Below are 56,720 nucleotides of genomic sequence, written 5' to 3' on the forward strand. Positions count from 1 at the left end.
ATCGAGCGCCGCCCGCGCGGCGCATCGCGACCAAGGTCGGCTCCTACGGTTTGTTGCAACGTGCCATGGCCTGATAGTCCGAGTTGTCCGCCTTTGTTTGTTCGGCTCGGGGTTTGTGTCAGGCACAAAAAAGCCCCGCACGAGGGCGGGGCAAAAAGGTCAGTCAAAAACCAACCAAAGGAGCTCGGTTAAATCACTGGGCCGAGGCCACTGCCTGGCCTTTGTCTGGCACCTGCCAGCCACCGCCCAACGCTTTGTAGATGGCGACGATGCCGCGGTACTGCTCGATCTCGGCCTGGGCCTGGGCGTCTTCGGCGCTCAGGCGTTCGCGTTCGGCGTCCAGCAGCACCAGGTAGTCGACGGTGCCTTCGCGGTACTGGATCGAGGCCAGGTCGGCGGCGGCGCGGCTGGCCTGGCTCTGTTTGTTCAGCGAGGCCAGGCGCTGCTGGATCTTGCCGTAGTCGCTGAAGGCGTTTTCCGACTCTTCCAGGGCCAGCAGCACCTGCTGTTCGTAGGTGGCCAGGGCGCCTTCGGCTTCGGCGTTGGCGCCACGGATGCGCGCTTTCACGCTGCCCAGGTTGAACGCCGCCCAGGTGATGCTCGGGCCCAGGGACCAGGCGTTGGCGGCGGCCGAGCCGATCTGCGAACCGCGGGCGGCGGTGAAGCCCAGGAAGCCGGACAGGCTGACCCGTGGGAACAGGTCGGCGGTGGCCACGCCGACGTTGGCGGTGGCTGCGGCCAGCTTGCGTTCGGCGCTGCGCACGTCGGGGCGGCGGCGCAGCAGCTCGCCAGGGTCACCAATGGGCAGGGCCTTGGAGATGGCCGGCAGCTTCGCCGGGCTCAGGTCCACGCTCAACTGGTCCGGGCGCTGGCCCAGCAGGGTGGCGATGCGGTTGCGCGCCCGTACCTGTTCGGCCTGCAGTTGCGGCACGGTGGCTTCGACCCCGGCCAGGCGCGCGTCGGCGCGCACCACGTCCAGTTCGTTGCCCACGCCGGCGTCACGCAGGCTGACGGTGATGGTGCGCGACTCCTGCTGGGTCTTCAGGTTGGCCCGGGCAATGTCTTCGCGCAGTTGCGCGCCGCGCAGGTCACCGTAGGCGTCCACCAGGTCGGCGATCATGGTCACCTGCAGCTGCTGCAGGTCGGCGCGGGCGGCGTCTTCCTGGGCATCGCTGGCTTCCAGGCTGCGCTGGATGCGGCCGAACAGGTCGACCTCCCAGGCCATGTCCAGGCCCAGGTCATAGCGCTCCTGGTTGACCCGGTCGGTGGTCTGGCCGGGCACCTGGCCCTTGCCGACTTCGCTGCTGACGCGGCTGGTCACCACCGGGAAGCGCTCGGTGTTGACGTCGTCGCGGATGGCGCGGGCCGCCTTCAGGCGGGCGAAGGCCACGCGCAGGTCGCGGTTGCCGGCCAGCGAGGTCTGCACCAGCTGGTTCAGGGTAGGGTCGTCGAACTGCTGCCACCACACCGCGTCGAAATGACCGCGGTCGTACTGGCCGTCCTTGGCGGCAACGACGTTGGCCGCCGCCGTGTCCGGGGTCTTGTAGTCGGGGCCCACGGCGCAGGCCGCCAGGGCCAGCACCAGCAGGCTGGGCATGAAGAGTTTCAGGCTCATGCTGGGTTCTCCAGGGTCAGAAGCTGGGCGGCCTTGCGGGCCTTTTTCTTTTCCACGCGGTTGCGGATCAGCACGAAGAACACCGGGGTCAGCAGCAGGCCGAAGAAGGTCACCCCCAGCATGCCGGAGAACACCGCCACGCCCATGGCATGGCGCATCTCGGCACCGGCGCCGTGGGACAGCACCAGCGGCACCACGCCCATGATGAACGCGAACGAGGTCATCAGGATCGGCCGCAGACGCATGCGGCAGGCTTCCAGCACGGCGGCCAGCGGGTCCAGGCCTTCTTCCTGCTTGTCCTTGGCAAACTCGACGATCAGGATCGCGTTCTTGCACGCCAGCCCCACCAGCACGATCAGGCCGATCTGGGTGAAAATGTTGTTGTCGCTACCGGCGATGATCACGCCAGCGATGGCCGACAACAGCGTCATGGGCACGATCAGGATCACCGCCAGCGGCAGGCTCCAACTTTCGTACTGGGCGGCCAGCACCAGGAAGGCCAGCAGCACGCACAGCGGGAACACGAACAGCGCGGTGTTGCCCGAGAGGATCTGCTGGTAGGTCAGCTCGGTCCACTCGTAGGTCATGCCGTTGGGCAGCTCCTGCTTCAGCAGTTTCTCCACTGCCGCCTGGGCCTGGCCCGAGCTGTAGCCGGGGGCGGCGTTGCCGCTGATTTCGGCGGTGACGAAGCCGTTGTAGTGCATCACCCGGTCCGGGCCCGAGGTGTTGTTGACCTTGATGAAGGTCGCCAGCGGGATCATCTCGCCGAGGTTGTTGCGCACCTTCAGCTGGCCGATCTGCTCGGGCTCGAGGCGGAACTGCTGCTCGGCCTGGACGTTGACCTGGTAGGTGCGGCCAAAGCGGTTGAAGTCGTTGGCGTACAGCGAGCCCAGGTAGATCTGCAGGGTGTCGAAGATGTCGCTGATGGCCACGCCGTGGGTCTTGGCTTTCTCGCGGTCGATGGCGGCGTCCACCTGCGGCACGTTCACGGTGTAGCTGGTGAACAGCCCGGCCAGTTCCGGCACGCTGCGGCTCTTGGCGATGATGTTCTGGGTTTCGGTGTACAGCGCGTCGTAGCCCAGGTTGCCACGGTCCTCGATCTGCAGGCGGAAGCCGCCGATGGTGCCAAGGCCCTGCACGGGCGGTGGCGGGAAGATCGCCATGTAGGCGTCCTGGATGGCGGCGTACTTGCCGTTCAGGGCGCCGGCGATGGCCGCGGCCGACTCGCTGGGGTCACGGCGCTCGTCGAAGTCCTTCAGGGCCACGAAGACGATGCCGTTGTTGGGGCTGTTGGTGAAGCCGTTGATCGACAGGCCCGGGAAAGCGATGGCGTTGGCCACCCCCGGCTGCTTCATGGCGATCTCCGACATCTGCTTGATGACGTCTTCGGTGCGGTCCAGGCTGGCGGCATCGGGCAGTTGCGCGAAGGCCACCAGGTACTGCTTGTCCTGGGCCGGGACGAAGCCGGTGGGGGTGCTGGAGAAGCCCAGCCAGGTCAGGCCGATGAGGCCGGCGTACACCACCAGGGCCACGCCGCTGCGGCGGATCACCCGGCGCACGGTGCCCACGTAGCCATGGCTGGCCTTGACGAAGAAACGGTTGAACGGTCCGAACAGCCAGCCACCCAGCAGCTTTTCCAGCACCCGCGAGAAGCGGTCCTTGGGCGCGTCGTGGCCTTTGAGCAACACCGCGGCGAGGGCCGGCGACAGGGTCAGCGAGTTGAACGCCGAGATCACCGTGGAGATCGCGATGGTGAGGGCGAACTGCTTGTAGAACTGCCCGGTCAAGCCACTGATGAAGGCGGCCGGCACGAACACCGCGCACAGCACCAGCGCCGTGGCGATGATAGGCCCGGTCACCTCGCCCATGGCGCGCTTGGTGGCGTCCACGGGGTTCAAGCCCAGCTCGATGTTGCGCTCGACGTTCTCCACCACCACGATGGCGTCGTCCACCACGATGCCGATGGCCAGCACCAGGCCGAACAGCGACAGGGCGTTGAGCGAGAAGCCGAACAGGTGCATGACCGCGAAGGTACCGATCAGCGACACCGGTACCGCCACCAACGGGATGATCGAGGCGCGCCAGGTCTGCAGGAACAGGATCACCACCAGCACCACCAGAATCAGTGCCTCGAACAGGGTGTGGATCACCGCCTCGATGGAGCCACGGACGAAGATGGTCGGGTCATAGACGATGCTGTAGTCCATGCCTTCGGGGAAGCTCTTCTTCAGTTCGGCCATCTTGGCCCGCACTTCATTGGAGATGTCGATGGCGTTGGAGCCAGGGCGCTGGAAGATCGGGATGGCCACCGCCGGCTGGTTGTTGAGCAGCGAGCGCAGGGCGTACTGGCTGGAGCCCAGCTCGACGCGGGCGATGTCTTTCAGGCGAGTGATCTCGCCGTCGGCACCGGTGCGGATGATGATGTTCTCGAACTCATCCTCGGTGACCAGGCGGCCCTGGGTGTTGATCGACATCTGGAAGCTGGTGGCGCTGGGCGAGGGCGGCGAGCCCAATTGGCCGGCGGCCACCTGGCGGTTCTGCTCGCGAATGGCGGTGACCACGTCGGTGGCGGTCAGGTTGCGCGACGCGGTCTTGTTCGGGTCCAGCCACACGCGCAGGGAGTAGTCGCCCATGCCGAACAGTTGCACATCGCCGACGCCGCCCAGCCGCGCCAGCTCATCCTTGATGTTGAGGATGGCGTAGTTGGACAGGTAGAGCATGTCGTAGCGTTTGTCCGGCGAGGTCAGGTGCACCACCATGGTCAGGTCGGGGGAGGCCTTGTCCACGGTGATACCGATGCGCGTCACTTCCTCAGGCAGCTTGGGCTCGGTGCGCGTCACCCGGTTCTGCACCTGCACCTGGGCGTTGTCAAGGTCGGTGCCCAGGGCGAAGGTGATGGTCAGGGTCAGCTTGCCGTCGGCGGTGGACTGCGAGGACATGTACAGCATGTTCTCCACGCCGGTGATGGCCTGCTCCAGCGGCGCGGCCACGGTTTCACCGATGACCTTGGGGTTGGCGCCGGGGAAGTTGGCGCGCACCACCACGGTGGGCGGTACCACTTCGGGGTATTCGCTGATGGGCAACTGGAACAGCGAGATCGCGCCGCCGATCAGGATCAGCAGCGAGAGCACGGCGGCGAAGATCGGCCGCTGGATAAAGAACTGGGAAAATTTCATCGGTCTGTTCCTGTTAGCCGCGTGGCGTGGCGGCGCTGGCCAGGTTCACGCTGGCAGCGGCGGCGGGCTTGTTGCTGGCTTGCAGCGCCCGCAGTTGCTCGGCCAGGGCGGCGAGGGTGGCGGGGCTGGCCATGGGCGCGTCCTGCGGGTCGACCTGGGCGCCGGGGTGCACGCGCTGCAGGCCGTTGATGACGATGGTGTCGTCCTTGGCCAGGCCCGAACGGACGATGCGCAGGCCTTCGAGTTTCGGCCCCAGCTCCACGGTGCGGTAGGCGGCCTTGTGGTCCTTGTCCACCACCAGCACGTACTTCTTGCCCAGGTCGCTGGCCACGGCCTCGTCCTTGATCAGCACGGCCTCGTAGGTGGCGCTGCCCACCAGTTTCAGGCGGGCGTACAGGCCGGGGGTGTAGCTGCCGTCGCTGTTGTCGAACACGGCGCGGCCGCGGATGGTGCCGGTCTTGGGGTTGACCTGGTTGTCGACGAAGTCCATCTGGCCCAGGTGCGGGTTGCCGTCCTCGTTGGACAGGCCCAGGTACACCGGGGTGGTGGCGCCGCGCTCGCCCTTGCGCGCCAGCTGGCTGTACTTGAGGTACACGCGCTCGTCGGCGTCGAAGTAGGCGTACACCTTGTCGGTGGACACCAGGCTGGTCAGCGGCGTGACGTCGGCGGTGACGATGTTGCCGGCGGTGATCTCGGCGCGGCTGACGCGGCCGCTGATGGGTGCGGTGACGCGGGTGAAGCTCAGGTTCAGGCGGGCCAGGTCCAGCTGGGCCTGGATGGCGGCCACGGCGGCGCGCGATTCCTGGGCGGTGCTGGTGCGGGTCTCGGCAAGCTCGGTGGAGATGGCGTTACTGGCGCGCAGGCGCTCGCCGCGTTGGGATTCGCTTTCGGTACGGGTGGCGGTGGCGCGGGCCTGTTGCAGTTGCGCTTCCAGGCGGCGTACTTCAGCTTCGAAGGGACGTGGGTCGATCTGGAACAGCAGGTCGCCTTTCTTCACCAGGGCGCCTTCGGTGAAGGCTACCTGGTCGATCTGCCCGGACACCCGTGGGCGCACTTCAACGGTTTGCGGCGCCTCCAGGCGCCCGGTGAACTCGTCCCACTCGTTGATGGGCTGCTCCAGCACCTTGGCCACGGTGACTTTCGGCGCCGCTGGCGCCTGGGCCACTTCGGGGGCACGCCCGCAAGCACTCATCACCACGACCGCGAGGGCGGCCAGAGGGAAGCGTAGATGTTTGATTGACTGTTCCATGGGGCACGTCCACCACTGTATTGAGAATGGGCGGAGTGTGTTCGCTTGGGCGGGTTATCGACGAATCGAATGGGGCGAAGGTATATATCATTCACAATGATATTAGAGTGCCCCCAAGGCTCTGGGACGGGGATTTCGTAAGCTTGCTATCGATTTTAGTGATGCTGGACGCGGCCTGGCGGCCGCTGCTACGGGAATTGTATGCGCAAAACCCCGCGTAGCAGCTGCCGAAGGCTGCGTCCGGCCGCGCCGCGGTTCAAGCGCCGGGGCTGATGACCACTGTGCAGGTGGTACCCGCCGCCAACACCATGTCCTCAGGCACGTCATCCAACTGGATACGCACCGGCACGCGCTGGGCCAGGCGCACCCAGTTGAACGTCGGGTTCACATCGGCCACCAGCTCGCGGCTCTCGGGGTTGTCGCGGTCGTAGATGCCGCGCGAGATGCTTTCGACGTGGCCCTTGAGCACTTCGCCGCTCATCATCTGCAACTGTGCCTTGTCGCCCACTTTTACGTTGGGCAGCTTCGATTCCTCGAAATAACCGTACACCCAGAACGAATGGCGGTCGACCACGGCCATCTTCGCCTCGCCCACCTTGGCGTAGTCGCCCGGGTGCACGTTGAGGTTGGTGACGTAGCCGTCGACGCTGGCCACCACCTGGGTGCGGGCCAGGTTCAGCTGCGCGGCGTCCAGCGCGGCCACGGCCTGCTGGTAGTCGGCCTGGGCGGCGCTGGCGGTGTTGCCGGCGTCTTCGCGGCTTTCCTTGGACACCACCAGGTTGTCCATGTCGGCGCGGCGCTTGGCGTTGACTTCGCGCATCTGCCAGGTGGCCTTGCGCGAGGCCACCAGGGCCTTGGCCTGGTCCACGGCCACCTGGTAGTGGGCCGGGTCGATGCGCATCAGCACGTCGCCCTTTTTCACCAGCTGGTTGTCGTGCACCGGCACCTCCACCACCACGCCGCTGACGTCCGGGGCGACGTTGATGATGTCGGCGCGCACGCGGCCGTCGCGGGTCCAGGGCTGGGCCATGTAGTGGTTCCACAGGGTCGAACCCAGCTGGGCGGCCACGGCCACCACCAGCAGGGTCGCCACTACGCTGAAGAGTTTTTTCATGGTTGGCGTCTCAACGGTAGATGGTCAGCGCCAGGGCGCTGAACAGGCAAATGTACAGACTCAGGCGCACCAGCGGGGCGTGCCAGAAGAAGCGGTACAGGTTCAGCGCGATCAGCGCGCGGTCCAGCAGCCAGGCCAAAAGGGCGCTGGCGCCAAGCACCAGCAGCAGGGTCGGCAGGTACAGTTCGAGGAAAAACAGTTCGCGGGGCATGGTCGGTCAGGTCCGGGTCAGGCGCTGGCCAGCGGCGAGCGAGGGTTGAGCAGGGCGCTGCGGATAAAGTGCAGGTATGCTGCCTGGGGCTGCGCCGGGTGCGCCGCCAGGGCGTCATCCAGGGCCAGCAGCGCCTGTTCGCGCTGGGCCGCGCCGGGGCGGTCGAACAGCCGCGCCAGGGCCGCGCTGACCGTCGCCGGCGCCTGGCCCAGCTCGCGTAGGCGCACCAGGGCGTGGCCCACGTCCTGCACGCTCAGCGCCCATTGCAGCAGTTCGTCCTGCACCGCCGGGCGTGCCGCCGACAGCGAGGTGGCGTGCTGCAGCACGTCGCGGCTGCGGCTGTCGAAACGCTGGCGCAGGTGCTTCAGGCTGCCATGGGCGGCGAAGCCCACCTGGCGGCGCAGGTCGCGTTGCAAGTGGCGCCAGGCCCAGGGCGCGTTGCTGGGCAAAATTACCGCACCGGCGATGGCACACAGGCCGAAGGCGATGATGTTGGCGATGCAGTCGTTGAGGAAACCGCTGGGGTTATAGACCGTCAGGTTGGCCGGAATGGCGCCGGTGGCGAAGGTGATCAGGAAGCCCAGGCCGATGCCCATGGTGGACATGCGGGTGGTCAGGAAACCGCCGAACAGCAGCGCCGGGGACAGCACGAAGCACAGCAGGGGAAAACCGTCGATGTGCGGGTACAGCAGGAAGTATTCGACGAAGCCGAACAGGCTGCTGAGCACCACGCCCAGGCCCATCTGCACGCCTGCGCGCCACGGGTTCGGGGTGCTGGCGGTGAGGCTGATGCCGGCGGCCGCCGAGATCATCAGGCTGATGCCGCTGGGCCAGGCGGTGGCGAGCCAGAAGCTGGCGGCCAGGGCCACGGTCAGGAAACCGCGCACGCCCGAGGCGGCGCACAGCCACAGGTTGGTGCGCGGCGTGTAGCCGGCGGCCCATCGTTCGCGCGGGTGGCGGTGGCTGGCGAGCGAGGCGTGGGTCTGGGCGTAGTCGTGCAGTTCGTCGATCAGCCCCAGCAGCAGCTCGCCGGCGGTGTCCAGGTCTTGCTGGCAGGCGGTGGCCGGCAGGTGCCGGAGGCGCACGGCGGTGTCGGCGTGCAGGCGCTGCAGGCGCTCGGCCAGGGGCGCGGCGCCGGCGCTGTCCAGCGGCTGGTCGCGATAATCTTCCAGCAGCGTCACCAGCCCGGCCAGCGCCGGTTGCAGGTCTTGCCAGGCGCCTGGCGCTTCGTGGCGCAGGCGCTGCAGCTGCTGGTGCAGGGCGTTGAAGCGCGTGGTGCACTGCATGAATTCGCTGTTGAGGCGGCTCAGGCGGCCGCTGCGCATGTGCGTCAGCGGGTCTTCGAACACGGTCACGCTGCGCAGGTTCTCCAGGCCTACGGCCTCGGCCACCAGGCGGCGGTTGTGCTGGGCGAAGGCGCCTTCGGCCAGGCGGCCTTGCAGGCTGTCGGCGGCAAAGGCGGCGAACAGCCCCAGGCGCTTGCCGATGGTGGCGCGCAGCGCCGTGCGGCTGTTCTGCGGGAAGATCACCGCCGAGACCACGCCGCTGCAGATCACCGCCAGGCCGATCTCGATGGCCCGCCACACCGCCGACAGGTACACGCCTTCGGGGTGGGTGAGGGCAGGCACGCCGACGATGGCGGCGGTGTAGCCGGTGAGCACGAAGGCATAGGCCTGGAAGTTGCGGTAGCGCGCCGACAGCCCGCAGCACAGCCCCACCCACAGTGCCAGGCAGCCCAGGAACAGGTCGCTGTGCTGGCCGAACAGGGCGATCAGGGTGACCACCACCACCGCGCCCAGCAAGGTGCCCAGCAAGCGCCAGGCGCTCTTGGCAATGACCTGGCCGCTTTGCGGCTGCATGACGATGAACACCGTGGCCAGTGCCGTGGTCGGTTGCGGCAGCTCCAGGCGCAAGGCCAGCCAATAGGTGAGGAAGGTGGCAGTGAGCAGCTTGAACAGGTAGATCCAGGTCACGCCGTCACGTTCGGCCCAGGCGCGCAGGGCGGCGCGCCAGTCGTTGCCCAGGCTCATGGTTGCTGCTCGCCGCGCAGCAGCGCCAGGCCGGGCTTGGCCGGGGTGGCGCGGGCTGGATCGGGGCTGTCATTGCCGGCGCGCACACCGCCGCCCAGGGCAATCACCAGCGAGGCCTGGGTTTGCAGGCGTGCGGCCTGCACCTGCTGCAGGGTCTGCTGTTCGCGGAACAGCTGGGTCTGGGCGTTGAGCACCTCCAGGTAGCCGGTCAGGCCGCGCTGGAAGGCGATGCGGGCGATGTCATAGCTGCGCTGGGCGTTGGCCACGCCCTGGCTGGCCAGGGTGAATTGCTGGTCCATGGAGTGGCGGCGGATCAGCTGGTCGCTGATGTCCTTCAGCGCCTGCACCAGGGTCTGGTTGTACTGGGCGACGGCCAGGTCGTAGCCGGCAGAGGCGGCGCCCAGCTGGGCGCGCAGGCGGCCGCCGTCGAAGATCGGCAGGCTCAGGGCCGGGCCCACGGTCCAGGTCTGCTTGCTGGCGTTGAGGAACTCCAGCACGCCACCGCCGGTGGCGCTGAAGCCGAGGCTGGCCGCCAGGTCCACGTCAGGATAGAACCCGGCGCGCGCCACTTCGATGCCGCGTGCCTGGGCGTTGACGCGCCAGCGGCTGGCGACCACGTCCGGGCGCTGGCCCAGCAGTTGCGCGGGCAGGCGGGCTGGCAGGGCCAGCGCGGCGCCCAGGGCCAGGGTCGGGCGTTGCAGGCTCTGCGCAGCGCCCGGGCCCTTGCCGGCCAGGGCGGCCAGCTGGTTGCCGCTCAGGGCAATGCTTTCATCCAGGCTGTCGATCTGGCGCAGGGTTTCGGGCAGCGAGGTCTGCGCCTGGCTAACCTCCAGCTGGGTGCCGATACCGTGGTCAAAACGCTTCTGGGCCAGGTCCAGCACCTGCTGCTGTTGCTTGAGCAGGGCCTGGAGAATGTCGCGTTGGGCGTACTGTTCCGACAGCTGGATATAGGCGCGGACGATGTTGCCCTGCAGCTCCAGCTGCGCGGCGCGCCCCTGGGCGGCCGCGGCGTGGGCGCTGTCCAGGGCCTGTTCAGTGGCGCTCTGCTCGCGGCCCCACAGGTCCAGGGAATAGCTCAGGCCCAGGGCGGCGCTGTTGTCGAAGTCGGTGACATCGGCCAGCTCGCCGGGGCCGTAGAAGTTGTCGGTGGGCCATTTGTGGCGGGTGATCGAGGCCTTGCCGTTGACCTGCGGCGCCTCATTGGCGGCGGTCACCCCGGCCATGGCCTTGGCCTGGCGCACCCGCGCGGCGGCTTCGGCCAGGGTTGGGCTATTGCGTTGGGCGTCGTCGATCCAGCGGTTGAGCTGGGCGTCGCCGTAGGCCATCCACCAGCGGCTGTCTGGCCAGTGGGCGTCGTTGCGGGCCTGGGCAATGGCGGCGTCGAGCTGCAACTGGTTGGCGGCCATGGGCTGGCTGGTCGGGCCGATGCCGTGGGTGCTGATGCAACCACTGATTGTTAACGTTAATGTGAGTAACATCAGGGGTAAGGCGTGTCTGGTCATGCGTGTATTCACCGCTGGTCGTTCCCCTGATGTGCCCGTTGATTATGGATGGGGAGGATTTTACCGGCTGGCGGCTGATGCAATAAACGCAACAACACATGATTGTTTGTTGTAATTAATTTTATAATCACCCGGTCACTCGGGGAAACGTCAGATGAACATCCTCCAATACATGCGCGCCTTCGTCTGCGTGGCGCAAACCGGCAGCTTCACCCTGGCCGCCGAGCAGATGAACACCACCACCGCCAACCTGTCGCGCGCGGTGTCGAACCTGGAAAGCCACCTGCGCACCCGGCTGCTCAACCGCACCACCCGGCGCATCGCCATGACCGAGGCGGGCAAGCGCTACTACCACCGCTGCGAGAGCATCCTGGCCTCGGTGGCCGAAGCCGAAGCCGAGGCCGAAGCCACCCAGGACTACGCCGCCGGCAGCCTCAAGGTGCACGCCATGGCGGGCATCGGCATGCACTACGTGATCGAGGCCATGGCCGACTACCGCGAGCGCTACCCCGAGGTGAGCTTCGACCTGCACCTGAGCAACCGCGTGCCCGACCTGATCGAGGATGGCTTCGACGTCTCCATCGTGCTGGCCGCGCAGCTGCCCGACTCGGGCTACATCTCCCAGCGCCTGGGCACTATCTACAGCGTGCTGTGCGCCGCGCCGCGCTACCTGGAGCGCCGCGGCGGCGGCCCGCGCACCCCGGCCGAGCTGGAAGAGCACGACTGCCTGCTGATGAGCAGCGTCGCCTACCCGGACAACCGCTGGCAGTTCGAAGGCCCCGACGGCCCGGAAGTGGCCTCGCTGCGCGCCACGCCGTTCCAGGTCAACGCCATCGACGCCATGCGCGTGGCCATCCGCAGCGGCATGGGCATCGGCGTGCTGCCCAGCTACTCGGCCATCGACGGCCTGCGCAGCGGCGAGCTGGTGCGGGTGCTGCCCGGCTACCGCCTGCAGCGCCTGAACCTGTACGCCATCTACCCGTCGCGGCTGTTCCTGGACGCGAAGATTCGAACCTGGGTGGAGCACCTGCGGGCGTCGTTGCCGCAGGCGCTGGCGGATGAGGAAAGTGACTTGAATGCCACCCAGCCACTGTCTTCCTGACAAACACCGCGTCGTCTGCATCGCGACCAAGGTCGGCTCCTACATCGTCCGTGGTAGGAGCCGACCTTGGTCGCGATTAGGCGACAATTGCAACGCCCCGAAGGTGAGCTCCATCAGCGTGAAGGCGAGGATGATCGGGCTGGCGCCGCTGAGCACCCCCACCACCTGCCATAACGCGAACAACCCCCGCGCCGCGGCGTCGTACAGCCCGTGTTCGGGCCGGGTGTGCCGCAGGCGCAGCAGCGCCCAGACAATCACCACGCTGCCCAGCAGGTTGGCCAGCAGCATGTGCGCAGGGTCGGTGAGCGGCTGCGGCGCACCCAGGCCCAAGGTTGTCGATAGACCGGCCAGCTGGCCGAACAGCCAGTGCATGCTCCAGGGCGTCATGAACGCCGCTGTGGCGAACAGGTCGTACCAGGCACTGGTGCGCACCAGGCGCAAATAGCGGGGGGTATCCATTGTGACAGGCTTCCTTAGTGATAGGATCGCCAGGCTAAACCCTGGTGCTTGGTCCAGGGTCAAGGGGGCAGGATGAAAATAGGGCAGGTGGCCGCGCTGGCCGGGGTGAGCTGTGACGCGCTGCGCTTCTACGAGGAGCGCGGGCTGATCCATTGCACCCGCAGCGCCAACGGGTACCGCCACTATCACCCGGACACGGTGCAGCTGGTGCAGTACATTCGCACCGCCCAGCAGCTGGGTTTCAGCCTGGCCGAGGTGGGTGAGAACCTGCCGGCGCTGTGGCAGGCCAGCGACGAGCCGGCCGAGCGGCTGGCGGCGGTGTTCGCGCAGAAGCTGGCGGCCATCGATGAACGCATTGCCCAGTTGCAGGGCCTGCGCCAGGCCCTGAGCGCGCGGGCCCAGGCGGTGTGCCCGCTGGCGCCGGTGCTTGACGCCGGCAAGGCCGGCGGGTAACCCTGCGCCCTTGGCGTTTTACCCTCAAGGATTTTCCATGGCCGACAGCCCCATTCGCATTACCGGCAAGGTACTGCTCTCTGACAACTGGTACCTGCTGAACAAATACACCTTCGACCTGCGCCGCCGCGACGGCAGCTGGCAGACCCAGACCCGCGAGGTGTACGACCGCGGCAACGGCGCAACTATCCTGCTGTACAACCTGGCCAAGCGCACCGTGGTGCTGATCCGCCAGTTCCGCCTGCCCACCTTCCTCAACGGCCACGACGGTTTCCTCATCGAGACTGCCGCCGGGCTGCTGGACAACGCCAGCCCCGAGGAACGCATTCGCCTGGAAGTGGAGGAGGAGACCGGCTACCGGGTCAAGGCCATCGAGAAGATCTTCGAGGCCTTCATGAGCCCCGGCGCGGTGACCGAGCGCATTCACTTCTTCATCGGCGAATACGAGGACGGCGACCGCGTGAACGCCGGCGGCGGCCTGGAAGCCGAGGGCGAAGACATCGAGGTGCTGGAGCTGGGCTTCGACGAAGCGCTGGCCATGGTCAGCAATGGCCAGATCGTCGACGGCAAGACCATCATGCTGCTGCAGTACCTCGAATTGCGCATCATGCCGCGTTAACTGTCAGCCCTGCAGCACCTGCGCACCGGCCTGGCGCGGCAGCTTGATGGCGTCCACCAGGGCAATCAGGCCCAGCACCGCGATGCCCAGGAAGGCCACGCGGAAGTCGCTGGGCTGGGCCTGGGCGGCGTGGCCCTGGACGCTCATGGACAGGCGCAGCAACAGCGCCGCGGCAGCCACGCCGACGCCCATGCCCAGCTGGAAGAACATGCTGAACAGGGTCGAGGCCTCGCTCATGCGGTCCTTGGGCACGTCGGCAAAGCCGATGGAGTTGTAGCAGGTGAACTGCATCGAACGCGACAGGCCGCCAATGAACAGCACCAGCACCACCAATGGCCACGGCGTGCTGGCGCTGAACAGCGCGCAGGCAGCGATCGACGCCACGCCGATCAGGCCGTTCACCAGCAGCACCCGGCGGAAGCCGAAGCGGCGCATGGTGGCGGTGGTGAAGGGTTTCATCGCCAGGTTGCCGGCGAACACCGCCAGCACCAGGCTGCCGGCGTACACCGGGGAGAAGCCGAAGCCCACCTGGAACAGCAGCGGCAGCAGGAACGGCAGGGCGCTGATGGCCACGCGGAACAGCGAGCCGCCGAAGATGCTGACGCGGAAGGTGTCGATGGCCACCGGCCCCAGGGGCAGCAGCGGCGAGGGGTGACGGCGGCAGTGGCGGATGGCCAGCACCGCCAGCACCGCACCGGCCACCAGCAGGCCGAGGCCGGTGCCCACGTGCTCGGCGCCGCCCAGCCATTCCAGGCCCAGCATCAACGCCGCGCAGGCACCGGCCAGCAGCAGGAAGCCGACGCTGTCGAACGGCCGGGTGTTTTCAGCGTGGCCCTTGGGCACCAGCCACAGCGCGCAGCCCAGGGCGATGGCGCCCAGGGGCAGGTTGACGAAGAAAATCCATGGCCAGGAGGCATGGGTGACGATCAGCCCGCCCAGCGGCGGGCCAAGAATCGGCGCCACCAGGCCGGGCCAGGTGATGACTGCGATCATCTTCACCAGGTCCTTCTTCTCGGTGGTGCGCAGCACCGCCAGGCGCCCCACCGGCACCATCATCGCGCCGCCGATGCCCTGCAGCACGCGGGCCGCGACGAAGCTTTCCAGGCTCTGGCTCAGGCCGCACCACAGCGAGGCCAGGGTGAACAGGCTGATGGCGCAGGAAAACACCCGGCGGGTGCCGAAACGGTCGGCCACCCAGCCTGACAGCGGAATGAAGATCGCCACTGCCAGCAGGTAGGCGCTGATGCCGATGTTGAGGTCCACGGGGGCCTTGCCGAATTGCTGGGCAATCTGCGGCAGGGCGGTGCTGATCACCGTGGCGTCGAGGTTCTCCATGAAGAAGGTGACGGCCACCAGCAGGGCGATCCAGGTGGCGGGCGTGGGGCGGTTGTCGGGCACTGTGGGGTTCCTTGTGTTGCCGAACGACGTACGGACAGGTGAGTCCGTGTTTCATTCTGCCTTCGGGGAAACCTTTTGTAACACCAATTTTCATCGTTACCAGATGAAACTGGGAATACACAACCGTCTTCGGTGGGAGCTGGCTTGCCAGCGAGCTTTTCGGGCTTCAACAGCTCGCTGGCAAGCCAGCTCCCACAACAAGCAAGGCCGCGTCAGCGGCGTCGTGGTCGGTCAGGCAACATTGAACTCGACGCGTTCGGGCACCCGTGTCATCAACACTTTGCCTGCGCGAATCGACACCCGCGCCTTGGCCTGGCGCCGCACTGCCTCGTAATCACTTTCCGCGTCCAGGATCACCAGGTTCGCCGGGCGCCCCACCTCGATGCCGTAGCGCTCGCCCAGGTGCATGGCGCGGGCGCTGTTGTCGGTCACCAGGTCCAGGCTGCGGGCCAGGTCCTCGAAGCCCATCATGTGGCAGATGTGCAGGCCGGCATCCAGCACGCGCAGGATGTTGCCGTTGCCCAGCGGGTACCAGGGGTCCTTGATCGAGTCCTGGCCGAAGCACACGTTGAGGCCGGCGCGGTCCAGTTCGGCCACGCGGGTGACGCCGCGGCGCTTGGGGAAGGTGTCGAAGCGGCCCTGCAGGTGGATGCTTTCGGTGGGGCAGGAGACGAAGTTGAGGCCCGACAGCTTGAGCAGGCGGAACAGCTTGGAGCAGTAGGCGTTGTCGTAGGAGCCCATGGCCGTGGTGTGGCTGGCGGTGACACGGCTGCCCATGCCGCGCACCCGGGCTTCTTCGGCCAGCACTTCGAGGAAGCGCGAGTGCGGGTCGTCGGTCTCGTCGCAGTGCACGTCCACCAGGCAGCCGGTGCGCTCGGCCAGGTCCATGAGGAACTTGATCGAGCTAACGCCCTGGTCGCGGGTGTTCTCGAAATGCGGGATGCCACCGACCACGTCGGCGCCCATCTCGATGGCCTGCTCCATCAGCGCGCGGCCGTTGGCGAACGACTCGATGCCTTCCTGGGGGAAGGCGACGATCTGCAGGTCGATCAGGTGGCGGGCTTCCTCGCGCACTTCGAGCATGGCTTTGAGCGCGCCCAGGGTCGGGTCGGTGACGTCGATGTGGGTGCGCACGTGCTGGATGCCGTGCTCGGCGAGCATGCGGATGGTGGTGTGGGCGCGCTGCTTGGTGTCTTCGTGGGTGATGGTGGCCTTGCGTTGGCCCCAGCGCTCGATGCCCTCGAACAGGGTGCCGCTCATGTTCCATTCCGGCTCGCCGGCGGTGAGGGTAGCGTCGAGGTGAATGTGCGGCTCCACCAGCGGCGCGATCAGCAGCTGGCCGCGGGCGTCGATGTCGTCGCCGCTGGCGGCGCGCAGGGCGGGTTGTGCGCTGATGGCGCTGATGCGCGCGCCGTCGCAGGTCACGGTAAACAGGCCCTGGCGTTTGCGCAGGGTGGCATTGATGATGTTCATGGGCGGTCCTGTAGCTGGGCCTCGGCCATGCGCCATACCAGCAGCGCGACCGAAGCGTTCATGCGGAAAAGGGGATCGTCGAGCGACTGCTCGCTGAGCTGTTCGATGCGTTGCAGCCGTTGGTTGAGGGTGTTGCGGTGGATGCCCAGGCGTTGGGCGGCCTTGAGGGCGTTGCCGTTTTCCTGCAACAGCGCGTCCAGGGTGTGCAGCAGGGTCTGCGGTTGCTTGCGCCCGGGTTCCTGCAGCGGGCCCAGGGTCTGGCGCACGAACGTGTCGATGATGCGCCGGTCGGGGATGGCCTGCAGCAGGCGCAGCACCCCCAGTTCGTTGAAGTCGCAGAAGCCGTGGGCGGGGCGCAGTTGCTCGGCCACTTCCAGCGCCTGGCGCGCTTCGCCCAGGGCCTGGCGGTACTGGCCGGGGTCGTGGACCACGGTGGACAGGCCCATGAACAGCGTCATGGGCGCGCTCATGCCCAGCAGGTCGCGGTACAGCGGCGCCAGCTGGCTGCGCGGGTCGAGGTCGCCGGCCAACAGCAGCACCAGCAGGTCACCCTGGCTGACCACCGGCAACGGTAGCGGGTGCGCGTTGTTCCAGGCCTCCAGCTGGTCCTCCAGCGCCTGGCGGCAGTGCTGCAGCTGGCGCTCGGCCTCGGGCGGCGGGCTGTGGGCGAACACCGCGGCCTGGTTCGACAGGCGCATCACCAGCACCCGCCGTGGGCCGTCCAGGGGCACCTGCAGGTGGGCGGCGCGCTGGCGTACGATGGCAAGGCCCGGGTAGTCGCCGCTCAGCAGCTGGCCGAGGATGTCGTGGCGCGAGCGGCGCACCTGGGCCATCTGCACCAGCGACGTGCCGATCAAGTGCGTGACGATGACCATCTTCAGCGCGTAGGGCTGTTCGATCAGTGGCACCCCCAGCGCCTCGGCCAGTGCCACCACCGACGCCGGAATGCGGCGGATGAACGCCTCGCCGGTGAGAATCACCAGCCCGGCAATGGCGCAGCGCTCGCCCTCGCGCACCAGGCGCAGCAGGTTAGCCTCATCGCGGGGCAGGTTGATGCCGGTGACGAATACCAGCTCGCCGCCCATCACCCAGTCGGCGATGCCTTCGTTCTCGGCCACGTACGACCAGCGCACGCTGCGGTGGCACTGGCGGGCGCCGGCGCGCAGGGCCATGGCCTCCAGGCCCGGCAGCGCCAGAATCTGTTCAACGGTAAGGCTCACGTTTCCTCCTGCAGGTAGGGGCGGCGCTGGCCGCCCAGTTGCAACAGCAGCCAGTAGCAGCCGGCCGAGGCGGCAATGCCCACCAACGGCGCGATCCAGGGTGATGCGTATGCAGCTACCGCCCCCACGGCGTAGGCGCCCAGCCCAGCCAGGTTATAGCGCGGCAGGCGGGCGTCCGCCAGCCGCGGGTAGCGGCCACGGTGGCGGCACCAGAAGTCGGCCATGATCACCCCGCCAATGGGCGGGATGATCGAGCCCAGCAGAATCAGGAAGGGGATCAGCAGCTCATACATGCCCTCGATGGCCAGCACCACGCCGACGGCGGCGGCCACCAGGGTCATGGTGCGCCGGCGTTCGCTGCGCAGCAGGTGGCAGCTGGCGGCGGCGACGTTGTAGATGGTCGGGCCCTGGATGGTCCACAGGTTCAGGCACAGCATCACCACGGCGGCGAACGACAGGCCTTGCAGCATCATCACCTCGACGATGTCGGCCTGCTGGTAGACGATGGCGCACCAGGCTCCGGCAACGATCATCAGGCCGTTGCCCACCAGGAAGCTGAGCACGCTGGCGACCACCGCAATGCGCCCGCTACGCGCCAGCCGCGTCCAGTTGGTGGCCTGGGTGGCGCCGCTGGCGAAGGTGCCGAAGACCATGGTGATGGCGGCCGAGACGCTCATGGCTTGCTGCGGCAGCACCGCGCTCAGGCCCTGCCAGCCGCCGATGGTGCGCGTGGCAATGACCATCGACACCACCAGCAGAATGAACATCAGCGGCACCGACAGCCGCGACAGCACGTCCAGGCCCTTGTAGCCCACCAGCGCCGTGAGGCAGAAGCCGAAGCCGAACAGCACCATCAGCGGCGTGGTCAGCCCCTGGCTCAGGCCCAGCAGTTTCACCAGCACGATGGCCACCGTGGCGGTGCCCCAGGCGTACCAGCCCAGCTCGGCGAAGCCCAGCAGCACATCGGAAAGCCGGCTACCGGCCTCGCCAAAGCAGAAGCGCCCCATCAGCACGGTGTTCAGCCCACTGCGCGCGGCGATCAGCGCCAGGGCTGCGGCATAGATTGCCAGCAGGCTGTTGCCGATGAAGGCGATCCACAGCATGTCGCTGACGCCGAAGGCCATGCCCAGCTTGCCGCCGGCGAACATGGTGCCGGTGAAGAAGGTGAAGCTGAACAGCACCATGGCGATGGACAGCAGGCCCTTGCGCCCCTGGGGCGGGGCTTCGCTCAAGGGGAAATCGGTTGCGCTCATTGTTGTGCTCCGCAGGCAGGCAGTGAAGGGATGGGCCTGGCTGGAGCAAGTTGCGGGCCACTGCGCAAAGCAGGGCAGAGGTACTGGTGGTAAGTGTTCACTGTGCACAGTCTTGTTGGTTTTATTGTACGGCTGGTGTGCATCGTGCCTCAAAAGGTGGCGTGGCTGCACCTGTTTCGACCTTCGGCTGCTGGACGAACGCCGGGCGCGTGGTTAACGTGTGGAAAATCCTGAACACAAGAACAAAGGGAATCACACGGATGAGAGAACAGCACAAGCCAGAACCGCCCCGGGGGGCGCGGCCCTTTCTGGGCGCGGGGATCTTCCTGCTGACGTTGCAGGTGCTGTGCAGCCTGTGCGAACGCCATCACTGGGGCCTGGCGGTGGTGGGGGCGCTGCTGGCCACCGGGGTGTGGGGGTATGGCGAGTGGCAGGCGCTGCGCCGCGAGCGGCAGCAGGGGTGGCAGGCGTAAAGCCGTGACGCCGCCTGGCGAATAATCACCGTAGCCGCTGCCGCAGGCTGCGCTGGCCTCGAACCACGCTGGAGATCTCCAGTGTACTCAAGGCCCAGCGCAGCCTGGCGGCAGCGGCTACAGGGCGGTGTCCTGCTTAGCAGTAGCGGTCGATCACCTGGACCTGCGCCGCTTGCCGCGCCTCGGGCCATTGGGCCTCAAGGGTGTGCAGCACGCGCCCCAGGAACTCGCGGTCGGCCGCTGCCTTGCGGCCGGTGTAGCCCTGGCCGCGGCGGTAGGTGCGCAGGCGGGCGCGCATGCTCGGCTTGCTCTGTTCGAATTCGGCTTCGCCGGCATGGCGGGCCATTGCGTCGATATGAACTTCGCCCGATGCGCAGACCCACAGGATGTGGCTGTCCAGCGTGTCTTTGCGCGATGCGAACAATTGAGCCAGTTCTTCAATGGTCGGTTGATTGTTCAAGTTCATGATGTAAGTCCCCTCGACTGTTATTTCTATTGTCTGTGTTGAGTTCAAACATGGCCCCCAATCGGCCACTCCACGGTGCTGCAAGGCAAAAAAAGCCGGTTGCAGATAGCGCAGGGTTGATGTGTGTAGCGTTGATGGAAAGTGGCTACAGCAGGGAGGAAGGCGCGACGAATCAGGAAGATCACGGACGACAGTACTGCAGTCAGCCACAAGCATCTTGAGATCGTCTCGCCGGCCTGGTGCCCCATACGGGCGACCTGCCGGTCAGCTTTTCATCAATCTGCCTTGTGGGCAGTACACATCACGCAACCGGACGACGGCTTGTCGCCAGGCTTTGACACCCTTTGCCTTGGCTCCCGATCGGGGAGACAGCTTCACTATGCAAGGCGCCGTGCAGGGCGTCAACACCTTTTGTAGTGATTTTTTACTGGCACTACATGATTGTTGGCGGGGGCCTTTGTTTATAAGGGGTTGAGCCGAAAAGGCGACTTGGTGGCTTGGAAATGACTGATCAGTCAGCAGGTTGTGGGGCAGGGGCCACTGTAGCCGGGGCCGGCAGAAGCGGGAGCGGAGGCATGGGGTGGACCGATTTTCCCAGTTGGAAAGCGGCCAGCATGTTGGAGGTCAGTGAGGCGTTGAACGAGGCGACCCCCAGCACGATCGCAATGGTTGCGGTGACGGCGGTCACCAGGATGGTGGTGCGCAGCGAGCTGAAGCCGGTGCGCATTTCCACGGCCATGTCGCGCACCTCGCCGGTCAGGGCTTCCAGTTGCTTGTCGCGAATTGCCTGGCCTTCGTAATAGCGCTGGTCGCGCTCGGCCTGCAGCAGCAGGAAATTGTCGAACCGGGCATGGGTGGCGTCGGCCTTGGCAATGGAGGCATTGACGCGGGCGTCCATGCGCGCCTCGATGGCCTCGATTTTCGCGTCGAATACGTCTCGTGATACCGCGCTCATCGTAAGGGTTCCCCGGAATAACTCCTTGTGAGCGGCCCATTATCCGCCGCCCGCTTCAGGAGTCCAGCGCTGCGCCGGGCTACTTTGTAACCCCCGGTGAGCCAACTGTGTAACGCATCTGTGACCAAATATCACCCGCAAATGAGATGTATATCTAATTGATAAGTAATATCATTAATGTATGGGGCACATTGCCTCTACCCAGCGCACCCGAGGCTCTGCCCCGCGCCCTTCACCATTCCCCTCCGCAGGACTGATCATGCTCCCACCTGTTTGCCAAGGCGTCCCGTTCCGGCCCACGATGCTCGCACTGCTGTGCTCGCTGGCCATGACGGCGCAGGCGGCCACTGTCACCAACTCGCAGGATGCGACCGCCAAGCAGGGTGATGGCACCCTGCAGTTGAGCGACGTCAACATCTCTGCGCAGTCGCTGACTGCCGCGCCTTCGCTGCCCCCGGTGTACGCCGGGGGCCAGGTGGCACGGGGCGCGCAGTTGGGCGTGCTGGGCAACCAGGACATCATGGACACGCCGTTCACCAGCACCGCCTACACCTCGGAGCTGATCGAGAACCAGCAGGCCGAGAACATCGGCGACGTGCTGCTCAACGATTCCTCCGTGCGCCAGGCCTCGGGCTATGGCAACCAGTCCCAGGTGTTCATGATCCGCGGCCTGCCGCTGGCCACCGATGACATCTCCTTCAACGGCCTGTACGGCATGCTGCCGCGGCAGATCATTTCCACCGACGGCATCGAGCGCGTGGAAGTGTTCCGTGGCCCCAGCGCCTTCACCAACGGCATCACCCCCACCGGCACCGGCCTGGGCGGTTCGGTCAACCTGCAGCCCAAGCGTGCCGACGATACCCCGCTGCGCCGCCTGACCGCCGACATCAGCGACAACGGCCGCGTGGGCGAGCACCTGGACCTGGGCCAGCGCTTTGGCGAGGACAACCAGTTCGGCGCCCGCGTGAACCTGGCCCAGCGCAGCGGCAACACCGGCGTCGATCACGAAAGCCAGAGCGAGCAGGTGTTCACCGCAGGCCTGGACTACCGCGGCGACAAGCTGCGCCTGTCCGCCGACTTCGGCTACCAGAAGGAAGACATCGACGGCGGCCGCAACTCGGTGTTCCTGGGCAGTGCCACCAAGGCCCCCAAGGCGCCATCGTCCACCAGCAACGCCAACGCCAAGTGGGCCAATACCACGCTGGAAGACACCTACGGCATGCTGCGCGGCGAGTACGACCTCAACGACAACTGGACCGCCTACGCCGCCGGTGGCTACAAACACACCCGCGAGAACGGCCGCTATTCCTCGGTGACCCTGACCGACAACGTAGGCGACGCCAACGTCACCGGTTCCACCATTCCCCACGACGAAGACAACACCAGCTTCTCGGCGGGCCTGAACGGCACGTTCCAGACCGGCGCAGTCAGCCACCGCCTGAACCTCGGCATGGCCGATATCTGGGCCCAGCAACGCAGCGCCTACGATTTCGACCTGAGCGGCGAAGCCTCGAACATCTACCACCCGGTGGCCACCGCCAAGCCTTCCTACGACTACCCCGGCGGCGACCTCAGCGACCCGGGCATCACCGGCAAGACCTTCAACCGCAGCCTGGCCGCCTCCGACACCGTCGGCTTGCTCGACGACCGCGTGCTGGTCACCGCCGGCCTGCGTCGCCAGCAACTGGTGGTCGAGGGCTACGACTACAACAGCGGCGCGCGCGACGCCAACTACGACAAGGAAATCACCACCCCGGTGTTCGGCCTGGTGATCAAGCCGTGGGAGCACGTGTCGTTCTACGCCAACCGCATTGAAGGCCTGGCTGCGGGCGACACCGCGCCAGATACGGCCAGCAACCGTGGCCAGACCTTCGCGCCCGGCCGCACCAAGCAGGTGGAGGCGGGCGTCAAGGTGGACATGGGCACCTACGGCGCCACCCTGGGGGTGTACCGCATCGAGGAGCCTACCGCCGGGTACACCAACAGCGCCTTGCTGTACGTGCAGGACGGCACCCAGATCAACAAGGGCGTGGAGTTCAACGCCTTCGGCGAGCCGGTGCAGGGCTTGCGCATCCTGGGCGGTGTGACGGTGATGAAGACCCGCGTGGAAGACACCCAGAACGGCACCAACGACGGTAACCGCGCCATCGGTGTGCCGACCTTCCAGCTCAACGCCGGCATCGACTGGGACGTGCCGGGCCTGGAAGGCGTGTCGCTGAACGGGCGCATGCTGCGCACCGGCGGCCAGTACGCCGACGCGGCCAACACCATCAGCCTGCCGACCTGGAACCGCTTCGACGCCGGTGCGCGTTATGGCTTCAAGGTGGACGAGCGTGACGTGACCCTGCGGGCCACGATGGAAAACGTGTTCAACAAGGACTACTGGGCCTCCGCTCAGGGCGGCTACCTGACCCAGGGCGAGCCGCGGGTGATGAAGTTGTCGGCGACCGTCGATTTCTGATTGCGTGCGTGACGCGGCCTTTGGCCGCTGCTACGGGAATGTGTAGCAGCGGCCAAAGGCCGCGTCCGGCGCCGCAATCAAACACTGGCCGGGTCGGTCTTCTCGGGATCGATCTGCAACGCCGCCAGCGCCTGCGCCACCAGCGCGCGCGCCACCATTCCCTCATCCGCCAACGCCTTCAACGCCGCCAGCACCACGAACTGGCGGTCCACCTCGAAGTGCCGGCGCAACGCCTCGCGGGTGTCCGACTGGCCGAAGCCATCGGTGCCCAGCGCCACGAACCGACGCCCGTCGACGAAGGGGCGGATCTGGTCGGCGAAGATCTTCATGTAGTCAGTGGCCACCACCACCGGCCCTTGCCGGCCCGCCAGGCAGGCCTGCACGTGGCAGCTGCGCGGCGCAGCTTCAGGGTGCAGCAGGTTCCAGCGTTCCACCGCCTGGCCCTCGCGGCGCAGCTCGGTAAGGCTGGTGGCGCTCCACACGTCGCTGGCTACGCCGTAGTCACGAGCCAATATCTCGCCGGCGGCCAGCACCTCGCGCAGGATGGCGCCGCAACCCATCAGTTGCACATGGGGCGTGCCGGTGGCGGGCGGGGTGCTGGACAGGTTGTACAGGCCCTTGAGAATGCCGTCCTCCGCGCCCTCGGGCAGGTCGGGGTGGGCGTAGTTTTCGTTGAGCAGGGTGATGTAGTAGTACACGTCTTCCTGGTCGACGAACATGCGGCGCATGCCGGCGTGGATGATCACCGCCAGCTCGTAGGCATAAGTAGGGTCGTAGGCCACGCAGCAGGGAATGGTGGCGGCCAGCACGTGGCTGTGGCCGTCGTCGTGCTGCAGGCCTTCGCCCATCAGCGTGGTGCGCCCCGAGGTGGCGCCCAGCAGGAAGCCGCGGGCGCGGGCGTCACCGGCGGCCCAGGCCAGGTCGCCGATGCGCTGGAAGCCGAACATCGAGTAGTAGATGTAGAAGGGCAGGGTGGCCACGCCGTGGTTGGCGTAGGCGGTGCTGGCGGCGATCCATGACGACATGGCGCCGGACTCGTTGAGGCCCTCCTGCATGATCTGGCCGTCCTTGCTCTCCTTGTAATAACTCAGCTGCCCGGCGTCCTGGGGCGTGTACAACTGGCCCACGTGGGAGTGAATGCCGATCTGGCGGAACAGGCTTTCCATGCCGAAGGTGCGCGACTCGTCCGGCACGATGGGCACCACGCGCGGGCCCACCTGCGGGTCCTTGAGCAGGGTGCCGAGCAGGCGCACGAAGGCCATGGTGGTGGAGATTTCCCGTTCGCCGGTGCCCTTGAGCTGCGCGCCGAAGCTGGCCAGGGGCGGGATCGCCAGCGGTTCGACCTGGGCGTGGCGGGCGGGCACGTGGCCGCCCAGCTCGCTGCGGCGCGCCTGCAGGTAACGGCCTTCCTGGCTGTCGGGCTCGGGCTTGAGGTAGGGCAGCGCCGCCACCTGTTCATCCGACAGGCTGAGCTGGAAACGGTCGCGGAACGCCTTCAGCGCCTCCAGGCCCATTTTCTTCTGCTGGTGATTGATGTTCTGCCCTTCGCCGGCCTCGCCCATGCCGAAGCCCTTGACGGTCTTGGCCAGGACCACCGTGGGCGCGCCGGTGTGGCGCATGGCCGCGGCGTAGGCGTTGTAGACCTTCTGCGGGTCGTGGCCACCGCGCGACAGCTTCCAGATCTCGTCGTCGGACATGTCCGCTACCAGCGCCAGCAGCTCGGGGTACTTGCCGAAGAAATGCTCGCGCACGTAGGCGCCGTTCTGCGATTTGTAGTTCTGGTAGTCGCCGTCCACGCACTCCATCATGCGCTGGCGCAGCAGGCCGCTGCGGTCCTTGTCCAGCAGGCGGTCCCAGCCGCTGCCCCAGATCACCTTGATCACGTTCCAGCCAGCGGCGCGGTACAGGCTTTCGAACTCCTGAATCACCTTGGCGTTGCCGCGCACCGGGCCGTCCAGGCGTTGCAGGTTGCAGTTGACGACGAAGATCAGGTTGTCGAGCTTCTCGCGGCCGGCCAGGGAAATGGCCGCCAGCGACTCGGGCTGGTCCATCTCGCCGTCGCCCAGGAAGGCCCACACCTTGCGGCCCTGGTGCTGGCTGAGCGCGCGGTTTTCCAGGTAACGCATGAAGCGCGCCTGGTAGGCGGCGGTGATCGGCCCCAGGCCCATGGACACCGTGGGGAATTGCCAGAAGTCGGGCATCAGCCGTGGGTGGGGGTAGGAGCTGATGCCATCGCGGTCGCTTTCGCGGCGGAAATTGTCCAGCTGCGCCTCGCTGAGGCGGCCCTCCAGGAAGGCGCGGCCGTAGATACCGGGCGAGGAGTGGCCCTGGATGTACACCAGGTCGCCGGCGAACGTGGCGGTGCGGCCGCGGAAAAAATGGTCGAAGCCCACGTCGTACAGCACCGCGGCCGAGGCGTAGCTGGCAATGTGGCCGCCCACCCCCGAGTGCTTGCCGGCGCGCAACACCATGGTCAGCGCGTTCCAGCGGATCAGCGCGTTAAGGCGTTTTTCGATGCCCAGGTCGCCGGGGTAGGGCCGCTCGCGGTCGGGGGCGATGGTGTTGACATAGGGCGTGGCCACCCGGCCATGAAAGTCGCCGTGGCGCGCCACGTCGAAATCCAGCAGTTGGTCGATCAGGTAATGGGCGCGGGGGCGGCCCTCCACGTCCAGCACCGACTCCATCGATTCCAGCCACTCACGGGTCTGCTGGGGGTCCTTGTCCAGAAACCTCGATTGCTCGCTCATCACGCCTCCTGGTGTTTTGATTGCAAATGCAATTACATTCAATCTAGCGCCGGCTAGCGTACAATTGCAACTACATTTCCCCTGCTTCAGGAGTCGCCATGGCCCAGGGCCAAGCAGATCTTTGGTTCAACTTCGTGCGTGCGCACCGCTCGCTGATCCGCGAGATAGAGCGGCGCCTGGCCGCCGAGCAGCTGCCGGCCTACGCCTGGTACGACGCGCTGTGGGGGATAGAAAGCGGCCCCGAAGGGCAGCGGCGCATGCATGAGCTGGCCGATGTGATGGTGATAGAGCGCTACAACCTGACACGGCTGGTGGACCGCCTGGAGGCCGAGGGCCTGGTGCAGCGGCGCCGCGCCGAAGGCGATGGCCGTGGCGCCACGGTGGCCATCACCGACAAGGGTCGGGCGCTGCGCCAGCGCATGTGGAGGGTGTACGAGGGGGCGGTGAAGGCGCTGTTCCTGAGCCAGTTCGCCCCCGACGAGGCCGACCGGTTCGCCCAGGCGCTGGAGGGCGCGCGGCTGGCGGCGAACGGGCCGTGACGCGGCCTGTGGGAGCTGGCTTGCCAGCGAGCTGTTGGGGCCATAAAAGCTCGCTGGCAAGCCAGCTCCCACAAAGGCAGTTGGTGTTACATCGGTTTGTATGGGGTGAAGAAATCAGCGCCCAGCCAGGCCGGCGTCGGCGTGCTGTCGATTGGGCCGCCACGGTGGTAGCTGGCCGCCAGCCGCGGGTCGCCGCTGCCGTTGTACACCGCCACGTAGGGGAAGGGGTACAGCGGCCGGGTGCGGCCGGCGTTGGCCTGGTCGGCGGCGGTTGCCGGCAGGCTCATGGGGCCCATGGGCGGCCGCTGGCCTTTCAGTGCGCCGGGCGGTGGCGCCATGGGCGCGCCGAAGCCCTGGGCCTTGGGCGTGGCCTGGGTGGTGAGGATCATCTCCGGCGCCTGCTGGCGCTCCACCCAACTCATCATCGGCGTCAGCAGGTCCAGCTGGCTGGGGCCTTCGCCGCCGCTGCAGTGGTGCACGCCGGGCAGCAGGTACAAGCGCTCGAACGCTTCGCTACGGGCCTCGCCCATCTGTTTGCGCAGGGCCTGGTGGTAGGCCAGGCTGTTGAGCGGCGAGATGTGCGGGTCGGCCCAGCCGTGCCAGATGATCAGCTTGCCGCCACGCTGGGCGAACGCCGACAGGTCGGGGTTGGTGGCGTCGTACAGCGGGTGCAGGGCGCGCAGTTGGTCGAAGGTGGCCGTGTCGAAGCGGGCATCGGCGAGCGTCAGGGTGCGCGTGGGGTTGCTGGCGAAGCTGACGTTCTGCAGGGCGTCCAGGGCAATTTTCTGGCTGAAGATCGGCTGGTCGGCCGACATCGGCACGAACACCCCGGCCCAGGCCAGTTCCGAGCCCGGCTGCGGGCCGCCGATGGTCAGGCGCTGGCCAGTGGCGGGGTCGCGGGGGCCGTCGTAGAGCTTGCGCACGGCGCCCACTTCGGCGGCGGTCAGGCAGGTGTCGGGCGCTTGCCCGGCCTTGCACTGGAGGCTGGCGGGGTCGAAGTGGCAGCTGCGCGGGTCGCTGATCAGCCGGTCCACCTGGCCGTCCTGGGCGTCGCACTGCGCCAACACCGCTTCGTGCAGCAGGTTCAGGCGGCCGGCCACCAGGATCGCCTTGCCGTCCGCGCCCTCGTTGGCCCGGGCCTGCCAGGCGTGGTACAGCGCGTTCTGCACCTGGAAGTTCAGCGCGGCGGCGCCGGCGATGATGCCGTCGAAGTCATCCGGGTAGCGCTGGGCCTCCATCAGCGCCTCGCGGCCGCCGTCCGAGCAGCCGTTGAAATAGGCGTACTGCTGGGGCTGGCCGTAGAAGGCCTTGATCAGCTGTTTCGCCACCAGGGCGGTGAGGTGCTGGCTGCGGTAGGCGAAGTCGACGCGCTTCTGCGGGTCTTGGCCGAAGGCGCTGCTGTTGCCCTCGTGGCCCATGTCGGTGGCGGCGGTGACGAAGCCGCCGCTGTCCAGCGGCACGCAGCCTTGGGCGGCGCCTATCTGGGTGGCGATGTTGCCGCACAGGCCGCCGCAGCCTACCTGCAGGTAGCGCTGGGTCCAGGTGCGGGTGGGCAGGCTGACACGGAAACCGATGCTGGGGGCCAGGGTGCCTTCCACCACGCAATGGCTGATGCCGTTGTCGGTGGTTTCGCGGGTGCTGGTGATGTGGCTGCCGGCGCCACCCAGGGCGGTGAGGTCCTGGGTTTGCAGGGCGGCGCAGGTCTGGGTGGCTGGCACCACGGGGAGGGTGGCGATGGCTTGGGCGGCGTGGGCGCTGCCGGTCAGCAGCAGCGCCAGCAGGGCGGCGATCGGGAACGTCTTCATGACAGGGTCCTGGAAAGTGGCGGACGCGGCCTGCGGCCGCTGCTACGGCGAATCCGCAGGCCGCGTCATGAAGGGCTTAGAACGTCTGGCCCAGGGAGAACTGGAACACCTGTGCCTCGGAGCCGCTCGGGCTGCGCACCGGCAGCGCCAGGCTGAAGGTCAGCGGGCCCAGCGGCGAGTACCAGGTGGCGCCGACGCCGAGCGAGGCGGCCATTTCGCTGAGGCTCACGTTGCCGCAGTTCTGTGTGGTGGAAAGGTAGCACTTGTCCGAGTACACGGTGCCGAAGTCCCAGAAAATAGAGGTCTGCAACGACTTCTGGTCCTTGATGAACGGCATCGGGAACAGGTACTCGGCGCCACCGGTGATGAGGATGTTGCCACCCAGGGAGTCGGTGCTGCGGTCCGAGTAGTACTCCTGGCCCATGGAGGAGTAGGCGCCGGTGGCCGGGGTGCTGCGCGGGCCCAGGGTGCCGCTCTTGAAGCCGCGCACGCTGCCTTCGCCGCCGGCGGTGTAGTTCTCGTAGAACGGCAGGCCGTCGGTGGAACCGTAGCCGTTGCCGTAGCCCAGCTTGGTGTGCAGGCGGATCGAGGTGGTGTTGCTCATGGGCAGGAACGTCTGCCCGTTGTAGTCGACCTTGTAGAACGTCAGGTCGCTGCCAGGCACCGTGGCCATCAGGCTCAGGCTCTGGGAGTGGCCACGGTTGGCCAGCACACCGCGGTTGAGGGTCGATTCCGACCAGCCCACGCTGGCCTTGAGGTTGGTGAAACTCTCGCCGTTGCGCTGGATGAAGTCGTAGATTTCGTCGGCGCTGTAGGTGCCTGGGCTGATGTCGTCGTGCTGCAGCGTCAGGCCGTAGGTCAGGCGCGTGGTTTCGCTGATCGGGTAGCCGAAGGTCATGCCGGCGCCGTAGCTGTTGATCGAGTAGTACGACACGCCGTCGTCGTAGTAGTCGTTGTAGTCGGTCTTGTTGTAGAACAGGTTGTAGCCCAGGCTCACGCCGTCGGGCGTGAAGTAGGGGTTGGTGTACGCCAGGTTGTACTTGGTCTGGTACTCGGACTTGGTCAGGCCGATGCTGGCGTAGTTGCCGGTGCCCAGGAAGTTGCTCTGGGTGATGGAACCGCCCAGGATCAGGCCGGCGCTCTGGGCGAAGCCGACGCTGGCAGTGATCGAGCCAGAGGCCTGTTCTTCCACGCTGTAGTTGACGTCCACCTGGTCGTCCTTGCCGGGCACGGCAGGGGTTTCCACGTTCACGGTCTTGAAGTAGCCCAGGCGCTCCAGGCGGGTCTTGGACTGGTCGATCAGGTAGGTCGAGGCCCAGCCGCCTTCCATCTGGCGCATCTCGCGGCGCAGCACCTTGTCGTCGGTCTTGGTGTTGCCGACGAAGTTGATGCGGTCTACGTAGGCGCGCTTGCCGGGGGCGACCACGAACGTGATATCGACCGTGTGGTCGTCATCGTGGGTTTCCGGCACGCCGTTGACGTTGGCGAAGGTGTAGCCCTCGTTGCCCAGGCGGCGGGTGATCAGCTCACTGGTGGTGGTCATCAGCTTGCGCGAGAACACCTGGCCTTTCTGCACCAGCAGCAGCGCCTTGACCTGGTCTTCGGGGGCCTTCAGCTCGCCCGACAGCTTCACGTCGCGCACGGTGTAGCGCTGGCCTTCGTTGATGTTGACGGTGATGAACACGCTTTTCTTGTCCGGGCTGATGGACACCTGGGTGGAGGTGATGTCCATGTTGATGTAGCCGCGGTCCAGGTAGTAGGAGCGCAGCTTCTCAAGGTCGCCGGAGAGTTTTTCGCGGGCGTACTTGTCGTCGTTCTTGAAGAACGACAGCCAGTTGGTGGTCTTGAGGGTGAACTGGTCGGTCAGGTCCTGCTCGGAGAACACCGTGTTGCCCACCACGTTGATGTGCTTGATGGCGGCCACGCTGCCTTCGTCGATCTTGATCTTCAGGCTGACGCGGTTGCGCGGCTGCGGCACCACCTGGGCGTCGACCGTGGCCGTGTAGCGGCCCTGCGCCACGTACTGGCGCTGCAGCTCATTGCGCACGCCCTCCAGGGTGGCGCGCTGGAAGATCTCGCCTTCGGCCAGGCCCGACTGCTTGAGGCCCTTCATCAGGTCCTCGGTGCTGATGGCCTTGTTGCCTTCGATCTCGATGGACGAGATGGACGGGCGCTCCACCACGTTGATGATCAGGATACTGCCATCGCGGCTCAGGTTGATGTCCTGGAAGAAGCCGGTCTTGAACAGCGCGCGGGTGGACTCCACCAGGCGGCGGTCATCGGCTTCATCGCCGACGTTCAAGGGCAGGGCACCGAAAACGCTGCCGGCAGACACCCGTTGCAGGCCGTTGACACGAATATCGGAAATCTTGAACGCTTCGGCGTGCACCAGCGTGGCGTTGGCCACCAGTACAACCGAGCAGAGCAGGCGCGACAAATTCATCAGGACAGGTTCCAGGACGCTTCGACAGACAGCCCAGGCGCACCGCCGGGGCTCGCGGTGAGGCAAGGCGCCACGCGGTCGCTTGGCTTGGGGGGTGAAGCATAAAAGGCCGGGAAGTTCGGTGCGGTTAACCCAATGTCAAGTTAGGTAAAGGTTGCGCAAGTTGCGGTGACGGCAAAGGGGTCTACGGTGATAATCGACCGATACCTATTCAAGAGTGCGCCATGATTTCCGTATTGCTGGTCGACGATGACGAGGAGCTGACCGAGATGCTCGCCGAGTATCTGGAGCGTGAAGGCTTCCACGCCACCGCGGTGCACACCGGCGAGGAGGGCGAGGTGCAGGCGCTGTCGGGGCGCTACAGCATCGTCGTGCTCGACGTGATGCTGCCGCGGCTGTCGGGCATCGAGGTGCTGCGGCGCATTCGCGCCAGCAGCCAGGTGCCGGTGCTGCTGCTGACCGCCCGCGGCGACAACATCGACAAGATCACCGGCCTGGAACTGGGTGCCGACGACTACGTGCCCAAGCCCAGCTCGCCGGGCGAACTGGTGGCGCGCCTGCGCGCCATCATGCGCCGCGTGCAGCCCCAGGACGCGCCGCCCAGCGACACCCTGCGCTCCGGCCCGCTGGTGCTCTGGCCGGGCAAGCGCCAGGCCAGCTGGCAGGGCGCCGCGCTGGACCTGACCAGCACCGAGTTCAGCCTGCTGGAAGAGCTGGCGCGCCACGCCGGCCAAGTGGTGAGCAAGCAGAACCTGTCGCTCAACGCCCTGGGCCGGCCCCTGACCCGCTATGACCGGCGTATCGACGTGCACATCAGCAGCATCCGCCAGAAACTGGGCCCGCGGCCCGACGCCAAGGCCTGGATCCAGAGCGTGCGCGGCCTGGGCTACCTGTTGATCGCCGAATGATCAGGCCCAGCCGGCTGTTCTGGAAGCTGTTCCTGGCGTTCTGGCTGGCCACCACCCTGACCTTCGTGGTGGGCTTGGCCATCCTGCTGCTGGGGCGCTTCTTTCCCGGTGACCCGCAGATCGGCACGGTGTTCTTCAACACCCAGCACGTCATCGAACGCTTCGGCGTCGACGCCGGCAAGCCGTTGCTGACGGTGTGGGCTGATGACCTGCACGGCAAGCGCGTCGGCCTGTACGACCCGCAGGGCCGGTTGCTGGCCGGCAGCCCGGTGCCGGCCGACGCCTACAGCCTGGCCGTCACCGCCCGCGACGGCCAGGTGGTGACCCTGCGCGCCCCGGAAAACCCCGGTTCGCCGGAAGGCAAGGGCCCCAGCCACGCCATCCCGCTGGTGGTGGGCACCATCATGAGCGCGCTGTTCAGCTGGTACCTGGCCTATTACCTGGTGTGGCCCCTGGTGCACCTGCGCCGGGCCATGCGCAGCGTTGCCCAGGGCCGCTTCGACACCCGGGTGAAACCGAAGATGGGCCGGCGCCGCGACGAGCTGGTGGACCTGGCCGAGGACTGCGACCGCATGGCCACCCAGCTCAAGCTGCTGGTGGACGCCCAGCAGCACCTGCTGCACGACATTTCCCACGAGCTGCGCTCGCCACTGACGCGCATGCGCGCCGCCATCGGCCTACTGCTGCAGAGCCCCGAGCGCCTGGAAATGCTCGGGCGCATCGAGCGCGAGTCGGAACGCATCGACATCCTCATCGAGGAACTGCTGACCCTGGCCCGCGTCCAGGGCCGCCCGGAGAGCCTGGACAGCGAGCGCCTGGATGTCACCGAACTGCTGGCCGATATCGTCGAGGATGCGCAGTTCGAAGCCGGCATGAAAGATTGCCAGGTGCAGCTGGAAGCTCCCACGGCGTTTGTCAGCCGGGTCAGTGGCGAGCTGTTGTACCGCTGCTTCGAGAACGTGGTGCGCAACGCCGTGCGCTTCACTGCGCAGGGCAGCACCGTGCGGGTGGTGGCCTCGGTGGAAGCGGACTGCCTGAAGGTGCGCATCACCGACCAGGGCCCGGGCGTGGAAGCCCACCGCCTGCAGCGCATCTTCAACCCCTTCGAGCGCGGCAGCGACCAGGCGGGCTTCGGCCTGGGCCTGGCCATCGCCCAGCGCGCCGTGGAGCTGCACGGCGGGCGCATCAGCGCCAGCAACCTGGCCGAAGGCGGCCTGAGCGTGGCCATCCACCTGCCACGCCGGGCGTGAAGCGCATCTTTACCCAATATTACATCCCCTTGACCGCCTTTCACCCACGCCCCGCATAAGCTTTGCCCCGAGGCGCCAGTTGCGCATGAAGCGCCAGGCGCGACGCAGTTTTCTGCTTTCGAGGTAATGATGAAAGACTTGATACGCTCTGTCGGCTTGACCCTGCTACTGGACAAACGCGTGCGCGGCCCCTACGTGGCCGAAGTGATCTTCCCGGCGTTCACCAGCTATTGCGACTTCAACGTGGTGCAGGCCCAGGTGGCCGGCTACGCCTTCGCGTTCCAGCACCCGGTGGCCGTGCAGCTGCCGTGGCAGGCGGTGGAGGGCGCGCTGTGAAGTTCAAGCGCAAACTCAAGGCCCGGCCCAAACCCCTGGTCGAAGAAGTGCCGGTGGCCATCCAGGACGCCCTGCAGGACCAGCTGCGTGCCTACCTGGGCCCCGGTTTCACCCCAGTGCTGCTGGGCAGCGGCGGCCGTGACGGCTCCCAGCGCTACCACCTGCAGATCCATCACGACAAGAGTGGCCAGTTCCTGGAGCTGCACGGCGACTTCGACGGCCGCTGCGCCGAAGACATTTTCAAGGTCGCCCACCAGATGAAGACCCTGGTGCAGCCCCAGCCGCACAGCCTGGGCAGCAACGTCCGGCTGATCGCGCGGATCACCGACCTGCCATGCCCCGAGCCCCTCAAGGATGCCGCCCGCCGGCTCACTTCCCAGGAACGCCGCTTCCAGTTCGCCAAGGACTGAAAGCGGCACGTCCGTGCCAGCCCGATAAACAAATCACATACCTGCTTAACCAGAACCCGCAGGCGCGCCGCCCCCCAGTCGACGTACAGTCGCAGCCACTGCAACACCCGCTGGCCCGCAGAGGCCACGGCAACCTTACAAAAACAACAAGGTGAAACAACATGCGCAACGACTCCGTCGACATCAAAGGGTGGATCGACTCACGGCCCGTGGGCCGTTACCAGTGGCTGATCATGGCGCTGTGCTTTCTGGTGGTGGTGTTCGATGGCCTCGACGTGGCGGTGATGGGCTTTATCGCCCCCTCGCTGACCCAGGAATGGGGCCTGACCAAGGCCGCCTTCGGCCCGGTGATGAGCGCCGGCATGATCGGCCTGGCCATCGGCGCGCTGACCGCCGGCCCCTACGCCGACCGCCTGGGCCGCAAGCGAATCCTGCTGATTGCCGTCACCGGCTTCGCCGTGCTCAGCCTGGCCTGCGCCTTTGCCCGCAACCCCTGGGAACTGGCCGGCCTGCGCCTGCTGTCCGGCGTGGCCCTGGGCGCCGCCATGCCCAACACCACCACGCTACTCAGCGAGTTCCTGCCCCAGCGCAACCGCTCGCTGTTCATCACCGTGATGTTCACCGGCTTCAACCTGGGCTCAGGTGGCGGTGGCCTGGTGGCCGCCTGGCTGATCCCGCTGCACGGCTGGCAGTCGGTGCTGCTGGTGGGCGGCCTGCTGCCCCTGGCGCTGCTGCCGTTCCTGTGGCTGCTGCTGCCCGAGTCGCCGCGCTTCCTGGCCAGCCGCAAGGCCCCGGCCGGTGACATCGCGCGGGTGCTGAACAAGCTGGGCGGCACCTTCGACGGCAACACCCGCTTCACCCTCAGCGAGCCGCCGGCGCAGGACAAGGCGCCGGTCAGCAAGCTGTTCACCGACACCTACCGTGCCGGCACCCTGGCCCTGTGGACCACCTACTTCATGGGCCTGATGGTGATTTACCTGACCATGGGCTGGCTGCCGACCCTGCTGCGTGACGGTGGCCTGCCCATCGAGCGCGCCGCCACCATCACCGGCCTGTTCCAGATCGGCGGCACCGTGGGCGCCATTGTCGTCGGCTGGATCATGGACCGTCGCAACCCCAACCGCGTCATCGCCACCTCCTATGCCCTGGGCGGTGCCTGCATCCTGCTGCTGGGTGCGTTCAGCCTGGAATCCAGCCTGCTGGCCGTGGGCGTGATCGCCGCCGGCTTCTTCATGAGCGGTGCGCAGACTGGCCTCAACGCCTTCGCCCCCGGCTACTACCCCACCGACTTCCGCGCCACCGGCGTCAGCTGGATGCTGGGCATCGGCCGCTTCGGCGCCATCTTCGGCTCGTTGATCGGCGGCGCCGTGCTGAGCATGGGTCTGAGCCTACCGGCGCTGTTCGCCATGCTCGGCGTGCCGGCGTTCTTCGCCGCCGTGGCCATCCTGCTCAACGGCGTGGCCAAGCGCCGCGCCGGCCAGGCCTTGGCCGCCAGCCAGGCCGCCTGACCTCCCGCACACACGTTCCCGCTTCACCTCCGGCGCCCTGACAGTTCAGGGCGTGCGGAGCCCCCTTGCCCGAAGAAAATGGAAAACAATAACAATGAAAATGACCTTCAATCCGCGTTTCGTCAGCACCCTGGCCCTGATGGCCGCGTTGCCGCTGGACGGCATGGCCGAGGGCTTCCTCGATGACGCCACCGCCAACCTCAACCTGCGCAACTTCTACCTCAACCGCAACTTCACCAACCCAGGCTACGGCCAGAACCAGGCGGAGGAGTGGACCCAGAGCTTTATCCTCGACGCCCGCTCCGGCTTCACCCAAGGTGTGGTTGGCTTTGGCGTCGACGTGCTGGGCCTGTACTCGGTCAAGCTCAACGGCGGTGGCGGCACCGGTGGTTCGCAGCTGCTGCCGGTCGACCATGACGGCGACCCGGCGTCCACCTTCGGCCGCCTGGGGGTGGCGGGCAAGATGAAGATCAGCCAGACCGAACTGAAAGTCGGCGAGTGGATGCCGGTGCTGCCGATCCTGCGCTCGGACGACGGCCGCTCGCTGCCGCAGACCTTCCAGGGCGGGCAGGTCACCTCCAAGGAAATTGAGGGCCTGACCCTGTACGGCGGCCAGTTCCGCCAGAACAGCCCGCGCAACGACTCGAGCATGACCGACATGGCCATGCAGGGGAACACCACCGGCACCTCCGACCGCTTCAACTTCGCCGGCGGCGAGTACACCTTCAACGACAAGCACACCCTGGTGGGCGTGTGGAATGCGCAGTTGAAAGACATCTACCAGCAGCAGTACGTGCAACTGCTGCACAGCCAAAACGTCGGCGCCTGGAACCTGGGCGCCAACCTGGGCTACTTCTGGGGCAAGGAAGACGGCGCGGCGCTGGACGGCGACCTCGACAACCGCACCCTGTCCGGCATGTTCTCCGCCCGCTACGGCGGCGGCACGCTGTGGGTAGGGCTGCAGAAACTGACCGGCAAGAACGCCTGGATGCGCGTCAACGGCACCAGCGGCGGCACCCTGGCCAACGACAGCTACAACTCCAGCTTCGACAGCGCCCAGGAACATTCCTGGCAACTGCGTTACGACTACAACTTCGCCGCCCTGGGCATTCCCGGCCTGACCCTGATGAACCGCTACATCAGCGGCAGCAACGTGCACAGCGGCACCATCACCGACGGCAAGGAGTGGGGGCGCGAGAGCGAGATTGCCTACACCCTGCAAAGCGGCACCTTCAAGGACCTCAACGTGCGGTTGCGCAATTCCAGCATTCGCCGCGACTACAGCACCAACGAGTTCGACGAAAACCGCCTGATTGTCAGCTACCCGTTGTCGCTGTTCTGACCACGGGCCCCTGGTTGCGGTAACATGGGCGTTTTTCCAGCAATACGGAACTGCGCCCCATGGCCGCCACCCACAAGCAAGACAAACGCGCCGCCCGCGCCAAGACCAAGGCCAAGCAGAACCGCGTCAAGCGCGCCGCCGCCCCCGATGTGGAACTGGACCCCAACGACCAGCGCATCGACTTCGAATCGGTGGACCTCACCGAGCTGTTCAAGCTGATGCGCGACGCCGAGGCCAGCAGCCAGCTGGCGCTGTGCAAGGCGTTCCTGTCGCACCCGCTGCTGGTGCTGGTGTTCGAGCAGGAAGGCGAGGAGGGCGCCATGGACTTTATCCTCGCTGCCCTGCTGGAATACCGCCAATGGTCGGCCGGCGCCGATGAGGCGCAGGCGTTGGCGTGGATTGAATCGCCGCAGTTCCAGGCCGACTACGTTGCAGCCTCCGAACAGATCGCGGCGGAAAACGCGTGAAACGCGCTATTTCAACCAACGCAATCGCGCCCTTGATCTTGATCCCGTGAGGCCGTTGATCTTGATTGTGTGCCCCGTAAAGCGCCAGGGCCGACTGGAGGCGTTGGCCAAGCGGTCCCTGGCGTAGCCAGGGAAGACGGAACCGGAGGCGCTTCTATTCCGGGCCGTCGGCCGCTTGGGCGACGCCGGAGGGAGGGGACCCGCAGCGAAGCGTAGGGACCAAGCAGGGGCAAGCCTTTTTTGGTTACTTTTTGGGGCGTTTGCCAAAAAGTGACCCGGCGTAAGGCCGGAAAGGTGATTGTGCATCACCCTCGGTAATGGATATGTTCACGGTATTTGGATCCCGCTTTTGAGGGTTTCGGACATATCCATTTTCGCGGTGCGACCACCGACCGTTTCGCCCTTACGGCGACTCCCTTTTTGGCAGTCGCCCGGTGTGCCGGCCCAGCCAAAAAATAAGCAAAAAGGGCTTGCCCCTGCTTGGGCCCTCCGCTGCGCTACGGGTCCCCTCCCTCCGGCGTCGCTCAAGCGGACGACGGCCCGGAATAGAAGCGCCTCCGGTTCCGTCTTCCCCGGCTACGCCAGGGACCGCTTGATCAACGCCTCCAGTCGGCCCGGGCGCTTTACGGGGCATACAATCAAGATCAAGAGCCAGATCAACAGCAGATCACAAGCCAGATCACAAGCCAGATCACAAGCCAGATCACAAGCAGATCACAAGCAGATCAAAAGCCAGATCACGCGCTTGATCGAGTGCACTTCATGTGCAGCTTCGCTGCACGGCATTTATGCCTAATACCGGACACCGGCACCTGGCCCCTTCATTTCCCGTACCCCGCGCCGATGGCCTCTCAAAGGCCATAACAAAAACAATGCACGGAGTAGCGGACATGAACATGCGCAATCTTTCCATCAGCCGCCGTTTGTGGCTGATCCTGCTGGTGGCGGCGTTGATGCTGTGCGCCATGGCAGTGGCGATGGTCAGGCAGATCCACGATGACCTGTACGACGCCAAGGCGCAGAAGACCATGCACGTGGTGCAGACGGCCAGCGGCCTGCTGGATTACTACCACGGCCTGGAAACCGCCGGCACCCTGACCCGCGAGCAGGCCCAGGCGCAGGCCATGGCGGCAGTGGGCGGGCTGCGCTACAACCAGACCGATTACTTCTGGATCAACGACCTGCGCCCGGTGATGATCATGCACCCGGCCAACCCCAAGCTGAACGGCCAGGACCTGTCGGCCATCAAGGACCCGGACGGCGTCGAGGTATTCAATGCCATGGTCGCGCTGGCCAAGGCCCAGGGCGCCGGGGTGGTGAATTATCGCTGGCCCAAGCCGGGCGCCAGCGCGCCGGTGGAGAAAACCTCGTACATCAGCCTGTTCGCGCCCTGGGGCTGGATCATCGGTTCGGGCGTGTACGTGGACGACGTCGAGGCCGAGTTCCATCAGCAGGTGCTGAAGGCCGCGGCCATCAGCCTGGGCATCATCCTGATCATGGCGCTGCTGGTGATTCTGATCGCGCGCAGCATCGTCCGCCCGCTGAATACCGCGGTGCAGGCCATGGCCAGTATCGCCAGCGGCGACAGCGACCTGACCCGGCGCCTGGAGGAGCAGGGCAACGACGAGGTCACCCAACTGGCCCACCACTTCAACGCTTTCGTCGCCACCCTGCGCCAGGTGGTCAGCGACCTGCAACAATCGGCCACGCGCCTGGGCCAGGCCTCCGGTGAGCTGGAGGTGGAGGCCGACCAGGCGCAGGTGCGCAGCCAGCAGCAGTCGCAGCAGATGGAACTGGTGGCCACCGCGGTGAACCAGGTGACCTATGGCGTGCAGGACGTGGCCAAGAACGCCGAGCATGCGGCCAGCGAGATGCGCGACGCCGAATCCGAGGCCCAGCGCGGCCAGGCCAATATCGACAGCAGCCTGCGGCAGATCGACCAGTTGTCCGGCACCATCGGCCAGGCGGTCGAGGTGATTCGCACCCTGGCCAGCGAAAGCACACAGATTGGCAGCGTGCTGGAGGTCATCAGCGCCATTGCCGAGCAGACCAACCTGCTGGCGCTGAACGCGGCCATTGAAGCAGCGCGGGCCGGGGAACAGGGCAGGGGCTTTGCGGTGGTGGCGGACGAGGTGCGGCTGCTGGCCCAGCGCACGCAGAAATCAACGGCGGAAATCCAGGCGATGATCGAGCGCCTGCAGCGTCATTCCGACGCTGCGGTGAAGGTGATCGGCGACAGCAGCCGTGCCTCCCAGCTCACCATCGAACAGGCCAACCTGGCCGGCCAGAGCCTGGCGTCCATCAGCCAGGCGCTGAACAAACTCAACGGCCTGAATGCCTCCATCGCCAGCGCCACGCTGCAGCAGGCCCACGTGGTGGAAGACATCAACCAGAACGTCACCCAGGCCGCCGAACTGTCCCGCCACGCGGCGCAGGCAGCGGAACAATCCAACGGCGCCAGCGCGCAACTGAAAACCCTGAGCCAGCAGCTGGACAACGTGCTGCGTCGGTTCCGCGTGTAATACCTGTGGGAGCTGGCTTGCCAGCGAGTTTTTCGGGCCTCAAAAGCTCGCTGGCAAGCCAGCTCCCACAGGTTCAGGGCACTGATGTGACCTGAATCTTGCGGTCGCGCCGCTCATTGATCCACTCATCCACCTGCCCGCCAAATTCCGCCGGGGCCTTGCGCCCCACCTTGCGGGCCATGTCCAGGATGGTCTGCTGCGCCAGCGCCTCTTCCATGCGCTGCTGCGCCGTGAGCATGGCGCCGTGCACCGCGCAGCCACCTTCCAGCGCCCAGGCCGGCGGCTCGCCGTCGAACAGCGCGCAGCGGCCGCGGATCTCGCGGCAGTCGAAAATCAGCTTGCGCCCATCGATGGCATTGACCACGTCCAGCAGGCTGATCTCGTCCGCCGGCCGCGCCAGGCGGAAACCGCCGCGCACGCCTTCGGTGGCGGCCACCAGTTGCGCCTTCGCCAGCTTGGTAAAGATCTTCGCCAGGTAGTCCTGGGGCACGCCCTGCAGGTCGGCCAGGTCGCGCACGCTGGCCTCGCGGCTGTCGCCACCGGGGCCCACCAGGAAAATCAGGCAATGGATGCCGTATTCAACGCCCGCGCTGTAGAGCGACATGGGGGATCTCCGACTGAATGAGTCGCCATTCTAGCAATGCTCATGCAGCCCGGCAACGCAGCCTGTCCGATGGACGGGGGATTGCCAAATTAAACTACGACAAATATAGTCGCAGTTATCGAGGCGCACCCAGCCGCCTCCCTTGCCCCTCTGGAGCGCAGCATGCAACAGCACATCCTTATCCTTGGTGCCGGTTTCGGCGGTGTATGGACTGCCTTGGGCGCCACGCGCCTGTTCAACCAGCACGGCCACCACGACACCCGCGTCAGCCTGCTGGCGCCGCAGCCCGAGCTGCGCATCCGCCCGCGGTTCTACGAGCCCAACGCCCACCGCCTGGCGGCACCCATCGGTGAACTGCTGTACGCCGTGGGCGTGGAGTTCATCCAGGGCGCAGCGCAGTCCATCGACGTGGGGCATAAGCTGGTGCGCTACACCGACGCCCACGGTGCCATCCAGGCGGTGAGCTACGACAAGCTGGTGCTTGCCACCGGCAGCGGCCTGGCGCTGCCCGACACCCCCGGTGTGGCGGCCCACGCCTTCGACGTCGACCAGATCGAGCAGGCCATGCGCCTGGAAGCGCACCTCAAGGGCCTGGCCAGCCAGCCTGCCAGCCGTGCGCGCAACACCGTGGTGGTGGCCGGCGGTGGTTTCACCGGCATCGAGACCGCTGCGGAAATGCCGGCGCGGTTGCGTGAAATCCTCGGCGCCGACGCCGCAGTGGAGGTGATCATCGTTGACCGCGGCGCCCAGGTGGGCGGCAGCATGGGCGCGCAGATCGCCGAATCCATCGCCCAGGCCAGCGACGAGCTGGGCGTGAGCTGGCGCCTGCAGGCGTCGGTGGTGGCGGTGGACGAGCAGGGCGTGACCCTCGACGACGGCCAGCGCATCGAAGCCAGCACGGTGATCTGGACCACCGGCGTGCGCGCTCACGGCCTGACCACGCAGGTCCCCGGCGAGCGCGATGCCCTGGGCCGCCTGCACGTGGACAGCAGCCTCAAGGTGATTGGCCAGGATGACATCTTCGCCACCGGCGACGTCGCCCACGCCGCCACCGACGACCTGGGCAACCACGCCCTGATGACCTGCCAGCACGCGATCATGCTCGGCCGTTTCAGCGGCTACAACGTTGCCGCCCAGGTGCTGGGCCTTGAGCCGCTGCCGTACCGCCAGCCCAAGTACGTCACCTGCCTGGACCTGGGCGCCTGGGGCGCGGTGTACACCGAGGGCTGGGACCGCCAGGTGAAACTGGTGCGTGAGGAAGCCAAGGCGCTGAAGACCCAGATCAACACCGTATGGATCTACCCGCCAGCCGCCGACCGCGACGCCGCCTGGGCCGCCGCCGACCCACTGGTCCCGATCGCCTGACACCTCCCTCCGTAGCAGCGGCCAAAGGCCGCGTCCCCAGGCACCGCGGTGTCCAGGGACGCGGCCGTCGGCCGCTGCTACGGGGATTGGGGGCTCAGGCTGGGCTAAGTTTCGCTGCGTAGGCTGCTGCTTATCGTGAAACGGAGCAGCCCCGCATGAAACCTCTCACCGCAGCCGACTGGCTGAACAAGGTCCCCGAAGTGACGCTGTCCTTCTGGGTGATCAAGATCATGTCCACCACCGTGGGCGAAACCTGCGCGGACTACCTGGCGGTCGACGTCGGCCTCGGCCAGGCGGTGACCAGCATCGGCATGGCCGTGCTGCTGGCCATCGCCCTGGCCACCCAGCTGCGCACCCGGGCGTACACCCCGTGGGTGTATTGGCTGTCGGTGGTGCTGGTGAGCATCGTCGGCACGCAGATCACCGACGTGCTCACTGACAAGCTCGGCGTCAGCCTGTACGCCAGCACGGCGGTGTTCTCGGTGCTGCTGGCGCTGCTGTTCGCGGCCTGGTTCGCGGTGGAGCGCAGCCTGTCCATCCAGGCCATCGTCACCCCGCGGCGCGAGCTGTTCTATTGGGCCACGGTGCTCTGCACCTTCGCCCTGGGCACCGCCGCCGGCGACCTGGCCACCGAGGCGCTGGGCCTGGGCTTCACCCTGGGCGCGGTGATCTTCGGCGCGCTGATCGCCGCCACCCTGGTGGCCTGGCGCCTGGGCGCCAACGCCGTGCTGACCTTCTGGATCGCCTACATCCTCACCCGACCCTTCGGCGCCTCCCTGGGCGACCTGCTCACCCAGGCCAAGACCTACGGCGGCCTGGGCATGGGCGCCGCCTGGACCAGCGCGATCTTCCTCTGCGTGATCCTGATGCTGGTCAGCGTGGCGCAATGGAGCGTCAGCCGCCAGCGGCTTGCCCACTGAATACTCCTTCACCCTGACTCAAGGAACTTCCCATGCATTACGTCAAACACCTGGTACGCAAGACCGCTATCCTCGCCGCCATCGCCCTGCTGGGCGTGGCCACCGGCTGCTCGAAACCGCCGGAGGCCGCCAAGCCGGCCGCCGCCGGCAGCACCCAGGCCGCGGCCACGCGGCTGGGCGACCTGTCGGCGTTCCAGGCCATCGCCAGCGACGTGGCGGGCCTGGTGGACAAGAACCAGCTGCCTGCGGCGAAAGCCCGCATCAAGGACCTGGAACTGGCCTGGGACGGTGCCGAGGCGGGCCTCAAGCCACGCGCCGCCAGCGACTGGCATAAACTCGACGATGCCATCGACAAGGCGCTGGAGGCCTTGCGCGCCGGCACCCCGGTGCAGCAGGATTGCCAGGCGGCGATGACCGCGCTGCTGGCGACCTTCACGTCGTTGCAAGGCGGCAAATAACCCCGGCGCGCGCCGATCGAGGAAAGGGCCAACGATGCGAATCCTGCTGGTGGAAGACGACCCCATGATCGGCGAGGCGGTGCAGGGCGCGCTCACCGACAACGGCGACGCCGTGGACTGGGTCACCGATGGCCTCGCGGCGCTGGCCACCCTGCGCACCCAGCACTACGACCTGGTGCTGCTGGACCTGGGCCTGCCCGGCAAGGACGGCCTGGGCGTGCTCGACAGCCTGCGGGCCGCCCGGCACACCGCGCCGCTGCTGATCATCACCGCCCGTGACAGCCTCGACGACCGCCTGCGCGGCCTCGACGGCGGCGCCGATGACTACCTGCTCAAACCCTTCCACATGGCCGAACTGCTGGCGCGCATGCGCGCGGTGGTGCGCCGCCGCGGCGGCAGCGCGCAACCGCTGCTGGGCAACGGCGTGGTCAGCCTCGACCCGGTGACCAAGTTGGCCAGCAGCCCCGAGGCCAGTGACGTGCAACTGTCCAACCGCGAGTTCGCGCTGTTGCAGGCGCTGCTGCTGCGCCCCGGCGCGATTCTGTCGCGCAGCGAGCTGGAGGACCGCATCTACGCCTGGGGCAACGAGGTGGAGAGCAACGCCGTGGAGTTCCTGATCCACTCGTTGCGCCGCAAGCTGGGCAGCCAGGTGATCAAGAACGTCAGGGGGATGGGATGGCTGGTCGCAAAAGACGCCTGAACGAGTCCATCCAGCTTCGCCTGTCGGTAACCCTGTCGGCGGCCATCCTGGTGGTGGCGATCGTCGCTGGGGTGTTTGCCTTTGTCTCCGCCTTCGATGAGGCGCTGGAGATGCAGGACAACACCCTGCGCCAGATGGCCACGCTGTTCGACCGCCAGCACATGACCCTGGCATACCCGGCGGCCGGCCAGGCCATCAAGGGCGACGATGAAGAGTCGCGCATCATCGTCCAGTACCTGGCCGACGGCAGCCACGCCCTGGGGCAGGATGATGCCGCGCTGCCGTTGCCGCTGCCCACTGATTTGGCCGACGGCCTCTCCACCCAACAGGTGGGCGGCGAGCCGTTTCGCGTGCTGGTGCACACCACCGCCAGCGGCCAGCGCATTGCCGTGGCCCAGGAAACCGGCACCCGCGACCGTGAGGCACGGGAAAGCGCCTGGCGCGGGCTGTTGCCTTTTTTGATTCTGTTCCCGGTGCTGCTGATGGTGGTGGCTGACCTGGTGCGCAAGGTGTTCCGCCCCATCGCCCAGCTGGCCAGCGAGGTGGAGCAACGCGACGACCAGCAACTGCACCCCATGGACGAGCAGCACCTGCCCAGCGAGATCCGCGCCTTCGTGCTGGCCATCAACGGCCTGCTGGGGCGGGTGGCCGGGGCCATGGATGAGCAGCGCCGCTTCGTCGCCGACGCCGCCCACGAGCTGCGCTCGCCGTTGGCCGCGTTGTCGCTGCAGGCCGAACGGCTGGCGGCGGCGCCCATGCCGGCGCTGGCTCAGCAGCGGCTGGCCACCCTGCAGCTGGGCATCGAACGGGGCAAGCAACTGGTGGAGCAACTGCTGGCGTTGGCCGCGGCCCAGGAGGGCGGCGCCTCGGCCGAGACGGCGGTGGTGCATGAGGTCTTTCGCCAGGTGCTGGAAGCCCTGTGGCCGCTGGCCGAAGCCAAGGGCATCGACCTGGGCGTGGAACCCGGGCCGGCGCTGACCCTGCCGCTCAGCCCGTTGGCGCTGCACACCCTGGTGCGCAACCTGTTGGACAACGCCATCCGCTACACGCCGCCCGGCGGCCGGGTCGACCTGGCCGTGGCGCTGGCCGACGGCGGGGCGCTGATCCAGGTGCGCGACAGCGGCCCGGGCATCGCCGAGGCCGAGCGCGAGCGCGTGTTCGATCCCTTCTACCGTAGCCTGGGCACCCGCGAAAGCGGCTCGGGCCTGGGCCTGTCCATCGTCCAGGCCATCGCCGTGCGCCACGGCGCACGCGTCAGCCTCGCCACCAACCCCTCCGGCACCGGCCTGTGCGCATCAGTCCGGTTCCCCACCCCCCCGTAGCAGCTGCCGAAGGCTGCGTCCGGACGCGCCACAGCATGCCTGGCACAACGCCGCGCCCATGGACGCGGCCTGGTGGCCGCTGCGACGGGGGATCCGTTATCATCGGCGCTATATAACCAGGTAAATAGCGACCGAGGGGCGCACACGCATGTCGAAGACAACCGTTCAGGGGCTGCTGGCCGGCCTGGCCATGGCCAGCGCCGTGGCCGCTCACGCCCAGGACACGATCCAGGTCACCTACGCCGGTTCCATGGGTGTGGTGATGGACAAGGCACTGGGCCCGGCGTTTGCCCAGCGCGAGCACGTGGCGTACCAGGGCCAGGGGCAGGGCGCCTATGGCATGGCGCGGTTGCTGGCGTCGAAGAAGGTGGTGGCGGATGTGTTCGTGTCCATCACCCCCGGGCCCATCGAGGTGCTCAAGCAGGCGGGGCTGGTGGACCAGGCGGTGCCGGTGGCCAGCACGCGCATGGTCATCGCCTACAACCCCAAGAGCCGGTTCGCCAGCCAGTTGCAGGCCGCCAGCCAAGGCACCCAGCCGTGGTGGCAGGTGCTGCAGCGCCCCGGCCTGCGCTTTGGCCGCACCGATGCGGCCACCGACCCCCAGGGCCAGAACATCATCTTCACTTTCAAGCTGGCGGAGAAGTATTACCAGCAGCCGGGCCTGGCCAAGGCCGTGTTGGGTGATGACCAGAACCCCGAGCAGGTGTTCGGCGAGGGCGGCCTGCTGACGCGCCTGGAGTCGGGGCAGGTGGACGCAGCGTCCGGTTATGAAAGCGCCACCCTGTCGGCCAAGCTGCCCTACATTGCCCTGCCCGATGAGATCAACCTGAGCAACCCCACCTTCAGCCACGACTGGTACGACACCGTCAGCCTCAGCCTGCCCGGCAAGGACGGCAACGCCCAGGTGGTCACCCCGCAGCCGCTGGTGTTCTACGCCGCCGTGCTGAAGAACGCGCCGGAGCCGGCGCGCGCCAAGGCGTTTGTCAGCTACCTGCAATCGGCGGCAGGCCAGCAGCTGTTCCAGGCCAACGGCTACGGCCAGCCCAAGGGCCCGGCGCTGTGACCGCATGAGGCGCGCAGGCTCGGCGTGGCTGGGGCTGCCGGCGCTGCTGGTGCTGGTGGCGCCGTTGCTGGCCCTGGTGGCCGCTACCGGTTGGGCGCATCTGCAACTGGCGTACGGTGACTGGAACGCGGTGGCTGTGTCGCTGGGGCTGACGGCCCTGTCGATGCTGCTGATCGTGCTGCTGGGCACGCCGCTGGCGTTCTGGCTGGCGCGCACCCAGGCACGCTGGCGCGGGCTGGTGGAAGGCGCGGTGCTGCTCAACCTGCTGACCCCGCCGCTGGCCATGGGCATCGTATTGGTGACGGCCTATGGACCCTACGGCTATTTCGGCGAAGGGCTGCAGCACCTGGGCCTGAGCCTGAACAACAACCCGCCGGCCTTCGTGCTGGCGCAGGTGTATGGAGGGCTGGCGTACTACGTGCTGTGCGCGCGCAATGCCTTCGAGCAGGTGCCGCGCAGCCTGGAAGAGGCGGCGCGCAGCCTGGGCAGCACGGCGGGTGAGGTATTCTGGCGGGTGACGGTGCCGCTGGCGCGACGCAGCCTGGCCAACGGCCTGGCCATTACCTGGGCGCGGGTGATCGGTGAGTTCGGGATAGTGATGGTCTTCGCCTACTTCCCCCAGGGCATCCCGGTGAAGTTGTTCGTCAACCTGCAGAACGAGGGGGTGGACGCGGTGTATGCGTTGCTGTGGCTGTTGCTGCTGGTGACCTTGCCGTTTCCGCTGTGGTGTTTGCGGGGGCGGCATCGTGAGCAGGCCATGAGCTGACGCGGCCTGCGGCCGCTGCTACGGGGCTCGTCGCAGCAACTATCTTGAATTGGCGTCGTCTGCATCGCGACTAAAGTCGGCTCCTACACCGTTCGTGGTAGGAGCCGGCCTTGGCCGCGATATGGGGTATACGCATTCGCGTAGCAGCTGCCGCCAGGCTGTGTCAGTTGAGGTGCGCCTTGAGTTCCAGGCCGGCCTGGCGCATGGCTGCCTTGACCTCGGGGATGTTGCTCAGCGGGTTGAGCAGCCCGTAGTCATGGATCATGCCGTTGTAGCGCACGGCGGTCACGTCCACGCCGGCGGCGTCCAGCTTGCGGGCGTAGGCCTCGCCTTCGTCGCGCAGCACGTCCAGGCCGGCGGTCTGCACCAGGGCCGGTGGCAGGCCCTTGAGCTGCTCGGGGCTGGCTTGCAACGGTGAGGCATGGATCTCGGCGCGCTGGGCGGCGTCGGTGGTGTAGCTGTCCCAGAACCAGGTCATCATGTTCTTGGTCAGGAAGTGCCCCTCGGCGTACTGCTGGTACGAGCCATTGTCAAAGTGCGCGTCGGTCACCGGCCACAGCAGCAGCTGGAACTTCAGTTGCGGGGCGCCCTGTTCCTTGGCCATCAGCGCCACCACCGCGGCCATGTTGCCGCCCACGCTGTTGCCCGCTACCGCCAGGCGCTTGCCGTCCACGCCAATCTGCTGGCCATGCTCGGCCACCCAGCGGGTCGCGGCATAGACCTGGTTGATGGCGGTGGGGTAGTGCGCTTCCGGCGACGGCGTGTAGTCGACGTACACCGCTACGGCGCCGGAATTCACCACCAGGTCGTGGATCAGGCGGGCGTGGGTCGGGTAGTCGCCCAGCACCCAGCCGCCGCCGTGGAAGAACATGAACACCGGCAGCTCCCCCTTCACCTTGGCCGGCCGCACGATGGTCAGCTTGATGGCCTGGCCGTTGGCCTGGATGGTCTTGTTGCTGACCTCGGTGCCGCTGAGGTCAACCTTCACCGAGTTCTGCGCGCCGGTCAGCACCGCACGGGCGTCCTTGGGGCTCAGCTGTTCGAGTGGCTTGCCACCGCCGGCATTGAGCGCGTCGAGGAACGCCTGGGTGTGGTGCTCGGCGCCGGTGTCGGCGGCGAAGGCGTTGTTGATGGACAGGGCCAGCAGGGAAGCGGTGAGGGCTTTGCGAATGGTCATGAGGTTGTTCCTTCAAACGTTGTGTGGTTGGTATGGGGGCCACTTTACGGAGGATGACATGAAGGGACAATTAGCCTTATTTGAGAAATATTGATTCTGAATTGGGGACAATTAAGGGGTGGCCTGCCCCTTGCTACGGCTGCTAGTGCAAGACCCATCCCTAGCGTTTGGTGGAGGTAGGCATGTTGATCACGAAATCGTTGTTGGCGGTGGCCATGGGCGTGGTGTTGTCGGCGTCCGTGGTGCTGATACCCGATTCACTCGGCGGTTTTTCCAGTGTCCATGCCAAGGAGGGCGGCAGCGGTGGCCATGGTGGCGGTAGCGGAGGTGGAGGTAGCGGCGGAGGCGGAGGCAGTGGTGGTGGCAGCGGAGGCGGCGGAGGCAGTGGTGGCAGCGGAGGCGGCGGCAACAGTGGCAGTGGTGGCAGCCACGGTGGTTCCGCCAGCAGCGGCGGCACCCATGGCGACGGCCACGCAGGCGCCTCGACCTCCGGCCGCAGCGGCACCCACGCCGAAGCGGGCGACAACCACGGCGTGCACGCTGCCGGTGAAGTGGGCGATGACCACGGCGCCCACGCCGCGGGCGAGCCAGGTGACGATCGCGGCGGCAGCTGATACTGGCGCAACACTAGCCCCATGAACGGGGCAAATCCCCAGGGACGGGGCCTTTGCCCCATACCCGCTGGGTATCGCACCAGACCTTGCGCCTATTGGCGCCCGCGCCCGCAAAGGGTGAAGATGTAGCCACCAATAAAAACAATCAGAGTACCCCCGCCATGCACACGCCTTTACTGGGCCAGCGCAGCGAAGTCTTTCACCTGGCCGACCCCCACGCGGTGTCGCAGTACGTCAACCAGCACGTGGGCAACCATTGCATCCAGCTGCCGCGCGCCAGCCGTCCGCTGGCCCACCTCAGCCATCGCTCGTTCGCCGAGCTGGACCTGTGCCGCCTGGGCTACGGCGCCGCCGTGCGCGTGGTGTCGCCGGCGCTGGAGCGCTTTTTCCACCTGCAGGTGCTGCTGCACGGCCATTGCCTGTGGCGCCATGGCCGCGAAGCCCATTACCTGGCGCCGGGCGAGTTGCTGCTGATCAACCCCGACGAGCCGGTGGACCTGACCTATTCGGCCGACTGCGAGAAATTCATCGTCAAGGTGCCGGTGCGCCTGCTTGACGGCCTGTGCCAGCAGCAGCGCTGGGCACTGCCAGCGGGTGGCGTGCGCTTCGGCCAGCAGCGCTACCGGCTCGACCAGCTGCCCAGCCTGGTGAGCCTGCTGGGCATGGTCTGCCAGGAGGCGGAAGAGGCCTGCACGCCGCCACGGGTGCAGGCCCACTACACGCAGATCATCGCCAGCAAACTGCTGGAGCTGACCAACGTGGTGCCCCTGACCGGCGACGAGCCGCCCATGACCTTCGAACGGGTGGTGGAGCACATCGACCGCCACCTGGGCCAGGACCTGGCCCCTGAAGCCCTGGCCCAGGTGGCGCAGGTGAGCGTGCGCAGCCTGTATGGCCTGTTCGAGCGCAACGCCAGCACCACGCCCGCGCAGTACATTCGCCACCGCCGGCTGGCGCGTATCCATGCCTGCCTGGGCGACCCCACCTGCAAGGTCCGCAGCCTGTCCGAGCTGGCCATGGACCATGGCTTCATGCACCTGGGGCGCTTTGCCGAGCAGTACCGCAAGCAGTTCGGCGAGCTGCCGTCCGAGACCATGAAGCGCCGCCGCGACGGCCTTGCACGCAACGGATAGCGGTCTGCACGGATCGGCTATCGGCCATACCCACCCATTCGTACGCTGGAGGTGCCTGAACAATAACAACGGAGGCCCCGGCCATGACCCTGGGAATCGATTACCTCAATGCCTTGCTGCAGGAAGACCGCGCGCAGGGCATCTACCGCTGCAAGCGCGAGATGTTCACCGACCCGCGGCTGTTTGACCTGGAGATGAAGCACATCTTCGAGGGCAACTGGCTGTACCTGGCCCACGAAAGCCAGGTCCCCAACGTCAACGACTACTACACCACCCAGATGGGCCGCCAGCCCATCTTCATCGCCCGCAACAAGGCCGGCGAGCTCAACGCCTTCCTCAACGCCTGCAGCCACCGCGGCGCCATGCTGTGCCGGCACAAGACCGGCAACCGCAGTTCCTACACCTGTCCCTTCCACGGCTGGACTTTCAACAACGCCGGCAAGCTACTGAAGGTGAAAGACCCGGCCGAGGCCGGCTACCCGTCAAGCTTCAACTGCGAAGGCTCCCACGACCTGACCAAGGTCGCGCGCTTCGAGTCCTACCGCGGCTTCCTGTTCGGCTCCCTGAACCCCGACGTGCCACCGCTGGTGGAACACCTGGGCGAGTCGGCGAAAATCATCGACATGATCGTCGACCAGTCCCCCGAAGGCCTGGAGGTGCTGCGCGGCTCCAGCAGCTACGTCTACGAAGGCAACTGGAAGCTCACCGCCGAAAACGGCGCCGACGGCTACCACGTCAGCGCCGTGCACTGGAACTACGCCGCCACCCAGCAGCAACGCCAGCAGCGCGAAGCTAACGCGGCCGCCAAGACCATGAGCGCCGGTGGCTGGGCCAAGCAGGGCGGCGGTTTCTACTCCTTCGACAAGGGGCACATGCTGCTCTGGACCCGCTGGTCTAATCCCCAGGACCGCCCGCTGTACGAGCGCCGCGACGAGCTGGCGCAACAGTTCGGCAGCGCCCGCGCCGACTGGATGATCCAGAACTCGCGCAACCTGTGCCTGTACCCCAACGTCTACCTGATGGACCAGTTCAGCTCGCAGATCCGCATCGCCCGGCCCATCGACGTCAATCGCACCGAAATTACCATCTACTGCATTGCGCCCAAGGGCGAGAGCGATGCCGCGCGCGCCCAGCGCATTCGCCAGTACGAGGACTTCTTCAACGTCAGCGGCATGGCCACCCCCGACGACCTGGAGGAGTTCCGCTCCTGCCAGCTGGGCTACCAGGGCAGCACCACCGCCTGGAACGACATGTCCCGCGGCGCCGCCCACTGGGTGGAAGGCGCCGACGCCGCCGCGGTGGAAATCGACTTGCACCCGCAGCTCAGCGGCGTGCGCACCGAGGACGAAGGCCTGTTCGTGATGCAGCACAAGTACTGGCAGCAGACCATGATCCAGGCCCTGCAGGCCGAGCGCATCGCCGTGGAGGTGGTGCAATGATCAGCCATGACGCCGTGCGCGATTTCCTCTACCGCGAAGCCCGTTACCTGGACGACAAGGCCTGGGACGACTGGCTGGAACTGTACGCCCCGGACGCGACCTTCTGGATGCCCAGCTGGGACGACAACGACGAACTGACCCAGGACCCGCAACGGGAGATTTCGCTGATCTGGTACGGCCGCCGCGACGGCCTGGAAGACCGTGTGTTCCGCATCAAGACCGAGCGCTCCAGCGCCAGCATTCCCGACACCCGCACCTCGCACAACCTCAGCAACATCGAGCTGCTGGAACAGCGCGACGGCGTGGCCCAGGTGCGCTTTAACTGGCTCACCCTGAGCTTTCGCTACAAGACCGTGGACAGCTACTTCGGTACCAGCTTCTACACCCTCGATACCCGTGGCGAGCGGCCATTGATCAAGGCCAAGAAGGTGGTGCTGAAGAATGACTACGTGCGCCAGCTGATCGACATCTACCACATCTGAGGCGGCCAGCATGACCTACAAGATCGCACTGAATTTCGAAGATGGCGTCACCCGTTTCATCGACAGCAGCGCCGCCGAGACCGTGGCCGACGCCGCCTACCGCCAGGGCATCAACATCCCCCTGGACTGCCGCGACGGCGCCTGCGGCACCTGCAAATGCTTCGCCGAGGCGGGCCGATACGAGCTGGGCGAGGAATACATCGAAGACGCCCTGACCGAAGAGGAAGCGGCCCAAGGCTTTGTGCTGACCTGCCAGATGCGCGCACAAAGCGACTGCGTGGTGCGCGTGCCGGCGTCCTCGGACGTGTGCAAGACCAGGCAGGCCAGGTACGAGGCCACCATCAGCGCCGTGGAGCAGTTGTCCGACACCACCATCGCCCTGAAGATCAAGGGCGATGCCCTGAGCCAGTTGGCCTTCCTGCCGGGGCAGTACGTGAACCTGCAGGTGCCGGGCAGCGAGCACAGCCGTGCCTATTCCTTCAGCTCGCTGCAACGCAATGGCGAGGTCAGCTTCCTGATTCGCAACGTGCCCGGCGGCTTGATGAGCAGCTTCCTGACCGGCCTGGCCAAGGCCGGCGACAGCATGACCCTGGCAGGTCCGTTGGGCAGCTTCTACCTGCGCGACATCCGTCGGCCGCTGTTGCTGTTGGCGGGCGGCACGGGCCTGGCGCCGTTCACCGCCATGCTCGAACGCATTGCCGAGCAGGGCAGCGAGTACCCGATGCACTTGATCTATGGCGTGACCCACGACATCGACCTGGTGGAAACCGCGCGGCTGGAAGCCCTGGCGGCGCGCATTCCGAACTTCACCTACAACGCCTGCGTGGCCAGCCCTGATAGCACCTACCCGCGCAAAGGCTACGTGACCCAGCATATCGAGCCTGTGCACCTCAACGACGGTGACGTGGATCTGTACCTGTGCGGCCCGGCGCCGATGGTGGAGGCGGTGAGCGCTTACCTGCGTGACCAGGCCATCGTGCCCGCCAACTTTTACTTCGAAAAATTCGCTGCGGCTTGATGCCCCCATCACCGTAGCCGCTGCCGAAGGCTGCGCTGGCCTTGAGCCCCGCTGGAAATCTTCAGGGTTCACCCCGGCCAGCGCAGCCTGGCGGCAGCGGCTACAGAGGACACCTCATGAACCGATTCGAGAACAAAATTGCCTTGGTCACCGGCGCCGCCCAGGGCATCGGCCTGGGTGTGGCCCAGCGCCTGGCCGCCGAAGGCGCGCGGTTGGTGTTGGTGGACCGCTCCGAGCTGGTCTACGAACTGGAGGCGCTGCCCAACCAGCCGCTGGTGCTGACCGCCGACCTTGAGCAATACGGCGAGTGCGCGCGGGTGGTGGCAGCGGCGGTCAAGCACTTCGGCCGCCTGGACATTCTGATCAACAACGTCGGCGGTACGATCTGGGCCAAGCCGTTCGAGCACTACGAAGCGCAGCAGATCGAGGCCGAAGTGCGCCGCTCGCTGTTCCCCACCCTGTGGTGCTGCCACGCGGCGCTGCCGGTGATGCTGGGGCAGGGCAGTGGCGCGATCGTCAACGTCTCGTCCATCGCTACCCGCAGCCTCAACCGCGTGCCCTACGGCGCGGCCAAGGGCGGGGTGAACGCGCTCACCGCCTGCCTGGCGTTCGAGACTGCTGGGCGCGGCGTGCGCGTCAATGCCACGGCGCCGGGCGGCACCGAAGCGCCGCCACGGCGTATTCCGCGCAACAGCGCCGCGCAAACCGAAGAGGAACAAGCCTGGTACCAGCAGATCGTCGACCAGACCCTGGGCAGCAGCCTGATGCATCGGTACGGCACGGTGGACGAGCAGGTGGGGGCGATTCTGTTCCTGGCCTCGGACGAGGCCTCGTACATTACCGGGGTGACCTTGCCGGTGGGCGGTGGCGACCTGGGCTGAGGTTACGCCTGTAGCCGTTGGCGCAGGCTATCCCAGCCGCCAACGACCTCAAGCGTACGCGCGGGCCACCGCAGCCTGGCGGCAGCGGCTACCAGGCCGTGCAACACGCTGGCGCGCGGCGGAGCCGGTGCAGGTTCCACCACCGCCAGCACCGGCGGCCGCACCCGCGCCCGCGCCAGGTTGCGCACGATGCGGAACAGCCCGCTGGGCCGCACTTCCCCCTGCTGCACGCCAAAGCGCAGCCACGCCTCCTGCACCAGGCGTTCAGCCTGGTCGCGGCAGCCGACAATGGCGGCGGCGTAGTTGATCAGCGCCTTGCGCTGGGTCAGGTAGAGGTCGAGCTTTGCCGTGCAAGGGTTCACGATCAGTCACCGGTCGTGGGGGAAGACAGGGTGATTCTAGATGCAATGCGAATCATTATCAATGACGATTCCTGATTTATGCACACTCACCCCCATCGCAACGTATCCAAGCGGATAATTGCCAACCCCTGCATCTGTCTCTAGTCTTGGCACCATCGCCAGACTCACGATGGACAGGCGCTTGGATGGCTGGGTGAGCCCCTCATGATTCGTATTGGAAACGTCACAGTCTCGTTGGCCCTGCGCGAAATTCGCCAGGGCGCGGTGCCGGTCAAACTGGGCAGCCGCGCGTTCGACATCCTCGAAATGCTGATCGCCGCGCAAGGCCAGCTGGTCAGCAAGGATGAGCTGCTGGCGCGGGTGTGGCCCGACGCGGTGGTGGAAGAGAACAACCTGCAGGTGCACATCTCGGCCTTGCGCAAGGCCCTGGGCGACTCGCGCGAGCGCATCCGCACAGTGGCCGGGCGCGGTTACCGGCTGGTGCTCGACCCGGAACCTGCGCCCGCGGCGCCGGCCAGCGGGGCGCGCGACGGCCTGCTGATTGCCCTGCTGGAGCGCCTGGGCCTGCACGACATGCTCGAGGCGCCCGTGCCCAGCCTGCCCGAGCTGCCGCCTGCGGTGCTGCCCGGCGCGCCCATTGTCTATGTGGTGGACGACGAAGCCAGCGTGCGCGACGCCCTGGCGCGGCTGCTGCGTTCCGCTGACATCGCGGTACAAACCTTTGCCTGTGCCGAGGACTTCCTTGCCTGCGGGTTCGAGCAACGCCTGGCCTGCCTGGTGCTGGACGTGAACCTGCAGGTGGGCACCGGCTTCGACCTGCAGGCCGACCTGCAGCGGCGTGGCAGCCAACTGCCGATCATCTTCATGACCGGCTACGGCACCATTCCCATGTCGGTCAAGGCCATGAAGGCCGGGGCCCAGGAGTTCCTCACCAAGCCGTTCGACGAGGGCGAACTGCTGGGCGCCATCGACCGCGCCCTGGCCGGCGCCCGCCAGCGTTTCGCCGCCCAGGCCCAGGCCCGCGAGGTACGCGGCCGCTACCACACTCTTACCCCACGTGAACGGCAAGTGCTGGGGCTGCTGATCGAGGGCAAGGTCAACAAGCAGATTGCCGCCGCCCTGGGCACCCGCGAGGTCACGGCCAAGGTGCACAAGAAACACGTCATGGCCAAGATGCGCGCCGCCACCCTGGTGGAACTGGTGCGCCTGTGCGAACAGATCGGTGTAGACCCGGCCAGGGTCGACGCCCATGCCGGCTGAGCGGGTCGACTACCGCCAGCAACTGGGCGGTTTCAACGAACAATGGCTCAAACACCTCACCTGGCGCCTGCTACTGGTGGACGGCGAGGTGGCCCGCTACCGGGTGCGCTCACCCATTTCCGCCCGCGACTGGCTGATAGCGCGCCCGGCGGCGTTGCCTTCCGAAGGTGGTTTCCGGCGCCTGCACCAGGAGTTCGATTTCCGCCAGCACCTGCATCCCGCCTGGGCCATTGTGCCGGTGGCGCTGATCAGCGCCGTGGATGGCCCGCTGCTGGTGCTGGACGACAGCCAGGGCCGCGGCCTGCACGAGGTGATGGGCGACCACCTGTCTATCCTGCGTTTCCTGCGCCTGGCGCTGGGCGCCACCCATGCCCTGGGCCAGGCGCACCGGGCGGGCATCCTGCACCGTGACATCAAGCCCTGCAATTTGGTCGAGGGCGCCGACGGCCACGTGCGCCTGATGGCGTTTTCACTGGCCTGCCAGCGTGACGCGCCGGTGCCGGCCGCCGAGGCCATCTGTGGCAGTTTCGCCTACATGTCGCCCGAGCAGGGCGGCCGCGTGGGCCATGAAGTGGACGAGCGCAGCGACCTGTACGCGCTGGGCGTCAGCTTCTACGAAATGCTCACCGGCCAGTTGCCGTTCGAGGGCAACGACCCCGTGGAGTGGCTGCACCAGCACCTGGCGCTGCAGCCGGCGCCGCTGGAAAGCCTGCGGCCCGCAGTGCCAGCGGCGCTGACCGGGCTGGTGTTCAAGCTGCTGGCCAAGCGCGCGGATGAACGCTATGCCGACACCGACGAACTGGCTGCCGACCTGCGCCTGTGCCTGGCGCAATGGACCGAATTCCAGGGCATTCACCCCTTCGAACCCGGCGCCCGCGGCAGCCGCGCCCACGGGGTGATCAGCGCCACGCTGCCGGGGCGCCAGCGCGAGTGCGCGGTGCTGCATGACCGGGTGCTGCGCTGCGCGGTCACCGGCGAAGGCGAGCGGGTGCTGCTCAGCGGCCCGCTGGGCAGCGGCAAGACCGCGCTGGTGCGCCAGGTGCACCAGGACCTGGTGGCCGGCAGCATTCTGTTTGCCGTTGGCCGCTTTGACCACGCCGGCCTGACCACGCCTTACGCGGCGGTGTCCACGGCCCTGCGCAGCCTGGTGCTGCGGGTGTTGGGCGAACACCCCGAGGGCCTGGCGCAGTGGCGCAGCCGCCTGCTGCTGGCCTTGGGCGACGGCGTGGCGCCGCTGCTGGCGCTGGTACCCGAACTTGCGCTGGTGCTGGGGCAACACGCGCCAGTGCCCGAGCCCGCCCGTGCCGACGGCAGTGACCGCCTGCAGTCGCTGCTGCGCGCCTGCCTTGCCGTGTTTGGCCGGCCCGGCACGCCGCTGCTGCTGTTTTTCGACAACACCCAGGGCCTGGACAGCCACAGCCTGGCGCTGCTGCACAACCTGGTCGAGGCGCCCCTGGCCCACGTGGTGCTGGTGCTGGCCAGCCGCGACAGCGTGCCAGGCAGCCTGACCCAGGCCGTGAAGCGCGGTGGTGGCCATTGCACCGAGCTTGCGTTGCTGCCGCTGGAACCCGATGGCGTGCTGGCCATGGTCAACAGCCTGTTGGGCAGCGAGGGGCCGGCCTTGCTGCCGCTGGCCGAGGTTATCCACGC

General features: G+C 66.8%; 49 protein-coding genes (1 of these 49 running past the window's edge). 29 read left to right on the plus strand and 20 right to left on the minus strand.

Translation table 11 applies throughout. From position 1 onward, the window contains the following. Positions 1-193: 193 nt before the first annotated feature. The 7 genes from ACWKWX_RS23775 to ACWKWX_RS23805 all read right to left on the minus strand — a co-directional run bounded on the left by ACWKWX_RS23775 (position 194) and on the right by ACWKWX_RS23805 (position 10,873). Complete coding sequence (locus tag ACWKWX_RS23775) at positions 194-1,615, minus strand: efflux transporter outer membrane subunit (RefSeq protein ID WP_483829083.1); 1,422 nt, start codon at positions 1,613-1,615, stop codon at positions 194-196. Further along, entirely contained in the window at positions 1,612-4,791 is a 3,180-nt protein-coding gene (locus tag ACWKWX_RS23780; RefSeq protein WP_483829084.1) for an efflux RND transporter permease subunit, read from the minus strand. Before ACWKWX_RS23780 ends, ACWKWX_RS23775 begins: the two co-directional genes overlap by 4 nt. Before the next feature lie 13 nt (positions 4,792-4,804). After that, positions 4,805-6,040, minus strand: coding sequence for a multidrug efflux RND transporter periplasmic adaptor subunit MexE (gene mexE, locus ACWKWX_RS23785; RefSeq protein ID WP_416424752.1), 1,236 nt, complete (start codon positions 6,038-6,040; stop codon positions 4,805-4,807). Between the two features lie 256 nt (positions 6,041-6,296). After that, complete coding sequence (locus ACWKWX_RS23790; RefSeq protein WP_473002618.1) at positions 6,297-7,154, minus strand: efflux RND transporter periplasmic adaptor subunit; 858 nt, start codon at positions 7,152-7,154, stop codon at positions 6,297-6,299. A 10-nt stretch (positions 7,155-7,164) separates the two neighbouring features. After that, on the minus strand, positions 7,165-7,365 hold the full coding sequence (locus ACWKWX_RS23795; RefSeq protein ID WP_483829085.1) for a DUF1656 domain-containing protein: 201 nt from the start codon (positions 7,363-7,365) through the stop codon (positions 7,165-7,167). Positions 7,366-7,382: 17 nt separating this feature from the next. Beyond that, the gene (locus ACWKWX_RS23800) at positions 7,383-9,395 is read right to left on the minus strand and encodes an FUSC family protein (RefSeq protein ID WP_483829086.1); all 2,013 of its coding nucleotides are present in this window, start codon (positions 9,393-9,395) and stop codon (positions 7,383-7,385) included. Next, positions 9,392-10,873 carry an efflux transporter outer membrane subunit gene (locus tag ACWKWX_RS23805; protein WP_416424748.1) on the minus strand — a complete coding sequence of 494 codons (1,482 nt, stop codon included), beginning with the start codon at positions 10,871-10,873 and terminating at the stop codon, positions 9,392-9,394. The genes ACWKWX_RS23800 and ACWKWX_RS23805 overlap by 4 nt, the downstream gene beginning before the upstream one ends. 178 nt (positions 10,874-11,051) lie before the next feature. Between ACWKWX_RS23805 and ACWKWX_RS23810 the strand changes: the two genes are divergently transcribed. Beyond that, positions 11,052-11,999, plus strand: a complete 948-nt coding sequence (locus ACWKWX_RS23810; protein ID WP_416424747.1) for a LysR family transcriptional regulator — start codon at positions 11,052-11,054, stop codon at positions 11,997-11,999. A gap of 39 nt (positions 12,000-12,038) precedes the next feature. On the opposite strand, the gene ACWKWX_RS23815 is transcribed toward ACWKWX_RS23810, so the two are convergent. Beyond that, entirely contained in the window at positions 12,039-12,458 is a 420-nt protein-coding gene (locus ACWKWX_RS23815) for a hypothetical protein (RefSeq protein ID WP_483829087.1), read from the minus strand. A 72-nt stretch (positions 12,459-12,530) separates the two neighbouring features. On the opposite strand from ACWKWX_RS23815, the gene ACWKWX_RS23820 reads away from it, so the two are divergent. Both ACWKWX_RS23820 and nudK read left to right on the plus strand, forming a co-directional pair. Next, complete coding sequence (locus ACWKWX_RS23820) at positions 12,531-12,911, plus strand: MerR family transcriptional regulator (RefSeq protein ID WP_416424745.1); 381 nt, start codon at positions 12,531-12,533, stop codon at positions 12,909-12,911. A gap of 37 nt (positions 12,912-12,948) precedes the next feature. Continuing rightward, the gene (gene nudK, locus ACWKWX_RS23825) at positions 12,949-13,530 is read left to right on the plus strand and encodes a GDP-mannose pyrophosphatase NudK (RefSeq protein WP_476299186.1); all 582 of its coding nucleotides are present in this window, start codon (positions 12,949-12,951) and stop codon (positions 13,528-13,530) included. A gap of 3 nt (positions 13,531-13,533) precedes the next feature. Here the strand turns inward: nudK and ACWKWX_RS23830 are convergent, their stop codons facing one another. From ACWKWX_RS23830 to codB, 4 genes are all read right to left on the minus strand, one after another. Next, entirely contained in the window at positions 13,534-14,928 is a 1,395-nt protein-coding gene (locus tag ACWKWX_RS23830; RefSeq protein WP_416424743.1) for an MFS transporter, read from the minus strand. Between the two features lie 231 nt (positions 14,929-15,159). Next, positions 15,160-16,401 (minus strand): cytosine deaminase, encoded by a 1,242-nt coding sequence (gene codA / locus ACWKWX_RS23835; RefSeq protein WP_416424742.1) that lies wholly within the window; start codon positions 16,399-16,401, stop codon positions 15,160-15,162. Continuing rightward, positions 16,398-17,621, minus strand: a complete 1,224-nt coding sequence (locus ACWKWX_RS23840) for a PucR family transcriptional regulator (protein WP_483829088.1) — start codon at positions 17,619-17,621, stop codon at positions 16,398-16,400. Before ACWKWX_RS23840 ends, codA begins: the two co-directional genes overlap by 4 nt. Beyond that, positions 17,618-18,874 carry a cytosine permease gene (gene codB / locus ACWKWX_RS23845; protein ID WP_483829089.1) on the minus strand — a complete coding sequence of 419 codons (1,257 nt, stop codon included), beginning with the start codon at positions 18,872-18,874 and terminating at the stop codon, positions 17,618-17,620. The genes ACWKWX_RS23840 and codB overlap by 4 nt, the downstream gene beginning before the upstream one ends. Positions 18,875-19,134: 260 nt before the next feature. Here codB and ACWKWX_RS23850 point away from each other — a divergent pair, with 260 nt between their 5' ends. Beyond that, positions 19,135-19,347 carry a hypothetical protein gene (locus ACWKWX_RS23850; RefSeq protein ID WP_483829090.1) on the plus strand — a complete coding sequence of 71 codons (213 nt, stop codon included), beginning with the start codon at positions 19,135-19,137 and terminating at the stop codon, positions 19,345-19,347. Between the two features lie 136 nt (positions 19,348-19,483). Here the strand turns inward: ACWKWX_RS23850 and ACWKWX_RS23855 are convergent, their stop codons facing one another. Beyond that, on the minus strand, positions 19,484-19,813 hold the full coding sequence (locus tag ACWKWX_RS23855) for a hypothetical protein (protein ID WP_416424738.1): 330 nt from the start codon (positions 19,811-19,813) through the stop codon (positions 19,484-19,486). A gap of 511 nt (positions 19,814-20,324) precedes the next feature. Next, the gene (locus tag ACWKWX_RS23860) at positions 20,325-20,768 is read right to left on the minus strand and encodes a hypothetical protein (RefSeq protein WP_473002601.1); all 444 of its coding nucleotides are present in this window, start codon (positions 20,766-20,768) and stop codon (positions 20,325-20,327) included. Between the two features lie 259 nt (positions 20,769-21,027). Between ACWKWX_RS23860 and ACWKWX_RS23865 the strand changes: the two genes are divergently transcribed. After that, a complete protein-coding gene (locus tag ACWKWX_RS23865; RefSeq protein WP_483829091.1) occupies positions 21,028-23,229 on the plus strand; it encodes a TonB-dependent receptor in 2,202 nt (733 codons plus the stop codon). Between the two features lie 77 nt (positions 23,230-23,306). On the opposite strand, the gene aceE is transcribed toward ACWKWX_RS23865, so the two are convergent. Then, a complete protein-coding gene (gene aceE, locus ACWKWX_RS23870; protein ID WP_483829092.1) occupies positions 23,307-25,976 on the minus strand; it encodes a pyruvate dehydrogenase (acetyl-transferring), homodimeric type in 2,670 nt (889 codons plus the stop codon). A gap of 98 nt (positions 25,977-26,074) precedes the next feature. Between aceE and ACWKWX_RS23875 the strand changes: the two genes are divergently transcribed. Continuing rightward, complete coding sequence (locus ACWKWX_RS23875) at positions 26,075-26,515, plus strand: MarR family winged helix-turn-helix transcriptional regulator (protein WP_483829093.1); 441 nt, start codon at positions 26,075-26,077, stop codon at positions 26,513-26,515. Positions 26,516-26,601: 86 nt separating this feature from the next. Here the strand turns inward: ACWKWX_RS23875 and ACWKWX_RS23880 are convergent, their stop codons facing one another. Both ACWKWX_RS23880 and bamA read right to left on the minus strand, forming a co-directional pair. After that, a complete protein-coding gene (locus ACWKWX_RS23880; RefSeq protein WP_483829094.1) occupies positions 26,602-28,320 on the minus strand; it encodes a tannase/feruloyl esterase family alpha/beta hydrolase in 1,719 nt (572 codons plus the stop codon). Between the two features lie 76 nt (positions 28,321-28,396). Next, on the minus strand, positions 28,397-30,763 hold the full coding sequence (gene bamA / locus ACWKWX_RS23885) for an outer membrane protein assembly factor BamA (RefSeq protein WP_483829095.1): 2,367 nt from the start codon (positions 30,761-30,763) through the stop codon (positions 28,397-28,399). Between the two features lie 224 nt (positions 30,764-30,987). Here bamA and ACWKWX_RS23890 point away from each other — a divergent pair, with 224 nt between their 5' ends. The 8 genes from ACWKWX_RS23890 (at position 30,988) to ACWKWX_RS23925 (ending at position 39,506) form a co-directional block, all read left to right on the plus strand. Then, positions 30,988-31,671: a response regulator gene (locus ACWKWX_RS23890; RefSeq protein ID WP_416424731.1), complete on the plus strand. Its 684-nt coding sequence runs from the start codon at positions 30,988-30,990 to the stop codon at positions 31,669-31,671. After that, on the plus strand, positions 31,668-32,921 hold the full coding sequence (locus ACWKWX_RS23895) for a HAMP domain-containing sensor histidine kinase (protein WP_416424730.1): 1,254 nt from the start codon (positions 31,668-31,670) through the stop codon (positions 32,919-32,921). The genes ACWKWX_RS23890 and ACWKWX_RS23895 overlap by 4 nt, the downstream gene beginning before the upstream one ends. 129 nt (positions 32,922-33,050) lie before the next feature. Beyond that, positions 33,051-33,257, plus strand: coding sequence for a hypothetical protein (locus tag ACWKWX_RS23900; protein ID WP_416424729.1), 207 nt, complete (start codon positions 33,051-33,053; stop codon positions 33,255-33,257). After that, complete coding sequence (locus ACWKWX_RS23905) at positions 33,254-33,667, plus strand: hypothetical protein (protein WP_483829096.1); 414 nt, start codon at positions 33,254-33,256, stop codon at positions 33,665-33,667. Before ACWKWX_RS23900 ends, ACWKWX_RS23905 begins: the two co-directional genes overlap by 4 nt. 161 nt (positions 33,668-33,828) lie before the next feature. Then, positions 33,829-35,175, plus strand: a complete 1,347-nt coding sequence (locus ACWKWX_RS23910; protein ID WP_483829097.1) for an MFS transporter — start codon at positions 33,829-33,831, stop codon at positions 35,173-35,175. Positions 35,176-35,269: 94 nt separating this feature from the next. Next, positions 35,270-36,517 (plus strand): OprD family porin, encoded by a 1,248-nt coding sequence (locus ACWKWX_RS23915; protein ID WP_483829098.1) that lies wholly within the window; start codon positions 35,270-35,272, stop codon positions 36,515-36,517. Between the two features lie 59 nt (positions 36,518-36,576). Beyond that, positions 36,577-36,984, plus strand: coding sequence for a protein-tyrosine phosphatase family protein (locus ACWKWX_RS23920; protein ID WP_416424725.1), 408 nt, complete (start codon positions 36,577-36,579; stop codon positions 36,982-36,984). A gap of 890 nt (positions 36,985-37,874) precedes the next feature. Continuing rightward, positions 37,875-39,506 (plus strand): methyl-accepting chemotaxis protein, encoded by a 1,632-nt coding sequence (locus ACWKWX_RS23925; RefSeq protein ID WP_483829099.1) that lies wholly within the window; start codon positions 37,875-37,877, stop codon positions 39,504-39,506. Positions 39,507-39,579: 73 nt separating this feature from the next. On the opposite strand, the gene ACWKWX_RS23930 is transcribed toward ACWKWX_RS23925, so the two are convergent. Next, the gene (locus tag ACWKWX_RS23930) at positions 39,580-40,110 is read right to left on the minus strand and encodes an RrF2 family transcriptional regulator (protein WP_483829100.1); all 531 of its coding nucleotides are present in this window, start codon (positions 40,108-40,110) and stop codon (positions 39,580-39,582) included. Positions 40,111-40,272: 162 nt separating this feature from the next. On the opposite strand from ACWKWX_RS23930, the gene ACWKWX_RS23935 reads away from it, so the two are divergent. The 7 genes from ACWKWX_RS23935 (at position 40,273) to ACWKWX_RS23965 (ending at position 46,704) form a co-directional block, all read left to right on the plus strand. Beyond that, a complete protein-coding gene (locus ACWKWX_RS23935) occupies positions 40,273-41,475 on the plus strand; it encodes an NAD(P)/FAD-dependent oxidoreductase (protein ID WP_483829101.1) in 1,203 nt (400 codons plus the stop codon). A 155-nt stretch (positions 41,476-41,630) separates the two neighbouring features. Next, the gene (locus ACWKWX_RS23940; protein ID WP_473002587.1) at positions 41,631-42,395 is read left to right on the plus strand and encodes a COG4705 family protein; all 765 of its coding nucleotides are present in this window, start codon (positions 41,631-41,633) and stop codon (positions 42,393-42,395) included. Positions 42,396-42,427: 32 nt separating this feature from the next. Beyond that, a complete protein-coding gene (locus tag ACWKWX_RS23945) occupies positions 42,428-42,853 on the plus strand; it encodes a hypothetical protein (protein ID WP_483829102.1) in 426 nt (141 codons plus the stop codon). 34 nt (positions 42,854-42,887) lie between these two features. Further along, on the plus strand, positions 42,888-43,553 hold the full coding sequence (locus ACWKWX_RS23950) for a response regulator (protein WP_483829103.1): 666 nt from the start codon (positions 42,888-42,890) through the stop codon (positions 43,551-43,553). Further along, positions 43,529-44,875 (plus strand): ATP-binding protein, encoded by a 1,347-nt coding sequence (locus tag ACWKWX_RS23955; protein WP_483829104.1) that lies wholly within the window; start codon positions 43,529-43,531, stop codon positions 44,873-44,875. Before ACWKWX_RS23950 ends, ACWKWX_RS23955 begins: the two co-directional genes overlap by 25 nt. A gap of 148 nt (positions 44,876-45,023) precedes the next feature. After that, entirely contained in the window at positions 45,024-45,938 is a 915-nt protein-coding gene (locus ACWKWX_RS23960) for an extracellular solute-binding protein (protein ID WP_483829105.1), read from the plus strand. A 4-nt stretch (positions 45,939-45,942) separates the two neighbouring features. Continuing rightward, positions 45,943-46,704 (plus strand): molybdate ABC transporter permease subunit, encoded by a 762-nt coding sequence (locus ACWKWX_RS23965; RefSeq protein ID WP_416424716.1) that lies wholly within the window; start codon positions 45,943-45,945, stop codon positions 46,702-46,704. A 163-nt stretch (positions 46,705-46,867) separates the two neighbouring features. On the opposite strand, the gene ACWKWX_RS23970 is transcribed toward ACWKWX_RS23965, so the two are convergent. Then, positions 46,868-47,881 carry an alpha/beta hydrolase gene (locus tag ACWKWX_RS23970; RefSeq protein WP_483829106.1) on the minus strand — a complete coding sequence of 338 codons (1,014 nt, stop codon included), beginning with the start codon at positions 47,879-47,881 and terminating at the stop codon, positions 46,868-46,870. A gap of 182 nt (positions 47,882-48,063) precedes the next feature. Between ACWKWX_RS23970 and ACWKWX_RS23975 the strand changes: the two genes are divergently transcribed. The 6 genes from ACWKWX_RS23975 (at position 48,064) to ACWKWX_RS24000 (ending at position 53,448) form a co-directional block, all read left to right on the plus strand. Beyond that, positions 48,064-48,495 carry a hypothetical protein gene (locus ACWKWX_RS23975; protein ID WP_483829107.1) on the plus strand — a complete coding sequence of 144 codons (432 nt, stop codon included), beginning with the start codon at positions 48,064-48,066 and terminating at the stop codon, positions 48,493-48,495. A gap of 161 nt (positions 48,496-48,656) precedes the next feature. Continuing rightward, positions 48,657-49,628 carry an AraC-like ligand-binding domain-containing protein gene (locus ACWKWX_RS23980; RefSeq protein ID WP_483829108.1) on the plus strand — a complete coding sequence of 324 codons (972 nt, stop codon included), beginning with the start codon at positions 48,657-48,659 and terminating at the stop codon, positions 49,626-49,628. 83 nt (positions 49,629-49,711) lie between these two features. Further along, positions 49,712-51,067: a benzoate 1,2-dioxygenase large subunit gene (gene benA / locus ACWKWX_RS23985; RefSeq protein ID WP_483829109.1), complete on the plus strand. Its 1,356-nt coding sequence runs from the start codon at positions 49,712-49,714 to the stop codon at positions 51,065-51,067. Next, the gene (benB, locus tag ACWKWX_RS23990) at positions 51,064-51,549 is read left to right on the plus strand and encodes a benzoate 1,2-dioxygenase small subunit (RefSeq protein ID WP_483829110.1); all 486 of its coding nucleotides are present in this window, start codon (positions 51,064-51,066) and stop codon (positions 51,547-51,549) included. The genes benA and benB overlap by 4 nt, the downstream gene beginning before the upstream one ends. Positions 51,550-51,559: 10 nt before the next feature. After that, a complete protein-coding gene (benC, locus tag ACWKWX_RS23995; protein ID WP_483829111.1) occupies positions 51,560-52,567 on the plus strand; it encodes a benzoate 1,2-dioxygenase electron transfer component BenC in 1,008 nt (335 codons plus the stop codon). Positions 52,568-52,683: 116 nt separating this feature from the next. Continuing rightward, positions 52,684-53,448: a 1,6-dihydroxycyclohexa-2,4-diene-1-carboxylate dehydrogenase gene (locus tag ACWKWX_RS24000; RefSeq protein ID WP_483829112.1), complete on the plus strand. Its 765-nt coding sequence runs from the start codon at positions 52,684-52,686 to the stop codon at positions 53,446-53,448. 2 nt (positions 53,449-53,450) lie between these two features. On the opposite strand, the gene ACWKWX_RS24005 is transcribed toward ACWKWX_RS24000, so the two are convergent. Beyond that, complete coding sequence (locus tag ACWKWX_RS24005; RefSeq protein ID WP_416424708.1) at positions 53,451-53,810, minus strand: RNA polymerase sigma factor; 360 nt, start codon at positions 53,808-53,810, stop codon at positions 53,451-53,453. 204 nt (positions 53,811-54,014) lie between these two features. On the opposite strand from ACWKWX_RS24005, the gene ACWKWX_RS24010 reads away from it, so the two are divergent. Continuing rightward, a complete protein-coding gene (locus ACWKWX_RS24010) occupies positions 54,015-55,070 on the plus strand; it encodes a response regulator (protein WP_483829113.1) in 1,056 nt (351 codons plus the stop codon). Beyond that, positions 55,060-56,720: the 5' end (the start) of a trifunctional serine/threonine-protein kinase/ATP-binding protein/sensor histidine kinase gene (locus tag ACWKWX_RS24015; RefSeq protein WP_483829114.1), read on the plus strand. It continues 3,835 nt past the right edge of the window; 1,661 of the gene's 5,496 nt are visible here — the first part of the coding sequence; its start codon is at positions 55,060-55,062; the stop codon falls past the right edge of the window. Before ACWKWX_RS24010 ends, ACWKWX_RS24015 begins: the two co-directional genes overlap by 11 nt.

It is taken from the genome of Pseudomonas imperatae (genome assembly GCF_057128625.1).

Bases quoted from the DNA above. Each gene is read 5' to 3' on its own strand.
- ACWKWX_RS23980 (WP_483829108.1), top strand. From the start codon at position 48,657: ATGCACACGCCTTTACTGGGCCAGCGCAGCGAAGTCTTTCACCTGGCC.
- benB (WP_483829110.1), top strand. From the start codon at position 51,064: ATGATCAGCCATGACGCCGTGCGCGATTTCCTCTACCGCGAAGCCCGT.
- ACWKWX_RS23790 (WP_473002618.1), bottom strand. From the start codon at position 7,154: ATGAAAAAACTCTTCAGCGTAGTGGCGACCCTGCTGGTGGTGGCCGTG.
- ACWKWX_RS23930 (WP_483829100.1), bottom strand. From the start codon at position 40,110: ATGTCGCTCTACAGCGCGGGCGTTGAATACGGCATCCATTGCCTGATT.
- ACWKWX_RS23955 (WP_483829104.1), top strand. From the start codon at position 43,529: ATGGCTGGTCGCAAAAGACGCCTGAACGAGTCCATCCAGCTTCGCCTG.
- ACWKWX_RS24000 (WP_483829112.1), top strand. From the start codon at position 52,684: ATGAACCGATTCGAGAACAAAATTGCCTTGGTCACCGGCGCCGCCCAG.
- ACWKWX_RS23925 (WP_483829099.1), top strand. From the start codon at position 37,875: ATGAACATGCGCAATCTTTCCATCAGCCGCCGTTTGTGGCTGATCCTG.
- ACWKWX_RS23900 (WP_416424729.1), top strand. From the start codon at position 33,051: ATGAAAGACTTGATACGCTCTGTCGGCTTGACCCTGCTACTGGACAAA.
- ACWKWX_RS23920 (WP_416424725.1), top strand. From the start codon at position 36,577: ATGGCCGCCACCCACAAGCAAGACAAACGCGCCGCCCGCGCCAAGACC.
- nudK (WP_476299186.1), top strand. From the start codon at position 12,949: ATGGCCGACAGCCCCATTCGCATTACCGGCAAGGTACTGCTCTCTGAC.
- ACWKWX_RS23850 (WP_483829090.1), top strand. From the start codon at position 19,135: ATGAGAGAACAGCACAAGCCAGAACCGCCCCGGGGGGCGCGGCCCTTT.
- ACWKWX_RS23865 (WP_483829091.1), top strand. From the start codon at position 21,028: ATGCTCCCACCTGTTTGCCAAGGCGTCCCGTTCCGGCCCACGATGCTC.
- ACWKWX_RS23810 (WP_416424747.1), top strand. From the start codon at position 11,052: ATGAACATCCTCCAATACATGCGCGCCTTCGTCTGCGTGGCGCAAACC.
- ACWKWX_RS23910 (WP_483829097.1), top strand. From the start codon at position 33,829: ATGCGCAACGACTCCGTCGACATCAAAGGGTGGATCGACTCACGGCCC.
- ACWKWX_RS23950 (WP_483829103.1), top strand. From the start codon at position 42,888: ATGCGAATCCTGCTGGTGGAAGACGACCCCATGATCGGCGAGGCGGTG.
- ACWKWX_RS23875 (WP_483829093.1), top strand. From the start codon at position 26,075: ATGGCCCAGGGCCAAGCAGATCTTTGGTTCAACTTCGTGCGTGCGCAC.
- ACWKWX_RS23775 (WP_483829083.1), bottom strand. From the start codon at position 1,615: ATGAGCCTGAAACTCTTCATGCCCAGCCTGCTGGTGCTGGCCCTGGCG.
- ACWKWX_RS23915 (WP_483829098.1), top strand. From the start codon at position 35,270: ATGAAAATGACCTTCAATCCGCGTTTCGTCAGCACCCTGGCCCTGATG.
- aceE (WP_483829092.1), bottom strand. From the start codon at position 25,976: ATGAGCGAGCAATCGAGGTTTCTGGACAAGGACCCCCAGCAGACCCGT.
- ACWKWX_RS23795 (WP_483829085.1), bottom strand. From the start codon at position 7,365: ATGCCCCGCGAACTGTTTTTCCTCGAACTGTACCTGCCGACCCTGCTG.
- ACWKWX_RS23820 (WP_416424745.1), top strand. From the start codon at position 12,531: ATGAAAATAGGGCAGGTGGCCGCGCTGGCCGGGGTGAGCTGTGACGCG.
- codB (WP_483829089.1), bottom strand. From the start codon at position 18,874: ATGAGCGCAACCGATTTCCCCTTGAGCGAAGCCCCGCCCCAGGGGCGC.
- ACWKWX_RS23880 (WP_483829094.1), bottom strand. From the start codon at position 28,320: ATGAAGACGTTCCCGATCGCCGCCCTGCTGGCGCTGCTGCTGACCGGC.
- ACWKWX_RS23855 (WP_416424738.1), bottom strand. From the start codon at position 19,813: ATGAACTTGAACAATCAACCGACCATTGAAGAACTGGCTCAATTGTTC.
- benC (WP_483829111.1), top strand. From the start codon at position 51,560: ATGACCTACAAGATCGCACTGAATTTCGAAGATGGCGTCACCCGTTTC.
- ACWKWX_RS23895 (WP_416424730.1), top strand. From the start codon at position 31,668: ATGATCAGGCCCAGCCGGCTGTTCTGGAAGCTGTTCCTGGCGTTCTGG.
- ACWKWX_RS23970 (WP_483829106.1), bottom strand. From the start codon at position 47,881: ATGACCATTCGCAAAGCCCTCACCGCTTCCCTGCTGGCCCTGTCCATC.
- bamA (WP_483829095.1), bottom strand. From the start codon at position 30,763: ATGAATTTGTCGCGCCTGCTCTGCTCGGTTGTACTGGTGGCCAACGCC.
- ACWKWX_RS23945 (WP_483829102.1), top strand. From the start codon at position 42,428: ATGCATTACGTCAAACACCTGGTACGCAAGACCGCTATCCTCGCCGCC.
- ACWKWX_RS23860 (WP_473002601.1), bottom strand. From the start codon at position 20,768: ATGAGCGCGGTATCACGAGACGTATTCGACGCGAAAATCGAGGCCATC.
- codA (WP_416424742.1), bottom strand. From the start codon at position 16,401: ATGAACATCATCAATGCCACCCTGCGCAAACGCCAGGGCCTGTTTACC.
- ACWKWX_RS23975 (WP_483829107.1), top strand. From the start codon at position 48,064: ATGTTGATCACGAAATCGTTGTTGGCGGTGGCCATGGGCGTGGTGTTG.
- ACWKWX_RS23965 (WP_416424716.1), top strand. From the start codon at position 45,943: ATGAGGCGCGCAGGCTCGGCGTGGCTGGGGCTGCCGGCGCTGCTGGTG.
- ACWKWX_RS23960 (WP_483829105.1), top strand. From the start codon at position 45,024: ATGTCGAAGACAACCGTTCAGGGGCTGCTGGCCGGCCTGGCCATGGCC.
- mexE (WP_416424752.1), bottom strand. From the start codon at position 6,040: ATGGAACAGTCAATCAAACATCTACGCTTCCCTCTGGCCGCCCTCGCG.
- benA (WP_483829109.1), top strand. From the start codon at position 49,712: ATGACCCTGGGAATCGATTACCTCAATGCCTTGCTGCAGGAAGACCGC.
- ACWKWX_RS23805 (WP_416424748.1), bottom strand. From the start codon at position 10,873: ATGTTACTCACATTAACGTTAACAATCAGTGGTTGCATCAGCACCCAC.
- ACWKWX_RS23935 (WP_483829101.1), top strand. From the start codon at position 40,273: ATGCAACAGCACATCCTTATCCTTGGTGCCGGTTTCGGCGGTGTATGG.
- ACWKWX_RS24010 (WP_483829113.1), top strand. From the start codon at position 54,015: ATGATTCGTATTGGAAACGTCACAGTCTCGTTGGCCCTGCGCGAAATT.
- ACWKWX_RS23890 (WP_416424731.1), top strand. From the start codon at position 30,988: ATGATTTCCGTATTGCTGGTCGACGATGACGAGGAGCTGACCGAGATG.
- ACWKWX_RS23940 (WP_473002587.1), top strand. From the start codon at position 41,631: ATGAAACCTCTCACCGCAGCCGACTGGCTGAACAAGGTCCCCGAAGTG.
- ACWKWX_RS23815 (WP_483829087.1), bottom strand. From the start codon at position 12,458: ATGGATACCCCCCGCTATTTGCGCCTGGTGCGCACCAGTGCCTGGTAC.
- ACWKWX_RS23780 (WP_483829084.1), bottom strand. From the start codon at position 4,791: ATGAAATTTTCCCAGTTCTTTATCCAGCGGCCGATCTTCGCCGCCGTG.
- ACWKWX_RS23800 (WP_483829086.1), bottom strand. From the start codon at position 9,395: ATGAGCCTGGGCAACGACTGGCGCGCCGCCCTGCGCGCCTGGGCCGAA.